The 57,671-nt window shown below is 49.3% G+C and carries 47 protein-coding genes (1 of these 47 running past the window's edge); 31 read left to right on the top strand and 16 right to left on the bottom strand.

Annotation, left to right across the window (positions count from 1 at the left end):
- The 3 genes from CDA54_RS11745 to CDA54_RS11735 form a co-directional block, all read left to right on the top strand.
- On the top strand, positions 1–1,047 hold the 3' portion of the coding sequence (locus CDA54_RS11745) for a BCCT family transporter (protein WP_099035212.1). It extends 927 nt beyond the left edge of the window; 1,047 of the gene's 1,974 nt are visible here — the last part of the coding sequence; its start codon lies beyond the left edge, outside the window; it ends in the stop codon at positions 1,045–1,047.
- Between the two features lie 12 nt (positions 1,048–1,059).
- On the top strand, positions 1,060–2,421 hold the full coding sequence (locus CDA54_RS11740; protein WP_099035211.1) for a porin: 1,362 nt from the start codon (positions 1,060–1,062) through the stop codon (positions 2,419–2,421).
- 75 nt (positions 2,422–2,496) lie between these two features.
- Entirely contained in the window at positions 2,497–4,152 is a 1,656-nt protein-coding gene (locus tag CDA54_RS11735; protein WP_099035291.1) for an amidohydrolase, read from the top strand.
- Positions 4,153–4,175: 23 nt separating this feature from the next.
- Here CDA54_RS11735 and CDA54_RS11730 read toward each other — a convergent pair whose 3' ends face one another.
- The 3 genes from CDA54_RS11730 to CDA54_RS11720 all read right to left on the bottom strand — a co-directional run bounded on the left by CDA54_RS11730 (position 4,176) and on the right by CDA54_RS11720 (position 10,443).
- Complete coding sequence (locus CDA54_RS11730) at positions 4,176–5,732, bottom strand: PH domain-containing protein (RefSeq protein WP_099035210.1); 1,557 nt, start codon at positions 5,730–5,732, stop codon at positions 4,176–4,178.
- On the bottom strand, positions 5,725–6,261 hold the full coding sequence (locus CDA54_RS11725) for a PH domain-containing protein (protein WP_099035209.1): 537 nt from the start codon (positions 6,259–6,261) through the stop codon (positions 5,725–5,727). The genes CDA54_RS11730 and CDA54_RS11725 overlap by 8 nt, the downstream gene beginning before the upstream one ends.
- Positions 6,262–6,441: 180 nt before the next feature.
- Positions 6,442–10,443: a hypothetical protein gene (locus CDA54_RS11720; protein ID WP_099035208.1), complete on the bottom strand. Its 4,002-nt coding sequence runs from the start codon at positions 10,441–10,443 to the stop codon at positions 6,442–6,444.
- Positions 10,444–10,753: 310 nt separating this feature from the next.
- Here CDA54_RS11720 and coxB point away from each other — a divergent pair, with 310 nt between their 5' ends.
- Genes coxB through CDA54_RS11695 form a run of 5 tightly spaced genes read left to right on the top strand, consistent with a single transcriptional unit; the run spans position 10,754 to position 15,545 of the window.
- The gene (gene coxB / locus CDA54_RS11715) at positions 10,754–12,163 is read left to right on the top strand and encodes a cytochrome c oxidase subunit II (RefSeq protein ID WP_099035207.1); all 1,410 of its coding nucleotides are present in this window, start codon (positions 10,754–10,756) and stop codon (positions 12,161–12,163) included.
- Positions 12,164–12,178: 15 nt separating this feature from the next.
- Complete coding sequence (gene ctaD, locus CDA54_RS11710) at positions 12,179–13,888, top strand: cytochrome c oxidase subunit I (protein ID WP_099035206.1); 1,710 nt, start codon at positions 12,179–12,181, stop codon at positions 13,886–13,888.
- Positions 13,885–14,544: a cytochrome c oxidase subunit 3 gene (locus CDA54_RS11705; RefSeq protein WP_099035205.1), complete on the top strand. Its 660-nt coding sequence runs from the start codon at positions 13,885–13,887 to the stop codon at positions 14,542–14,544. The genes ctaD and CDA54_RS11705 overlap by 4 nt, the downstream gene beginning before the upstream one ends.
- A 2-nt stretch (positions 14,545–14,546) precedes the next feature.
- Positions 14,547–15,215: a heme-copper oxidase subunit III family protein gene (locus CDA54_RS11700; protein WP_099035290.1), complete on the top strand. Its 669-nt coding sequence runs from the start codon at positions 14,547–14,549 to the stop codon at positions 15,213–15,215.
- A 9-nt stretch (positions 15,216–15,224) separates the two neighbouring features.
- Complete coding sequence (locus tag CDA54_RS11695) at positions 15,225–15,545, top strand: cytochrome C oxidase subunit IV family protein (RefSeq protein WP_099035204.1); 321 nt, start codon at positions 15,225–15,227, stop codon at positions 15,543–15,545.
- 369 nt (positions 15,546–15,914) lie between these two features.
- On the opposite strand, the gene CDA54_RS11690 is transcribed toward CDA54_RS11695, so the two are convergent.
- The 3 genes from CDA54_RS11690 to CDA54_RS11675 form a co-directional block, all read right to left on the bottom strand.
- On the bottom strand, positions 15,915–16,865 hold the full coding sequence (locus CDA54_RS11690) for a universal stress protein (protein WP_099035203.1): 951 nt from the start codon (positions 16,863–16,865) through the stop codon (positions 15,915–15,917).
- Positions 16,866–16,874: 9 nt separating this feature from the next.
- Positions 16,875–18,554, bottom strand: a complete 1,680-nt coding sequence (locus CDA54_RS11685) for a cation:proton antiporter (RefSeq protein WP_099035202.1) — start codon at positions 18,552–18,554, stop codon at positions 16,875–16,877.
- Between the two features lie 747 nt (positions 18,555–19,301).
- Positions 19,302–19,778, bottom strand: coding sequence for a MarR family winged helix-turn-helix transcriptional regulator (locus tag CDA54_RS11675; RefSeq protein ID WP_099035289.1), 477 nt, complete (start codon positions 19,776–19,778; stop codon positions 19,302–19,304).
- 365 nt (positions 19,779–20,143) lie between these two features.
- Between CDA54_RS11675 and CDA54_RS11670 the strand changes: the two genes are divergently transcribed.
- Positions 20,144–22,786 (top strand): TonB-dependent receptor, encoded by a 2,643-nt coding sequence (locus tag CDA54_RS11670; protein WP_099035200.1) that lies wholly within the window; start codon positions 20,144–20,146, stop codon positions 22,784–22,786.
- Positions 22,787–22,899: 113 nt separating this feature from the next.
- Positions 22,900–24,921, top strand: coding sequence for a tetratricopeptide repeat-containing sulfotransferase family protein (locus tag CDA54_RS11665; RefSeq protein WP_099035199.1), 2,022 nt, complete (start codon positions 22,900–22,902; stop codon positions 24,919–24,921).
- 23 nt (positions 24,922–24,944) lie between these two features.
- Here the strand turns inward: CDA54_RS11665 and CDA54_RS19605 are convergent, their stop codons facing one another.
- Positions 24,945–25,115, bottom strand: a complete 171-nt coding sequence (locus tag CDA54_RS19605) for a hypothetical protein (protein ID WP_180237198.1) — start codon at positions 25,113–25,115, stop codon at positions 24,945–24,947.
- Between the two features lie 180 nt (positions 25,116–25,295).
- Between CDA54_RS19605 and CDA54_RS11655 the strand changes: the two genes are divergently transcribed.
- Entirely contained in the window at positions 25,296–25,910 is a 615-nt protein-coding gene (locus tag CDA54_RS11655; protein ID WP_180237197.1) for an outer membrane beta-barrel protein, read from the top strand.
- A 57-nt stretch (positions 25,911–25,967) separates the two neighbouring features.
- Here the strand turns inward: CDA54_RS11655 and CDA54_RS11650 are convergent, their stop codons facing one another.
- From CDA54_RS11650 to CDA54_RS11640, 3 genes are read right to left on the bottom strand one after another with little or no spacing between them, the layout of a single operon-like run.
- Complete coding sequence (locus CDA54_RS11650) at positions 25,968–27,242, bottom strand: DASH family cryptochrome (RefSeq protein WP_099035196.1); 1,275 nt, start codon at positions 27,240–27,242, stop codon at positions 25,968–25,970.
- On the bottom strand, positions 27,242–27,520 hold the full coding sequence (locus tag CDA54_RS11645) for a hypothetical protein (protein WP_099035195.1): 279 nt from the start codon (positions 27,518–27,520) through the stop codon (positions 27,242–27,244). The genes CDA54_RS11650 and CDA54_RS11645 overlap by 1 nt, the downstream gene beginning before the upstream one ends.
- Positions 27,517–29,052 (bottom strand): cryptochrome/photolyase family protein, encoded by a 1,536-nt coding sequence (locus tag CDA54_RS11640; RefSeq protein WP_099035194.1) that lies wholly within the window; start codon positions 29,050–29,052, stop codon positions 27,517–27,519. The genes CDA54_RS11645 and CDA54_RS11640 overlap by 4 nt, the downstream gene beginning before the upstream one ends.
- Positions 29,053–29,148: 96 nt before the next feature.
- Between CDA54_RS11640 and CDA54_RS11635 the strand changes: the two genes are divergently transcribed.
- The gene (locus CDA54_RS11635; protein WP_099035193.1) at positions 29,149–29,406 is read left to right on the top strand and encodes a DUF3081 domain-containing protein; all 258 of its coding nucleotides are present in this window, start codon (positions 29,149–29,151) and stop codon (positions 29,404–29,406) included.
- Positions 29,407–29,415: 9 nt separating this feature from the next.
- Here CDA54_RS11635 and trhA read toward each other — a convergent pair whose 3' ends face one another.
- Positions 29,416–30,048, bottom strand: coding sequence for a PAQR family membrane homeostasis protein TrhA (gene trhA, locus CDA54_RS11630; RefSeq protein WP_099035192.1), 633 nt, complete (start codon positions 30,046–30,048; stop codon positions 29,416–29,418).
- Between the two features lie 96 nt (positions 30,049–30,144).
- Between trhA and CDA54_RS11625 the strand changes: the two genes are divergently transcribed.
- Both CDA54_RS11625 and CDA54_RS11620 read left to right on the top strand, forming a co-directional pair.
- A complete protein-coding gene (locus CDA54_RS11625) occupies positions 30,145–30,417 on the top strand; it encodes a GIY-YIG nuclease family protein (RefSeq protein WP_099035191.1) in 273 nt (90 codons plus the stop codon).
- A gap of 142 nt (positions 30,418–30,559) precedes the next feature.
- Positions 30,560–31,045, top strand: a complete 486-nt coding sequence (locus CDA54_RS11620; RefSeq protein WP_099035190.1) for an FKBP-type peptidyl-prolyl cis-trans isomerase — start codon at positions 30,560–30,562, stop codon at positions 31,043–31,045.
- Between the two features lie 59 nt (positions 31,046–31,104).
- Here CDA54_RS11620 and CDA54_RS11615 read toward each other — a convergent pair whose 3' ends face one another.
- Positions 31,105–31,857, bottom strand: coding sequence for a substrate-binding periplasmic protein (locus CDA54_RS11615; RefSeq protein WP_099035189.1), 753 nt, complete (start codon positions 31,855–31,857; stop codon positions 31,105–31,107).
- Positions 31,858–32,216: 359 nt separating this feature from the next.
- On the opposite strand from CDA54_RS11615, the gene CDA54_RS19600 reads away from it, so the two are divergent.
- Positions 32,217–32,357 (top strand): hypothetical protein, encoded by a 141-nt coding sequence (locus CDA54_RS19600; protein ID WP_180237196.1) that lies wholly within the window; start codon positions 32,217–32,219, stop codon positions 32,355–32,357.
- Positions 32,358–32,376: 19 nt separating this feature from the next.
- Here CDA54_RS19600 and CDA54_RS11610 read toward each other — a convergent pair whose 3' ends face one another.
- Genes CDA54_RS11610 through CDA54_RS11595 form a run of 4 tightly spaced genes read right to left on the bottom strand, consistent with a single transcriptional unit; the run spans position 32,377 to position 37,242 of the window.
- Complete coding sequence (locus CDA54_RS11610) at positions 32,377–33,978, bottom strand: porin family protein (protein ID WP_099035188.1); 1,602 nt, start codon at positions 33,976–33,978, stop codon at positions 32,377–32,379.
- Complete coding sequence (locus CDA54_RS11605; protein ID WP_099035187.1) at positions 33,978–34,985, bottom strand: XrtA-associated tyrosine autokinase; 1,008 nt, start codon at positions 34,983–34,985, stop codon at positions 33,978–33,980. Before CDA54_RS11605 ends, CDA54_RS11610 begins: the two co-directional genes overlap by 1 nt.
- Positions 34,982–36,586: an XrtA system polysaccharide chain length determinant gene (locus CDA54_RS11600; protein ID WP_099035186.1), complete on the bottom strand. Its 1,605-nt coding sequence runs from the start codon at positions 36,584–36,586 to the stop codon at positions 34,982–34,984. Before CDA54_RS11600 ends, CDA54_RS11605 begins: the two co-directional genes overlap by 4 nt.
- A gap of 23 nt (positions 36,587–36,609) precedes the next feature.
- The gene (locus tag CDA54_RS11595; RefSeq protein ID WP_099035185.1) at positions 36,610–37,242 is read right to left on the bottom strand and encodes an XrtA/PEP-CTERM system exopolysaccharide export protein; all 633 of its coding nucleotides are present in this window, start codon (positions 37,240–37,242) and stop codon (positions 36,610–36,612) included.
- A gap of 429 nt (positions 37,243–37,671) precedes the next feature.
- Between CDA54_RS11595 and CDA54_RS11590 the strand changes: the two genes are divergently transcribed.
- The 16 genes from CDA54_RS11590 to CDA54_RS11515 all read left to right on the top strand — a co-directional run bounded on the left by CDA54_RS11590 (position 37,672) and on the right by CDA54_RS11515 (position 57,542).
- Positions 37,672–39,084 (top strand): TIGR03013 family XrtA/PEP-CTERM system glycosyltransferase, encoded by a 1,413-nt coding sequence (locus CDA54_RS11590; RefSeq protein ID WP_099035184.1) that lies wholly within the window; start codon positions 37,672–37,674, stop codon positions 39,082–39,084.
- 1 nt (position 39,085) lies between these two features.
- Positions 39,086–39,931, top strand: coding sequence for an XrtA system polysaccharide deacetylase (locus CDA54_RS11585; protein ID WP_099035183.1), 846 nt, complete (start codon positions 39,086–39,088; stop codon positions 39,929–39,931).
- Positions 39,932–40,106: 175 nt separating this feature from the next.
- The gene (locus CDA54_RS11580; protein WP_229748142.1) at positions 40,107–41,147 is read left to right on the top strand and encodes a FemAB family XrtA/PEP-CTERM system-associated protein; all 1,041 of its coding nucleotides are present in this window, start codon (positions 40,107–40,109) and stop codon (positions 41,145–41,147) included.
- A gap of 3 nt (positions 41,148–41,150) precedes the next feature.
- Complete coding sequence (locus CDA54_RS11575; RefSeq protein WP_099035182.1) at positions 41,151–42,353, top strand: TIGR03087 family PEP-CTERM/XrtA system glycosyltransferase; 1,203 nt, start codon at positions 41,151–41,153, stop codon at positions 42,351–42,353.
- Positions 42,354–42,372: 19 nt separating this feature from the next.
- Positions 42,373–43,824: an exosortase A gene (gene xrtA, locus CDA54_RS11570; RefSeq protein WP_099035181.1), complete on the top strand. Its 1,452-nt coding sequence runs from the start codon at positions 42,373–42,375 to the stop codon at positions 43,822–43,824.
- Positions 43,811–44,959 carry a TIGR03088 family PEP-CTERM/XrtA system glycosyltransferase gene (locus CDA54_RS11565; RefSeq protein WP_099035180.1) on the top strand — a complete coding sequence of 383 codons (1,149 nt, stop codon included), beginning with the start codon at positions 43,811–43,813 and terminating at the stop codon, positions 44,957–44,959. Before xrtA ends, CDA54_RS11565 begins: the two co-directional genes overlap by 14 nt.
- 12 nt (positions 44,960–44,971) lie before the next feature.
- Positions 44,972–46,876: an XrtA/PEP-CTERM system amidotransferase gene (locus CDA54_RS11560; protein ID WP_099035179.1), complete on the top strand. Its 1,905-nt coding sequence runs from the start codon at positions 44,972–44,974 to the stop codon at positions 46,874–46,876.
- The gene (locus tag CDA54_RS11555) at positions 46,873–48,078 is read left to right on the top strand and encodes a TIGR04063 family PEP-CTERM/XrtA system glycosyltransferase (RefSeq protein WP_099035178.1); all 1,206 of its coding nucleotides are present in this window, start codon (positions 46,873–46,875) and stop codon (positions 48,076–48,078) included. Before CDA54_RS11560 ends, CDA54_RS11555 begins: the two co-directional genes overlap by 4 nt.
- Before the next feature lies 1 nt (position 48,079).
- Entirely contained in the window at positions 48,080–49,174 is a 1,095-nt protein-coding gene (locus CDA54_RS11550; protein ID WP_099035287.1) for a glycosyltransferase family 4 protein, read from the top strand.
- Positions 49,171–50,523 (top strand): phenylacetate--CoA ligase family protein, encoded by a 1,353-nt coding sequence (locus CDA54_RS11545; protein ID WP_099035177.1) that lies wholly within the window; start codon positions 49,171–49,173, stop codon positions 50,521–50,523. Before CDA54_RS11550 ends, CDA54_RS11545 begins: the two co-directional genes overlap by 4 nt.
- Before the next feature lie 79 nt (positions 50,524–50,602).
- Positions 50,603–51,967, top strand: coding sequence for a putative O-glycosylation ligase, exosortase A system-associated (locus CDA54_RS11540; protein WP_099035176.1), 1,365 nt, complete (start codon positions 50,603–50,605; stop codon positions 51,965–51,967).
- Complete coding sequence (locus CDA54_RS11535) at positions 51,964–53,481, top strand: lipopolysaccharide biosynthesis protein (protein WP_099035175.1); 1,518 nt, start codon at positions 51,964–51,966, stop codon at positions 53,479–53,481. Before CDA54_RS11540 ends, CDA54_RS11535 begins: the two co-directional genes overlap by 4 nt.
- A gap of 3 nt (positions 53,482–53,484) precedes the next feature.
- Complete coding sequence (locus tag CDA54_RS11530; protein ID WP_099035174.1) at positions 53,485–54,390, top strand: hypothetical protein; 906 nt, start codon at positions 53,485–53,487, stop codon at positions 54,388–54,390.
- Entirely contained in the window at positions 54,387–55,385 is a 999-nt protein-coding gene (locus CDA54_RS11525) for a polysaccharide deacetylase family protein (protein ID WP_099035173.1), read from the top strand. The genes CDA54_RS11530 and CDA54_RS11525 overlap by 4 nt, the downstream gene beginning before the upstream one ends.
- Entirely contained in the window at positions 55,382–56,476 is a 1,095-nt protein-coding gene (locus CDA54_RS11520; protein WP_099035172.1) for a sugar-transfer associated ATP-grasp domain-containing protein, read from the top strand. The genes CDA54_RS11525 and CDA54_RS11520 overlap by 4 nt, the downstream gene beginning before the upstream one ends.
- Positions 56,469–57,542: a sugar-transfer associated ATP-grasp domain-containing protein gene (locus CDA54_RS11515; protein ID WP_180237195.1), complete on the top strand. Its 1,074-nt coding sequence runs from the start codon at positions 56,469–56,471 to the stop codon at positions 57,540–57,542. The genes CDA54_RS11520 and CDA54_RS11515 overlap by 8 nt, the downstream gene beginning before the upstream one ends.
- Positions 57,543–57,671 lie beyond the last annotated feature (129 nt).

Here is a 57,671-nt window from a genome sequence, read left to right as displayed (position 1 = left end):
TGGATTGGTGGCTGGACCGTTTTTTACTGGGGATGGTGGCTTTCCTGGGCACCTTTTGTCGGTTTGTTTATTGCCCGGGTTTCCAGAGGACGAACGATCCGCGAATTTGTGCTTGGGGTATTGTTAGTACCGACAGGTTTCACACTGATGTGGATGACCTTCTTTGGTAATTCTGCCATTGAGTTGATTCTTAATCAGGGGGCGGCTGAGTTAGGCGATCTGGTGCAAAAAGATGTGTCGATTGCCTTGTTTGCTTTCCTGGAGCACTTCCCTCTGTCCAGCATCCTGTCTTTGCTGGCGACACTGATGGTCATTGTGTTCTTCGTGACTTCTTCGGATTCCGGCTCTATGGTCGTGGATATGCTCTGTTCCAATGGGCGTGATGATACTGCCCTCTGGCAGCGCGTTTTCTGGGCCAGTGGTGAGGGTGTCGTGGCTATAGTGCTGCTGTTGGCAGGCGGTCTGGGGGCTTTACAGACCATGGCAATTGCCAGTGCCTTACCCTTCACCGTTGTGCTGCTGATAGCAACCTATGGACTGATTAAGGCACTGCGTATCGATGTTCATAAACGCGATGCATTGCAGAATAGTTACCTTACTGCCGCGACCATGGGGACCAAAAACTGGCGCGAAAGATTACAGAATATCATCGATTATCCGAGTAAAGAGGTGGGGCGGCGCTTTATACAGAAGGTTGCTACACCGGCTTTTGATGAAGTCGCCCAGGAAATGCGGGACAAGGGTTACACGGTTGATGTGACCAAAGATGATCCTGATCGCCTCAGCTTTAAAGTGGTACATGGTGAGGAGATCGACTTCCTGTATGAGGTGATGCTGAGTCCTCATGTACGTCCGGCCTTTCTGACACCTGAAGCCGAAGCTGACCCTCATAATATGGATGAAGCTAAATTGTACTTCCGGGCTGAAGTTCACTTAGGCGAAGGCGGTCAGGATTACGATATTCTGGGCTGGTCCAGAGAGGCAGTCATAGGCGATATTATTGATCACTATCACAAGCATATGCATTTTTTACATGTGTTGAGATAACGGAGGAAATATATGGTGCGCCATACACCTCGCCTGTTATTGGCTCTGTGTTTGGCGACCCAGCCTGTTTGCGCTGATGAGAAACAACGCAAACTGCAGCAGGAGTTGAAGTCTATCCTGGAGCAGATGGTGACGTTACAGGCCAGGGTCAAGGAACTCGAAGCCCGGTTGGCGGAGCATGACAATGACACAGCTACAGAAAGTAACTCTGCAACAAAAGCCGATAGCGATGAGATTGAATCTGTGCGGATGCCGCGTGCTCCTGACCCGCGACTCGCGCAACTGGAACGTGATGTAAAGGCCGCAAAGAATGCTCCGATTCGGGTTGGTGGTGCGGTACGCTTTCAATACGTTTATCAAGATTATGCTCAGGGAAACAAGGATCGTGGGGGTGATGTTGACTTCGATCTGATTCGGCTTGATTTTAATGGCGAGATTGGGGATGTGATTCTGGCAGCCCAGTACCGCTGGTTTCAATATATGGAAGCCGTACAAAAAGCCTACGTGGGCTATAATCTGAGTAAATTCTGGCAGGCTCAGGTGGGCATTATCAATGTTCCCTTTGGCAATCTGCCATACAATTCCCACAATTATTTTTTCAGTTCCAATTTTTATGCAGGCCTGGAAGATAATCCCGAAACCGGCGCAAATCTCCGCTATCGCAGCGAAAAATGGGAGTGGGATCTGGGGTTTTACAAAAACGGTGAACAGGGCGGCGTCGATGGTTTTGTAAGCAATCGAGATGACCGCTATGCGTATGATCCTGTGGGGATCCGTATTGCCGGAGAGGGGATTTTTGATGCGCCCTCTGAGCCCATGGCCCAGAACAATTCCTGGGCCCTGCGTGGAGCGCGAAAATTCACACTGTCAGTGGATAGCAATCTGGAGTTGGGCCTGTCTGTACAACATGGTGATTTACATAATGGCAGCAACAGCGTCGGTGAACGTTCCGTTCTTGGGGGGCACCTTCGCTATAACAAGGGGCCCTGGGAGCTGATGGCCATGGCCAGTCGCTATGACTATGATCTGGCTCAGGAAAATGAAGGAGTGGTGATGGGCGCCTATGCGTATTTTGACACCATGCCAGCCAGGGCCACCCTTTACACGCTGAATCTGGCTTATGATTTACCCGTATCATGGGGGCCTGTGACCAATCTGCGCTTTTATGACAACTACAGCCTGATGAGTGCAAAAAGCGGGCTCAGTGACGATACGTTTATGAATGTGCTGGGGATGGCTGTCAGCGCAGGCGGCCTGTATACCTACTTTGATTTGGTTACAGCACAAAATCATCCCTTTGTGGGAGGCTCAATGGGAGTCGATGGCGGTGACACCAACACGCGCTTTAATATTAATTTTGGATACTATTTTTAGTTAACAGGTTTCAGGATTCCAGAGGGCCATCTCATGAAAATGCACCAGATATTACCGCATCCAGGGCTTGTTGTGATGTTGTTGATATGGGTGATCCCCGGCGCTTTTGGCGAAACACCAAAGCGGTCTCTTCCGGTGGCAGATACGGTATTCATTAAGGCCAGGATCTGGACCGCTGACCCACATAATCCCCATGCCCAGGCTCTTGCCATTAAAGGGGAAGAAATCATGGCAGTGGGCAGTGAAACCGAGATAACCGGTTATATCGATGATTCCACAGAAGTCATCAATGTGGCGGGTAATATGCTGCTTCCCGGATTTATAGATAGCCATGTGCATTTTCTTATCGGTGGTATGGGGCTGTCGTCGGTACAGTTGCGGGATGCGAAAACACCACAGGAATTCAGCCATCGTATCGGCGACTTTGCTGCCAGTCAGCCCGGGGGGAAGTGGATCTTAAATGGTGAATGGGACCATGAAAACTGGGGTGGCGAATTACCCGGCAAGGAATGGATAGACGAACTGACTCCAAAGAATCCAGTATTTGTGATGCGTCTGGACGGGCATATGGCGCTGGCAAACTCCCTGGCCCTTGAGCTTGCCGGGGTCGATAGCGATACTCCGGATGTGGAAGGCGGTGAAATCGTCCGCGATAGTGAGGGCAATCCGACAGGGGTGCTGAAAGACAACGCCATGAATCTTATTCAGTCAATCATCCCCGAGCCTGATGAGGCTCAACTCGATGCGGCACTTCAGGCGGCAAGTGAACATGTAGCGAGCTATGGCATTACCAGTGTCCATGATATGGGAGACTGGCAAAGTATGCGCAGTTTGCGTACCTACCAGCGTGCTCATGAAAAGGGCCAGCTGCGCACCCGGATTTATGCGGTGGAGCCGCTGGAAACCTGGCAGAAGGTGGCTAATTATGTGGCCGAGCACGGTCGCGGCGATGAGTGGCTCAAAGTCGGTGGTGTAAAAGGCTTTATGGATGGTTCACTGGGTTCACATACGGCAGCGTTTTACGAACCCTATACGGATACGCCCGATGACAGTGGCTTTTTTATCAACCCTCCTGAGCAGATGGAAGAATGGATCACGGCAGCCGATCGCGCCGGTCTGCAACTGATGGTGCATGCCATTGGCGATCGGGCCATCGGCAGACTGTTGGATATTTACGCCGGCATAGAGGAGGTTCAGGGTGGTGTCGACAGGCGCTGGCGCATTGAACATGCCCAGCATATAGAACCTGAAGATATTATTCGTTTCAGTGAACTTGATGTGATTGCCAGTATGCAGCCCTATCATGCCATTGATGATGGTCGATGGGCGGAGCGTGTGATTGGTGCGGAGCGGGCCCAGACAACCTATGCTTTTAGGGCTTTGCTGGATAGCAATACACAACTGGCATTCGGCAGTGACTGGTTTGTAGCGCCGGTTTCGCCGATTATGGGGATTTATGCGGCGGTAACACGCAGAACCCTGGATGATAATAATCCTCAGGGCTGGGTGCCGGAACAGAAAATCAGTCTGGAGCAGGCACTGATAGCCTATACCCGCGGGGCCGCCTATGCCTCCGCAGAGGAGAAAATCAAAGGTTCTCTGGCACCGGGTAAGCTGGCAGATCTGGTGATTCTCGATCAGGATCTGTTCAGTATCGAGGCAGAACAAATCGCCGATGTGCAGGTACAGCGCACTATTGTTGGTGGAAGAACCGTGTTTAGTCGCGACTAACTGCGACTTTATGCGGGTTCGTTTTACATCCAGGAGGCTTTATGGGCCTCCACCTCGAATAGCCCGATATTGATAATCTGGCGACCCTGCTGGCAGCGGATAAAGGGAATGCTCTGGCCGCCACAGGCCAGTATCAGGGTCACAGAACAGAGGTTATAGGGCTTCATCCAGATACTCTGTGCGAATCGGGTCTGCTGGATTTTGCTCAGGGCAAAACTGTAATAATCCACGCCAAACAAACCCTTGCGGATATAAATAAAGTTATTGTCGATGGCAAAGCCCCAGCGTTTCCAGCGCAGGTATATCAACGTGCTGACCAGCAACAGGCTTAACCCGGTGATAAGCGTTGCCATGGCCTCAGGGGCCAGCAGCAGGGCGATGCCGGCGTGTAACAACAGCGCAAACAGACAATGCCGCCACAAAAACCGCCGGTCAACAGGCTGATAATCAATCTCGCTGAGCCGGTTTTCAGGGTAGATGTCTTGAAGCAGAGCGTCACATTCATCGGCTTTGATGGAAGGGACAATGATCTTGTTATTCAGCATCATCATCTGGCCATGCTCAATATTGGCATTGAACTGCTCCAGCTTAAGATTAATGCGGCCAATCAGGCGGTCCAGCCAGTCCTGTCTGCGCACCAGCATTTGCAGACGGGAGCGGCGCATGGACACTTCATGGCGGGTAAACAGGCCACTGCGACGGATATATCTGTCATTCAGGCGACTGAGTCGATAACCATAAAAATTAATAATGGCGCCAAGTACAGAGAATATAGTAAGCAATAACATGGCCATGAAAACCAGGGTAAGCAGGGTCATACTGTATTGCCATAGTGATTGTTGCGAAGGATCCAGCAAGGCTTTGAGATCCATGCCTGAGGAAAGTAACAGTTCGCTCAACCATTCAAATATATTGTCAAAGAAGGGAGCCAGACCGCCTAAAAAGATCCAGATGCGGTTACTGGTTACCCCGTGGATCACCAAATCTGAGAGTGAGCGGCGATTCAGCTCCACTTCCTGTGGTTCAGTTACAGGCACTGACGGATCGGCGGCCTCGTTCTCTGGCGCGCCATTGCTGGCTGCGGGTTGGCTGGCAAAGTGGACAATGGCTGATTTGAGAGATAAGGCCTGTTGCATGGGCAGGGCAAAGATCTTAGCTTCATCTTTGCTTGAGCCGGCAGTGTCCAGTACCACGCAGGTATGGTTGCCGGGCCGGTAGAACAGGGGCTGTTCCAGTTTCACGTTATGGATGCGGTGAAAAGGTAAATCCAGATGCTTTTTACTCAGCACTCCGGAGCGGATCTGAATATGATCGTGACTGAGCCGGAAGCGGTAAAAATGAAATTTCAGCCAACTGCTGCCAAGCACAACGCCCAGCAGTATTAATGCTCCCGCAATAGCCTCTGGCAAGCTTTCGATGATAGTCGAGTAGCCAATCAACAAGGCCGGGATCAGGTAGATAAATTGCCCGACTATCTGGCGCAGCAGATTGAAACTGAAGTAAACAATGGCAATCAGCGGCAGTTTCTGCCATTGGTTCTGCTGTATTGTTAGTTGTTGCTCGTCATGGGGTTCAGTCATGTTGGGCAATGTCTTTGTGCTCAAGGATAAACCGACGTATTTGCTTGGCTTTAGCCAGCGGCAGGCCGGGAATGGCAAAGGTGTGCATGGCGCCGCCGGCGCTGAAAACCTGAAGGCTGGCCAGGCCGGCCTTGCGCTCAATCGGCCCGCGTTTGAGTTCCACATGCTGAATGCGCAGCACCGGCTGGGTCGTCACACTGATAAAAATGAGCCCGCTACGATAACTGAGGTCGTGCTGACGCAGCGCATAACCTTTGCGTTTATCGGCCAGATACAAATAGCCCGGAATCACCACCGCAGCGAGGCTCAGCCCGAAGCGAATGGTATCCATATTGACGCTAATAACCAGTGGAAGAGTCATCCAGCTTTGCCACTGAAGAGCCACGGTGGCCAGTAACAGAAACAGAAAAAGACACAGATTAGTCAGCAGGTTTAGTTTGCGGTATAGCGGTGGCAGGGGAGTAAATTCAAGCGTTTCAATATCAGGCAGTTCATTGATCGGCGAATTCACAAATTCCTCAGTATGCATGGGATATCCCTGTTCGATTGGGTCAGCACCGTTATAAATTTTTATCAGGGTGGGATCAAGAGGCTGATATGTTACAGGGTATAAATGTTTGTAGGTGAATCATTACCTGAAGGCGTTAATGCCGTTCGCAGAATTAGCGTGCGAATCGCGGGATTTTTGAACAATGGTGGTATTGCCTGTTTATTTAATCTGCCCTCTTAGCAGATTTGCGCTGTTGGCGAGGCTGGCAAGGGTGCCCATCACGCCGGCTACCGAGGCAATAATAATAGGAATAGACTGGCCCGAGGTAATTGCCATGCCGCCTATGATGATAATGATCAGTAAACCAATAGGTAAGCGATAGTTTTTCCAGGTGCCGGCTTCGCTCTGATGAATAAGCTCCGCGATGGCGTTTTTAGGTTCGGCATTGAGAATAAACTGTCTGAAACTCTGATTCGCAATCTGAATGTCATTGTCTGTAATTTTGATCAGGCCATCGAGCAGCAGTTGTTCGATCATCTCTTTATTCAGCGGGTTCAGATGATCGCCCTTGGCCAGATGATAGAGCGCCAGTTTTTCAACATTACTGCAGGACTCCCATTTAAAGCGATAGAGTGCATCGGCGAGGATCAGCAGCAGTTTGATGGTCTGCTCCGGCGATCCGTCCTTCTCAGCGTTGTGTTCACTGGCAATAACCTGCTCGCCACTAAGACAGCTTCCCAGCTCCGGCAGAGCGGCGATTTCTTTTTCTAAAGTGGGGTAGTGCAGAGCCCTGAGCAGACCTTTGGGCGGTAACACCCTGAAATCCATCAGACATTCAGCCCAGGACAGGTATTCCACTTCGCCGATAGAAGGGGCACTACCGGCCAGTATTTGTTTTTTCTGGCGTATACGATTAAGCGTATGGAACTCTGTAAGGATCCTCAGTCCATGCAGTTTGCCCAGCAGTACCAGTGATTTAAGCTGCATGATCAGTTCAAGCAGACACTGGCGCTGTTGAGGCTGCTCCAGACTGCTTTCAATATCCCATAACTCCACCTGCAGCGCGCCGGAGTCGGCCGCCCGTTTAAGATTGATTTTAAGGTTGGAAAAGCTCTGATTTTGTTTATGACAGGCCATCAGTTGCGGGCAGAGTGACATCAGCTCGGTGAATCTGCCGATGAGCTCATCAGCCACCTCCTGCGTCGTCATTCCCAGCAACAGACTGAGGTGAATGCCGTTGTGCTGAGGCGTTGCGATCTGGATAGTTAACCCCGGATGGATGCCCGGGGTCAGAGCGCTCTTATCACGCCGGTTAAAGATACGCAGGTGGCTCAGGTAAGAGGGCGGATAATCCAGCCGTTGCCACAAAAGATTGCGATGAAACAGTACCCAGATTACCGGCAGCAGTAACATCAGCAATAAATACAGGGCGATGATGCCCCGGGGTTGAGTTATCTCCGCCCTGAGGAGGGCTAATTGCGACGCTGACAATTCAGTGTCTGGCCGTTGTGCCAGGTTTTTGAGCCACTGCCAGGCATACCGGAAACCCGACAGGGTAGTCAGCGCCGGATAGTCATCAGTGTTGACTGACAGCAGAAAATCTTTGCATTGTTGGCTTTTCATGACTGTGACGGGCAACAGGCTTTGTGGGTCAAGACGCTGGTGGGTGACCGAATTAGGATAATTGTTCAGGGCAATCTTGTGACGTTCGCTAAGCTCCTGGTTCCAGGCCGCACAATGATAATTGTGATAGTACTGCAGCAGATTTTTAACGGGCAATGAAGAGGTGGGAGCCAGATACAGAGCCTGGCCGGGAATAAATACAAGCAGCACCAATATCACAAGCCACCGGCCACGCCTGCTTGTTTCAGTGTTGGTGGCTCGGGCCCAGAGTAACAGGGCGGTACAAATTAAGATAAAGCAGAGCACCAGGCTTAACAGCAGACTCATCAGTGTCATATCCGGCAAAAGCATGACTTTGGTCACGACCCAGAATACCGCACTTATATAAATGGCCAGCGAGAAAAACAGGCAGCCATGGTCGACATGAAGTCCTTTGGGCAATAGTTTTTGCAGATAAGCGGATAGTTTACCGATACGAATAACTAACAGGAGTAGCCAGCAGAGTAACAACATCAGACCCATTGTCATGGCATAAAAAAGAAACTGAGTGAACTGGTGGGCCCTGAGAGTCGAGTCGGGGTAGAACACCAGCACCGCCCATTCATCTATTGGCGCCGGATGGACGGTGAACTGTCCACTTTGCCCATGATAATGGCCGCTGAAAATCTGTTCGCTGAACAGACCATCGCTGTCCAGGCCGGCTTTCAGCCAGCGGGCGACAGTGGAGGTTTCGTCACCGAGATGGAAAATGTTTTCCGTCAGTGAACGATCGCTGTGTGTGTGAAACAGCACTTGTCCGCGTCTGCGGTTGACCACCATAAAGATCAGATCCTGCTGATGGGGGGCTCTGAGACTCACCGAGGGCAGGATTATGTCGGCACCCAATACAAAACTGTCCGGGTTTTCTGTGTCATCACTGATGTCGTTACCCGAATAAAGTGGCATGGATATAGTGGTGCCACGGGTGCCGTTGTCGATATTCAGCAGGCGCTGTATATAGATATGTTCAAACGTGCCGCTTCCGTCAGCCCTGGGCAGATTAAAACCACGCATGTCACGGGCTTGTTTGAAATAATCCCGGTGAGACAGGTCATAAATTGAGGTGGCGCCATTTTCATAAAAATAGATACTCGGCAGGGTCAATCTGGCGTCCGGGTTGATGGTAAAGATGCTTTTAAACATGCCTGTATCGATAGGGTGCTTGAGGAACATACTGAGATCTTCGCCATGGGGGCTGTGCACAAAGTCCTGGTGATAAATATCCATCAGCTTGCTGTCGGGGCTGAGTTTCTGGTAGTTAAAGGGCCGGAACTGTTGCTGTTTTGGCAGCAACCAACGGGCGCTGGAGGTAATGCCATAGAAGGTTAAATCACGAATATCGGGTGCACAGAAATCAGGCCTCTCATTCTCTTCCCTGGCTTTGCAGTCCTGCCGCAAGGTCTGTTCCAGTGGCAGGAAGTGATTGACCAGATAGCGATAGAAGCTTTTATATTGTTCCAGCTCAGTAAACACCTGTTGAAGGTCCTGCTTTAGTTCGCCGGAAATCTGTAGCGCGTAATCTGCCGCTATTTGCGCTTTAAAGTGGCGCAGTTGCCGGTGTTCCAGTGAAGCCAGCAGCCAGGCGCCGAGTAATATAAACAGCGTATAACTGACAGTATAAAAACTATAGCGGTAAAGCCGGCTAATGCTATGGTGCAGAGGCATCAGCAGCAGGCGCAGCAACAGCCAGACAAAAATCAGACTGACAAGGCTGATGATCAGCATCGACAGATTCCAGCCGCCGCTTTCCTTATTACTCAGTTGGTGTTTTGGCAGCAATCCCACCAGATAGAAGCTCTGCAACTTACCTGAGTTTTCCTTAACGGCAGACGCTGTGGGGTCTGATACCGTGGCGGTTAAAGCGGTTTCGAGCCTGAAAGGGTAGAGAAAAACCCGGTATTCACCATGAGACAAGGTCATATCGATATGCCGGCTGAGGCTGGGCAGACTCAGCTTGGCACTGTCCTGAGTACCTTGCTGATCCATTCGCCACTTGGTCTGCTGCTGATGCAATGCCTGCTTAATACTGGTGAGATCCACCACAGAGATACTTTTCTCATCGCCGCTGCTGGTTAAGACAATGCCCTGGGAATCGGCAAACAGGTATTGACTGAAGCCCTGCTCAGGGAAGGGCAAAATATCTTCCACCTGTATTCTGTCGATAAACTCATTGGTGGTGATCGTCAATTCATAGTGGCTGAGTCTGAACTCGGTGATGCTATCCGGAGCTTTTTGCTGTACGTATTCTGACTTATTCGGCTTGCTAGTGTTTTCGGTTAATGGCTTTTTTTCCCGCCTGAAACTCGGGAATAAGGAACGCAGCGCGCTGACACCGGCATCGTACTGATACAGGCTGTTCAGCTTGATCAGATTCTCATTAAAGTGATTAGAGGCTTCGTAAAGTATCCGGTAGTAATCCTGACTGATGACTCTGTCCTGCAGATCCATGTACCGGTAGTAGGCAAAAACACTGAAACCCAGCACCAGCAATAGTGCCGAGATCCAATATCTTTTAGTTGCGGGAACAGCAGCAGAGCCCGAACGCTTGTCTTGTGACATGGTTCACTTCCATGAAGCTGAACTGTTTTTATTTCTTTTCAGGTAAGTAAGGGCTAACCCTGCCGAAAAAGCAAATTATGACAACCTGTTCATCGCACAGCCTATTGTTTTCCGGTGCTGTGAAAATGTCGTAAATTTTATTGATACTCATATTCGCGAAATTTTAAAAGCCTGCCTACACTTGTCACAAATGGTTAAAAAACAATCAGTTTGATGTTTTTTTCAACGTAACGGATGCGTTGATAAGCCTGCCACATGGTAAGCCCCGGCAGCGAGTCATCAGGACTGAATAATAAAAAGGGTTGAGGATATGGCGTTTGCTGTTGTTCTGGTTATCCTGGTTTTGGGCTCGGTGCTGTTTCATTTTCTGTCCCCCTGGAATATTACTCCTATCGCTTCAAACTGGGGCAGCATAGATGTCACCATGCTGATCACGCTGGTGATCACTGCGGTGGTATTTATTGCGGTCAATTTCTTTATTGCCTATGCGGTCATCAAGTTCCGCCATACGCCAGAGCGCAAAGCGCAATATGAACCAGAAAACAAGAAGCTGGAATGGTGGCTGACGCTGGGCACCAGTGTTGGCATTATCGCTATGCTCGCGCCTGGCCTGATTGTCTATGCTGATTTTGTTAATGTGCCCGAAGATGCCCATCAGGTTGAAGTGGTGGGGCAGCAGTGGTCCTGGAGTTTCCGCTTTCCTGGCGAAGATGGTGAACTGGGTAAAAGTGCTATCGAACATATCAGTACCGATAATGGTTTTGGTGTCGATCCACTGGATGGAGCCGGGCAGGACGACAGGTTACTGACCAGTAACACGTTGGTATTACCAGTGAACCGGCCGGTTAAGCTGTTGCTGCGCTCCAAAGACGTTCTGCATAATTTCTACGTACCGAATTTCCGCGTCAAGATGGACTCCGTGCCCGGACAAGTCTCCTATCAGTGGTTTACCCCCACCCGTACCGGTGATTTTGAAGTGCTGTGTGCTGAATACTGCGGTATTGGCCATTTTAATATGCGTGCTTTTATCAAAGTGGTTGAACAACAGGAGTATGACGACTGGCTCGCTGGCCTGCCGACCTTTGCGCAAAGCCTGAAAAAGGAAGCGTCCGAAAAACTCAGCGTTAAGGCAGAAAAAGGCATGCAGGTGGCACAGCAAAAAGGTTGTATGGCCTGCCACGGTTTCGAAAGTAGCCCCGCCGGGCCCTCCTGGCTCGGCCTTTATGGCTCAACCCGGGTAATGAAAGATGGCAGCGAAGTGGTTGCCGATGATGATTATCTGAAAGAGGCGATATTGGAGCCGAATGCTTCCGTAGTGAAAGGTTATGCACCGATTATGCCCAAGCTTGAACTCAGCGAACTGGAAATGGAATCGGTCATTGCCTTTATAAAGGAGCGAGGCAATGAAACCGATCCTGAGCATCAACAAGGCACTGATGCTGGCAAGGCCTCCGGGGCTGAACTGGCTCAGAGTAAGGGGTGTACTGCCTGTCATAGTATTGATGGCAGCCGTTTAGTGGGGCCGAGCTGGCAGGGCATATATGGCAGTGAGCGGACACTGGCAAGCGGTGAGACGGTGACGGTGAATGACGCTTATCTTAAAGAATCCATGTTTAAGCCCAACGCCAAAATGGTTGAAGGTTACCCGCCGGTGATGCCGCCCTCTCAGCTAAGCACCGCTCAGGCGAATGCTCTGATTGAATATATTAAGAGTCTGTAATAGGAGTGGACAGTAATGACAGCACAGGAACACCATGCGCCCCAGAGTTTCTGGACCAAATATATCTGGAGTCAGGATCATAAGGTCATTGCCATTCAGTATTCGCTGACGGCAATTTTTGTTGGCCTGGTCGCCCTGGTGTTATCCACCCTGATGCGATTGCAACTGGGGTTTCCCGGTAGTTTTGATTTTATCGATGCCAGCGCCTATTACCAGTATGTGACCATGCACGGCATGATTATGGTGGTGTATCTGCTGACGGCGATATTCCTTGGCGGGTTCGGTAATTATCTTATCCCGCTGATGGTGGGTGCCAGAGACATGGTGTTCCCCTTTGTGAATATGCTCAGCTACTGGTTCTATCTGCTGGCAGTAGTGGTGCTGCTGGCCAGCTTTTTTGTCACCGGGGGGCCAACCGGAGCTGGCTGGACCCTGTACCCACCACAGGCGATATTGCCGGGAACCCCAGGTTCTGACTGGGGCATTATTCTGATGCTGGTGTCTCTGGGGATATTTATTATCGCCGCTACCATGGGGGGGCTGAATTACGTCACTACGGTATTGCAGGCCCGTACCCGTGGCATGACGATGATGCGTATGCCGCTGACTATCTGGGGCATCTTTATGGCTACTATTCTGGCCCTGCTGGCTTTTCCGGCACTGTTTGTCAGCGCCATTATGATGCTGTTTGACAAGCTGCTGGGTACCAGTTTCTTTATGCCGGCCATTTTGTCGATGGGTGAGCAAATGGGCCATGAAGGCGGCAGCCCGATTCTGTTCCAACACCTGTTCTGGTTTTTCGGCCATCCTGAGGTGTATATCGTTGCTTTGCCTGCCTTTGGGATCGTCTCAGATCTGATCAGCACTCATGCGCGCAAGAATATTTTTGGTTACCGGATGATGGTGTGGGCCATTGTGGTCATCGGTGTTCTGAGCTTTGTGGTCTGGGCACACCACATGTACGTGAGTGGCATGAACCCCTACTTCGGGTATTTCTTTGCCACCACCACGCTGATTATTGCCGTGCCTACCGCGATTAAAGTGTACAACTGGGTGCTCACCCTGTGGCAGGGCAATATCCGCATGTCAGTGCCGATGCTTTTTGCACTGGGCTTTGTATCGACCTTTACCATTGGCGGGCTGACCGGCCTGTTTCTGGGCAACGTAGTAGTGGATTTACCCTTATCGGACACCTACTTTGTGGTGGCACATTTTCATATGGTAATGGGCGTATCGCCGGTGTTGGTGATCTTCGGTGCGATATATCACTGGTATCCGAAAATGAGCGGTAAGATGCTCCATGAGGGGATGGGTAAGTTCCATTTCTGGGCTACTTTCCTCGGTACCTATGCGATCTTTTTCCCCATGCATTACCTGGGTGTGCTGGGTGTGCCCAGACGCTACTACGCTTATGAAAATTATGACTTCATCCCTGACTCTGCCAAGGACCTGAATGCCTTTATCACCATTGCGGCGATTTTTGTGGCGCTGGCGCAACTGGTGTTCCTGTTTAATCTGGCCTGGAGTTATTTCAAAGGTAAGGAGTCGGGCCCCAACCCCTGGGAAGCCACGACGCTGGAATGGCAGACGGAAACCACGCCGCCGGGCCATGGTAACTGGGGAGAAACGGTTCCGGTCTGTCATCGCTGGGCCTATGACTACAGTGTGCCGGGCTATGAACAGGATTATCTGCCGCAAAACTATCCGGAGGAGGCCAAGGTATGAGTATTTTTCAGACCCTGACGGAAAAGCCCTGGCTGGAGGGCAAGAATGAGATCCAGCAGAAAAGTCCTGATCGGGTTAAGAAGTCTGCGGTGAAAGTGCTGTTATCGGTGATTTCTGTATTGTTCTTTCTGTTCTTTGTGGCCTTTCTTATGCGCTCACAGTATCAGGACTGGCGACCTCTTGCCGAAGAGCCCGGGCAGCCGCTCTTCTATAAGGGGCAGCTGTGGCTGAATACCCTCTATTTAATCTTAAGCAGTCTTTGTTTTCACTGGGCAAGCCGGGCGGTGAATCACAACAACGCAAAAAGTGTGCAGGTGGGGATTCTTATCGGTGGCTTGTTTGCGGCGGCGTTTATCGGTGGGCAATTGGTTTTCTGGCAACAGCTTCAGGCTCAGGGATTTTTCGTTAATCATAGCCCGGCACTGAGTTTTTTCTATTTATTCACCGGCCTGCATATCGCCCATTTACTCGGTGGCATGATTGCCTGGGCGATGGCATTGTTTAGCCTTAAAAAGGCCGGTAACGGGTCGCTGGTGGGGCTGTGTGCCACCTACTGGCACTATTTACTTGTGTTGTGGGCGCTGTTGTTTGCGCTGTTGGTCAGTAAGCCGGAAACTTACGATGCGATTGCCGCATTTTGTGGATTGGGACAATGACTATGACAACACAAACCTCTTCCAAAGCCCAGGGCCTGAGCGGATTTGTACAGGACTGGTCGGCAGACAAAGAAGCCTTTCAGGTGCCCTGGGGCAAGGCCATGATGTGGATCTTCCTGCTCAGTGATACTTTTGTATTTGGCTGTTTTCTTATCGGTTATATGGTTGTGCGGATTTCCGCCGTCGATCCCTGGCCACCTGCCACCGATGTTTTCGCCCTTACCATCGCCGGTCAGTCTATTCCGCTGGTACTGATCGCCATTATGACCTTTATCCTTATTACCAGCAGCGGCACCATGGCCATGGCGGTGAATTACGGTTATCGCAAAAACCGCCACAAAGCCGCCTGGCTGATGTTACTGACGGCCTTCCTGGGCTTGACCTTTGTGGGTATGCAGGCGTTCGAGTGGACCAAGCTGATCGAAGATGGCGTTCGTCCCTGGGAGAACCCCTGGGGGGCGGCGCAGTTTGGTGCGGTATTTTTTATGGTCACAGGTTTTCACGGCCTGCATGTGTCCATCGGTGTGATTTACCTGACCATCGTGGCGATCAAAGTGCTGCGTGGTCATTACGAGAAAAAAGGTTATGAAATCGTCGAGATCACCGGCCTCTACTGGCACTTTGTGGATCTGGTCTGGGTGTTTATTTTTGCATTCTTTTACTTGTGGTAGGAGAGCGTTATGAGTACATCAACTTCTGAAGGGCAGCAGCATCCCATCAGCCTCTATCTGAAGGTGTGGGTATTGCTGTTTATTTTAAGTGCCCTGTCTTATATGGTGGACTATATTCAGCTTGAAGGGCTGCTGCGCTGGTCTTTGATCCTGATTTTTATGTTTCTCAAGGCCGGGCTGATTATCGCCATTTTTATGCATATGATGTGGGAGCGCATGGCACTGATCTGCGCCATTCTGATTCCGCCCTTGTGTTTGCTGGTGTTTACCGCATTGATGGTGGCAGAGTCTGAATATACCCTGTTTACCCGCTTTAGTTTTTTTAGCTAGTCCGGGAATGCTGATCTCGCTGAGGCGCAGAGTTCGCAAAGTAAGACGGACAATTTTAACCACGAAGGACGCGAAGAGCACGAAGACGGCAGCAGAAGAACATCTTCAAAGCTCCGCGTTTTTGCGCCTCAGCGAGATCAAACAAAAAACAGGGTGATCTCGCCAAGGCGCGGAGCTATGTAGGGCCCAATTTATTGGGCTAACGACGCCAGTCCCGCAGTTATTGGCGGGAATCCAGTGCCATTTTGCCTGTAACCACGAACCACACAGCACAGGAAAAGCCACTTTTCACCACAGAGACGCAGAGGGCACGGAGGTTTTAACGGTTTGTATTCTCTGCGTTCTTTGCGGCTCAGCGGTAAATTGTCGTTAATCTGATTTCACCGGGCAGACAAAGCCTGGTGGTTTTAATGCCAGTACTGAGCAATCCACACTGTTGAGGATGTCCTCGGCAGTGTTGCCAATTAACATGCCAAGAATACCCTGGCGGCTGAGGGTACCCATCACCAGTAAATCAATATTGTGGTAATCTGTCTGTTGGGCCACCACATGGGCAGGGGTACCGTGCACTACATGGGTTTTAATCTTTGTTTGCTGCTCTGATAAAACATTTGTGCAGAAATTTGCCATTCTCGACTCATAGTGTCGCTGCATATCCCGGTGCAGGCGTTCAAGGGTTCTGTCATCCAGCCCTCCGCGCGTCTGAAGGTGAGCTTCATTGTCCAGTTTCCAGGCTTGCACCAGATGAGCCGGGGTACCGAGTAAATCAGCCAACATCACTGTAGTTCTGGCAATATCAGGATTCAAATTTGAGCGCTGACGATCATCGTCGTCAGGGTTAAGATCGACGGCGCCCATAATATTACGCATCGGGTAGTAACAGGTGCTCTTTATTGCCCAGACCGGGCAGGGGCATTTGCGAATCAGATGTAAAGCTGTACTGCCAAAGATGCGTTGCTTGAGGTTACTTTCGCTTTCTGCATTGAGCATCAACAGATCCACAGATAGTTCATTAACCTGGCGCAGGACTTCAATTACTGGCTTGCCTTTGACAACGACGGTATCCGTTTTTACTCCTGCCTGTATAAAGTCTTCCGCAATCAGCTTAAGGTTGGTTTCCGCATGTTCAATTAATTTAGACTCAAGCTGACTCGCCAGGACTTTTTCAGACATAAAAAGATTCTGGGAAACGGGTTCCAGCACTTCGAGCAAAGTCAGCTGTGCACCGCTTTTCTGACAAAGCTGACGCAACTGGCGCAGGCTCATATCCTGATTCAGATCTGGTCTGGACAAGAACAATATATGTGCAATTTCTTCCATAACCTCTCCTTAATCTTTCTCACTTTTTTGGGTCAGGATATTTGCCGCCTGAGCCGCCGCATCTTTAAAGGGCATCAACACCAGATCGACACCCAAATCATGTAATTGTTGTCTTTCTCCCGGATAGTAACTGGCCAGCGCAATTTTACCCTTAAAGCCATGATGGCGGATTGCACTAATCAGGGAGCGGCTTGGATCTTCGTGAGTCAGACCTGTCTCATGGCGGGGCAGGGTGGAGATAATCCATTGGGTGTGATTCAGAGGTAGATGCTCTATAAAGTCAGGATCGCAGGCATCACCATAAAAGGCTTCAATACCACGTTTGTTCCACTTCTGCACCACATCAGGATTAAAGTCCACCACAGCCAAACTATAGCCTTGCTCAGACAGAGTTTCCGCGATCTCGCTGCCAAATCTGCCGAGACCGTAAATAATGGCGTCATAGCTTTTACGCTGGGTGTTTTGTGCAGGTTGAGATTCCCGGTATGGATTCTGGCGCTCAAAGGGTGTCAGCCACTTTTCCAGTTTAAGATACAGAGAGTGGGAGTAGGTGATCATATAGACCGACAGGGCGATGGTTATCAGACCCACCAGCGTCACCAGTCCGAGTACCTCATTGGTCAGGTGGCCGATAGTTACGCCCATGGCAACAAAGATCAGGGAGAACTCACTGATCTGTGCAACGGTCAGTCCGGCCAGAAAGCCCGTACGCTTGCGGTAGCCCATCGAGCCCATGATGATCACCACAATCAACGGGTTTCCTATCAGTACAAAGAGGGAGAACACCAGAGCCGGCATCAGTTGCTCACCAAGTAAAGAGAGATCCAGTTGTGTACCCAGAGAAATAAAGAAAAACAGCAACAGAAAATCCCTTAGTGACGACAGCCGTGAAACTATGGATTCACGGTAAGGGGTGGAGGCCAGCGCCACACCTGCGAGCAGACCGCCCAGTTCCATACTGAAACCCAGACCATGTCCTAAGGCGGCCAGCATCGCTGCCAGAGCGATAGAGAATACCAACAGTAATTCGGTGTTTTTGGCGATACGCTTAAGCAGCGGTGTAGCCAGGAACCGGGCAAACACCAGTACCAAAGCGAGCATAAGCAGTCCACCGCCAGCGATACGCAGCAGATGCTCACTCCCATCTGGATCCCCGGTCCCGCCAACGCCGATTGCCGATAAGGTAATCATAGCGACTACCACGACAAGATCCTGAACAATCAGAAAACCAATGGCTATCTGACCATGCAGGGAGTCCACTTCTTTTTTGTCGGACAGCAGTTTGACAATAATAATGGTACTGGAGAAGGTGAGAGCAACGGCTACATAGGCTGAGGTGATTGTATCCAGGCCCACAGCCAGGCCGATGCCAAAGCCAATTGCAGAAGTAAAGGCTACCTGTCCTAAACCGGTGGCTAAGGCAACAGGCCCCAGGGTTCTTATCAGTTTCAGATCCAGTTTAAGGCCAACAAGAAACAGCAGCACTGCAATGGCCAGTTCTGCCAGTAAAGCAATGCTGTCAGCACTGTGTACGATATCCAGAACAGACGGACCGGCCAGTACACCAACGGCAATAAAACCGACGATCATAGGCTGACGCAGCAACTGACCGATAACGCCAATCAGGGCGGCTAGCGCTAACAAGGCAGTGAGTTCGTAGAAAGGATTCTCCCGAATCAGTTCAAGCATCGTTTGCTCCACCGTTTTTGAACACGACCAGCTTAGTACAACCCGAAACGCAGGTATTGTGACAGATCAATATTGCAGTTTGTATAGTTTCTGTCCATGAACATTGCTGACCTACTCGTTTTAGCTTTTTCAACTGGTCCGGGAACACTGTTCTCGCTGAGCTTGCAAAGTAAGACGGATAATTTTAACCACGAAGGGCGCGAAGAGCACGAAGACGGCAGCAGAAAAACATCTTCAAACCTCCGCGTCTTTGCGCCTCAGCGAGATCAAACAAAAAAACAGGGTGATCTCGCCAAGATGCGGGGGGACAGAGAGTAATACAGTTTGAGTATCTCTGTGGTTAATTGTTTTTTCCAAAGGCTGCTGGATGCCCAGCAGTCATTGAACTAGCAATGTACTGATCAATTACACCGTGAAATCAAAGGTGCTGGATGCCCGACAACGGCATTCGGGCATGACAGGCGGTCATTCCCGCAGCGGTTAGCGGGAATCCAGTGCCATTTTGCTTGTAACCACGAACTACACTAAAGGCACGAACATTAACGTGAGGCTGCTCTGTTTTTCTGTTCGTGCCTTTCGTGCCTTTCGTGGTTCAGTGCTTTTTCTCACCAGCTACGCCAAAGCAATATTTACCACTGAGATGCTAGCGGTCCAATCCCTTAAAACCTCCGTGCTCTCTGTGCCTCTGTGGTTAATTGTCTTTGTGCGTTAATCTGATTTCACCGGGTGGGCACGGTCAGGTTGTTCTTAGTCCCCCTGAATAATCTGACTGACTTCCAGAAGTGGTGAGGCGTCGATATCCTTGGCGTCCATCATTGATGCCAGTCGTTGCACCGCAAATACCAGCTGGTTTTGCTCCCAGTCTTCAAGTTCTGCAAAGCGTTTGACGAAGCTGGCCTGCAGCGGTTGTGGTGCCTTGGCGTAAACGGTTTTGCCTTTTTCGGTCAGAAACACCCCCACCTTACGTTTGTCTTTGCTGTCGCGCTGGCGCAGGATCAGTGCACGGCTTTCCAGCCGGTCCAGAATGCTGGTAACTGTGGCCGGACTGAGGTTGGTATCACTGGCCAGCTCTTTAACCATGGGACCACTGTCATCAGAAATATTACCCATAATCAGCAACTGTGGCACAGTTAAATCCACATGCTTCTCAAGTTGTTTTGAATGCAGGCCAATGGCCCGAATCACTTTGCGCAGTGCTATCAATAATTCATCGTGTTTTTGCATTCTCTCTCCCAACATTGCCCAGGGTGTGTCGACCTCTGCGATTATCTCAATAAATACCACAAAAGCGCTTTTTATCTGCAGCTGCATCAAATTAGTTCGTCAACGAATTAATATAGGTGAATTATTTTTCACTCTGTTTGTAGCCATGCTGTTACTATGGTTCGATAAATTAAGTCAAACTGCCCATAATAATCGATTTTTCAGCGAATAACGCCGCTATTTGTCGATAATCGTAGATGATCAGGCCGGTTAACTTGATTTTCGGCCCATATCGCTTAACACTATTAGTTAGTGTAGAAATGATATGTGCACAACTAAAATCGAACAACAACTCACCAAACCAATTCAGGGACACAAAGTTAATTATGTTTAATCGTAAAAAACTGAGTATTGCCGTTGTTTCAGCTCTCGCTGTGAGCCATCTGGCCAATGCGCAGGAGCAAAGCGAACAAAGAAAAATCGAAACCATTCAGGTCACCGCCACTAAGCGAACAGAGTCTATCCAGGATGTACCTGTTTCCATGAGCGCCCTGAACGGCAAACAGCTGGAAAAGCTCGGCCTGGATAACTTCAACGAATACGTTGAGTTTCTGCCCAATGTGGTTTTTCAGGGGACAGGGCCGGGCCAGAACGAAGTGTATATTCGTGGTGCGGCCACTACCCAGACCAACATCTCCGTGTCTACGGTACAGGCGTTGCAGCCTTCCGTAGCCTTCTATCTGGATGAGCAACCGGTGTCTATGCAAGGGCGTAATCTGGATGTGTATGCTACTGACATGCAGCGGGTAGAGGTCTTACCCGGGCCGCAAGGTACACTGTTCGGTGCCAGCTCCCAGGCCGGTACCATCAGAATGATCACCAACAAGCCTGACCATGCTGGGTTTGCCGCAGGCTTCAAAACCAGTATCAGCTCCACCAAAGGTGGCGAGATGAGTAACTCGGTGGAAGCTTATCTGAATATCACGCCTACCGATGATCTGGCGCTTAGGGTTGCAGCTTACAATGATCGCCAGGGCGGATGGATTGACAATATTCTTAACGATCCGGACAACGGCGGTTATCGTGGTAGTGCTGAGGTGATCAGCCGTATTTCCGGTGGTGTACTGGCCGATCCTGCCAATACACCAATTGTGGTGCCAAACAATGATTCACTGGTAGAAGATAACATTAATGATGCTATCTACTCTGGTGCCCGCTTCAGCGCTTCTTATCATATTAATCCGGATTGGAACTTGCTGGTGCAACACACCCAGCAGACGCTGAATACCGAAGGGGTCTTCTCATATGACCCTAACCTTGAAGGGGAAAGCTCAACCAACCGCTTTCAGCCTGAGAGCAATGACGATGAATTTGGTTTGACCACCTGGACACTGGAAGGCCGACTGAAGCAACTTGAAGTGGTCTATACCGGGGGGTATCTGGATCGTGAGATAAGCTCTTTGATTGACTATACCGGCTATACCAATGGTGGCCTATTCTCTGCCTATTACGTGTGCCGATATTTCGGCTTGCCAGCGGAAGAGCAGGAATGTCTTGACCCTACCAAATTCTACAAGGAAGAGACCGATACCAGCCGGGTAACTCATGAGCTGCGCTTTAATACGTCAGCAGATAACCGCTGGAGAATAACGGCAGGTGTCTTCTATGATGATCAGGACTTGTCTACTATCGGCTCGTTTAAGATCCCTAATACTGATTTGTTCCCCGACATGGCTCGCACACTGCCAGGGAATGAGGGGATCAATAGTGATGGCGGGCCATTCCCCTCTGAAGTGGGGTTTGTTAACGATATTACCCATACCATAGAGCAGATTGCCGTATTTGGTCAGGGTGAATATGACCTGACCGATACGCTGACTCTGACCCTCGGTGCGCGCTGGTATGAGATTGATGATACCTATAAGGGCTCTACCTCAACCGTTGATGTCAGCCGTCGGATCAAGGCCTTTGCGACTCAGGATCCCGATGAACTGATTGCAGTGGGTGAAGATCCTGCCTTGGTTCAGGAAGCCATCAGCAACGGGCAATTGGATGTCAGTCTGCTTGATGATAACGGAACCCTGACCGTCGATGATGTGATCTATAAGGCGTCACTGGACTGGAAAGTCAACGATGATGTATTGCTGTTTGCTACCTATTCTGAAGGTTTCCGCCCACCGGTGACCAACCGCGTTGGTGGCGGTGCGGCGGCTAAACCCGAAGGTGCCTTTGCCGATTTTCGTATTCCGGTCTATTCCACCACAGATACTCTGGATAATTATGAACTGGGTATGAAAGGGGATTTCCTCGAGCAGACCTTAAGAATTAATGCCACGGCCTATTATTCTGAGATTACAGATCTGCAGACCTCCCGCTTTGACCCTACTAACATCAGCTTCCTGGTGTTTACGGACAATGTGGGTACAGCCGAGATCACCGGTCTGGATGCGGATTTCCAGTGGTACGCGACAGATAGCCTCGTATTAAGCGGGGCGATGAGCTGGCTGGATACTGAGCTAACCGAAATTAATCGTGAGCTACAGGGAATTGCACCGCCCGAAGGAAGCAAACTGCCGTTTTCGGCTGAGTTCTCCGGTAACCTGCAGGCCAGCTATTTCTACATGCTGGATAATGGCTGGGAAGGTTACGTTAATGGTGCCATCAACTACACCGGCGATCGCCTGGTGGGCATGAGTATGGATGCCTATGTGATGGAAGATGCTACCCAGCTGATTTATGGCACCGGAAGTGGTCTTGAGATTGAGCAGGAAGCGGCAGTTTATGAAGGTGTAAATTATCCTGATGAGTCGGGAAATACCTTTGCCGGTGGTCGTTATGTGCAGGGAAGCTACGCCGTAGCCAATATTGCTTTCGGTGTGAGAGCCAATGACTGGACCGCAGAGCTGTATATCGACAACATTACCGACGAGCGCGGTACTCAGTATATTGATACACAGCAGTTTACGCCGAAAGTCGTGAGCAGCCGTCCCCGTACAATAGGGGTGCGTTTCTCTTACGATGCGTTCTAACTGACGGTATTATTGTACTATAAAAAGGCAGGCGCTTGGCGCTTGCCTTTTTTGTTTTACTATCCCCACAATACGCTTTAAAAGCGATTTCAATATCGTTATCCAGACTAAAAATGGAGTTGAGATTGACCAAACCTATTGGCGATAAGCTCAGGCAAATCCAGCAATTAATTCAACAGGCAAGTTTTAATCAGGCCGAGGCGCTGGTCTCGGAACTATTATCAACGCCTCAGTCATCCGGCAACCAACAGGAATTGCATTATTTATCCGCGGTGAGCCAGCGTTACCGGGGCGCAAAGGCAGAGGCGCATGAGAGCCTGAGGAAATTACTGCACCTTAATCCGCAACATGCCAGAGCGTATCAGGAGCAGGGATATCTGTATCAGAGTGCAGGCGATAATTATGCCGCGACTAAGGCGTTTTATCAGGCAACAAGGATCAACCCGGCATTACTGGGCAGTTGGAAAACGCTGGTGACACTATACCAGGGGGCCGGCCAACGACAGGCCTCAGAACTGGCCCGGCAACATATCGGCAAGCTGGAACAATTGCCCCGGCCATTGCTCGGAGCTACTGATCTGATGTACGACGGTAAATTGATGCAGGCCGAGCAGCTGTGTCGTCAATTTCTGCTAAAGCATAAACACCATGTTGAGGCAATGTGTCTGCTGGCAGAAATCGGGTTGCGCCTGAAGATTTACGATGATGCCGAGTTTCTACTGGAAAGCTGTGTGGAACTGGCTCCGGATAACGTCAGCGCCCGCACTCAGTATCTGAATTTACTGCTACGCACCGGTAAATACGCCAAAGCCGAACAGCAGGCGAGGTGGTTACTGGAACGCGAACCGGATAATTCAGCCCATAATATCAGTCTGGCTGCGGCACTGGTGGGCTTAGGAGATAACGAGCAAGGCATTGCGCTTTATCAGTGCGAACTGGACAAGGTGTCACAACCCGCGAATGTATATCTGCAATTAGGGCATGCGCAAAAAGCTGTTGGTCAGTTTGATGCCGCGGTTACCAGCTATCAGAATGCTTATCAGAATAAGGAGGGTTTTGGTGATGCCTACTGGAGCCTGGCAAACACGAAAACCTACCGGTTTAGTGATGAGGAAGTCCGAACCATGCAGTTGCGAGCCGCAGATGAGCAAGCATCGGTGGAAGACAGAATTCATTTATATTTTTCTCTGGGAAAAGCCTTTGAAGATAAAAAAGAATATCAACAGGCGTTTGAGTATTACGCCAGTGGTAATGCGTTAAAGCAGCAGCAATCCGGCTACGATCCTGACAAGACGACGCAAATGGTGGATGCGCAAATTAAACATTGCACCACTGAATTGTTCGAAAAGCGAGGGCATTTAGGGGCTACGCACCCTGACCCGATCTTTATAGTGGGATTGCCAAGAGCCGGCTCCACGTTGCTGGAACAAATACTGGCTTCCCATTCTCAGGTGGATGGCACCATGGAGTTGCATAACATTCTGGGATTGGCCATGCGTCTGCGCGGTCGCAATGCCAGTCAGGCGCCGGCCTACCCGGCTAACCTGTGGGAGATAAAAGATGAATATTTTGCCCGTTTTGGCCAGCAGTTTATCGACAATACCCGATCATATCGGGGGGCTGCGCCATTTTTCATCGATAAGATGCCAAATAACTTTCTGCATATTGGCTTAATTAAGCTGATTCTGCCCAATGCAAAGATCATTGATGCCCGCAGGCATCCTATGGCTTGTGGTTTCAGTGGCTTCAAACAATTGTTTGGTGAGGGGCAGGATTTCAGTTACAGCCTCGAAGCTATGGGGCGCTACTACAAAGACTACGTGCGGCTCATGGCTCATTGGGACAAGGTGTTGCCGGGGCAGATATTACGGGTTCAGCATGAAGAGTTATTGGAGGATACCGAGGGTCAGATACGCCGCATGCTGGACTTCTGTGGCCTGCCCTTCGAACCCGGTTGCCTGGAATTTTATCGTACAAAACGCAGTATCAAGACACCCAGCTCTGAACAGGTGCGTCAGCCGGTAAATAAACGCTCAGCCATGCACTGGCGGCATTTCGAGCCTTATTTACAGCCTTTAAAAGATGCACTGGGAGAGCCGTTGCTGGCTGAATATCGTCAGTTTGAACAGTTGTAACGGCTTGTTCAACTGCCACTACTTCAGTCTTGTGGCTGGTTTCGCTTGATATAGCTTAGGATAAAACGCCGGAGTTCTTTGGCGGCTTTAGTATTTTGTTGTTCACAGATTTGTACAAATTGATCCCGGGTTTGCTTATCAATGCGAATCAGCAACTGGCTGTCTTTTTTGTTTTTTTTACTTTTTGATGGCATGACATTCGGCTTAATCATAGGGGGCGAAATTGTAACCTGTGACACTTTTATGTCAATTTAATGACTGCCTTTTAGGAAATAACAGGGGGCAGAGGTTCAGATTTAAATGGCTGGCCGCAAAGGGGTAAACAGCGCTAAACTGATGTCAGCTCTAACATAATGGAAATAACAGAGAAAACTATGAAAAAACGCACACTCAGTGCTCTTCTGAGCACCTTATTTCTGGCCAGTACAGGGGCTCAGGCACAAGGCGATATGTATGGCCTGTTGGGTTTGAATTATGCCGAGGCAGATCAGGAAGAAATCACAGCCAAAGGGCCGGGTTACAGCTTTGCCATGGGATATGAATTTCATCGCCAATGGTTTGTGGAGCTTGGTTATCAGCAGGTTATCGACGAAGAGACCGATGCCCTTACACCCACAAACCTTGGCAGCGAAGACACCAATAGTGTTACCGGGGATGCCATTTATGCAGCGGTGCTGGGTAAAGCTGCCTCTCAGGCAGGAACGTTATTTTACCGTTTAGGTGTGATGAGTATTAAATGGCAGGCTGACAGCTATTTGCCTGAAGGTGGCGAATGTGCTTCTGGAGCCCGGAGTCAGATTGCTGTGAATGCAACACTTAACGCCACCCGTTGCGCAGTCGATGATACGGTTCTGGCCGGTGTTGTGGGCCTGGGATTTGATTTTACCCTGACCGAGACGGTAGATTTGCGCCTCGAAGCCCAGCATATCCGCGGAGAAGACGATCTTCAGGTGAACCTGGTGCAACTTGGGGTAAGGTATAATTTCTAGACGTTGCCAGGGCATGATGAGCTTCGGTTTTGAATAAAAATATACACCGAATATCAACTAGCCCTGGTTTAACCAATAGTCCCTGTATTGGCGCTCAGGATCATAACGTCGGGCCTGAGCGTCGATATTGAAATGTCGCCCCTGACGGGGATCATGGGCGATACCGGCGATATAACACCAGTTGCCGTAATTGCTGGCTGCATCATAGTCAATAAGTTGATGCTCAAACCAGGCTGCTCCCAGCCGCCAGTCAAGCTGTAATTCATAGATCAGATAAGATGCTACATTTTGCCTGCCTCTGTTGCTGATAAAGCCGCTGCATAACAGTTCGCGCATATTGGCATCGACAAAGTCATTTCCGGTCGTACCCTGACACCACTTCCTGAGAACAGGGGGGGAGGGTTCAGCAGTTTTCTGGCCTGGTTTTGCGTGGCTGGGCTGGAAAAAGTCCTTGCCGGAATTTTTTGCCCGGAAGTGGAAAAAATCCCGCCATAACAACTCAAAGATCAGCCAGTAGGTGGATTCATTTGCTCCGAAGCTGGCTTCATAGGCTTTTACCTGCTGGTAAACGCGTTTTGGTGAAATACAGCCCTGAGCTAACCAGGGAGAAAACTTACTCGAATAGTTTGCACCGAGCATACCATTGCGTGTGTCTTTGTAATGCCTTAGTGCGCGTTGCTGCCATATATACTCTGTCAGACGTTGCCAGCCAGATACCTCACCCCCGGAAAAGTGCAGTACAGCACCGGGCTCGTCTTTTACGCGGCAGGGCAACGGACAGGAAGTAAGGCTCTGTATCGTATTCTCTGCTACCGGCGGTAAACTGGTGGGTTTGTGCAGCGGTATTATATCAGGCCATTTGGCTTCTGCTTTTTTGCGAAAAGGGGTAAAGCTTTCTGGCATATCTGCCAGATTAAAGGGTAAGGATTCTGGCTCAAGCAGTGTTGGCGAGCCGATCAGGCGCAGTGGGAAATGCTCTGCGATTCGCCTGGTTTGCTGCATTTCATACCAGGCAGAGGGGGACTGACGATAGATGCAGATACTTCCTGTTTGCGAGTGGAGCTGGTGAAGTATTTCCAGCAGGTCACCTTTAAGTATCAAAAGCTCTTGCCCCAGGCTGTTCAGAGCTTGCTTAAGTTGAATCAGTGATTCCCAGATGAACCGGGCACGAAAAGGGCCGATGGCTGACCATTCTGACGCCTTTCTGGTTTTTAATTCATCGAATACATAAATACACAACAGTTGATCATGTCTGCTTGCCGCCTGCAGAGCCGCATTGTCATCGACACGCAGATCTTCACTGAACAGCATAACCCCGATATCAGAGTGCATCAGAATAAACTCAATTGATTGGAGGGCGGGGCGGCTTCGGGCCTGTTATGTCGCTTTTTACGATAACGCCGACTGGCATGTTGCTCAACAACGCGCTGGGTTTCCACACTGCAGACTTCTTCACGATAATATTCGAATAGTGTGTTTCTGGCTTGTCGGGCTGCAAGTTCAACATCGACTATGGGCTCAGGGTAGTTGATGTTGCAAAATTCAGGGCTCAGCCAGGGCTTATGATCATTCAGGCGTAAGTTTCGCTTTAGCCACACGATGTTAATCATAATGCGTTCATGTTAGAAAGTAAGTGCTCACTCCATTCCAACAACGCATGCTGGTCTTCTGCGGGCTTTTTGTGCCACTGACTCAGCATCAGTGACATGCGGGGATTGTTGCTGAACCTGTGCTGGTGGCGATGAATGAAGTGCCAGTATAAGGCATTGAACGGGCAGGCCTTATTTCCGGTGGCCTGATTTACGTTATAAACACAGTGCTTACAGTGATTACCCATCTTATTGATATAGCGCCCGCTTGCAGCATAAGGCTTACTGGCTACGAAACCGTCGTCGGCATACAGCGCCATTCCCAGCGTGTTGGGAAGCTCTACCCACTCAAAGGCGTCCATGTACACGGCCAGGTACCAGCGACACACTTGTTTGACATCCAGGGCGCTGAGCAGAGCGAAGTTGCCAATCACCATCAGACGCTGAATATGATGAGCGTAGGCCTGATCCAGCGAGCTTTTAACTGCCTGGCTGATACAGCGCATGTGAGTATTGCCGTTCCAGAACCAGTCTGGCAGTGGCTCGTATGCATTGAGCGCATTTTTACTGGCGTATTGGGGGCCGCACAACCAATAAAGCCCACGGATGTACTCCCGCCAGCCGAGAATTTGTCTGACAAATCCTTCCACAGCATTCAGGGGGGCCTGTCCATTTTCATAAGCTTTTACAGCGGCGCTGCAAACCTGCCTAGGGTTAAGCAGACCTATATTGATATAGGCCGAAAGTAAACTGTGAAATGCCGTGTTGGTGTTGTCGGCCAGGGCGTCCTGAAAATCACCGAACGCAGACAGACGATGATGAATAAAATCATCCAGAGCTTGGCGTGCCTCAGACGACGTTACCGCCAGCGAGAAATTATCAAGTCGGCCTGGATTGTCAGGGAACTTTTCTTGTACCAGTTCCAGCACCTGTTGTGTGATCTCATCCGGGGTAAAGGCTAATACCGATGGAGGCTGCAGTGTGTCCTTCCAGGGCTGACGGTTTTGCTTATCATAGTTGTACTGGCCTCCAACAGGCTGCTTACCTTCCATCAACAAACCGGTGTGCTGTCTTGCCCAGCGATAATAGTGTTCCATTCGTGGGGATTTTCTCCCACTAAACCAGTCCAGCATCTGTTCTCTTGTGAAAATGAAATTGCTGCCTGACAAACTTCTGACTGTAAGCGGCAGTTCCTGTTCAAGATTACCAAGCTCACTGTCAAGCCTGTGTTCTTCGGGTTCAACATAGTGAAAAGCGTTATAGTCGGACTGTTGCAATTGATGCCTGACGAGTTGAGAGACGCTATGGAGGCCGGCTTTGGTAGTTTGCAGATAGTCATAGTAAATGACCTGATAACCGGCTTTATCTAGAGCGTTTGCGAAATGGCGCATTGCAGAGAAAATCAAAGCAATTTTGATTTTATTGTGAGGCACATAGGCCGCTTCATCGGCCAGCTCAGCCATTAATATATGGTCTTGGTTCTTGTTAAGTGCTTCCAGGGCGCTCTGGTGTTGATCTAATTGATCTCCCAGCAGTAATAACAGCTTCGGCATAGTATGCAAATGTGAGTAGATATGACATTTATTCGGTTGTAGTGGCAATGGGGATCAATTATGTTGATACATAATGTTCCGCAGGGGGAAGGGAAAATGAAAAATGATCTCGACAGCAGGTTCGTATTAGCCGTATTTGAAAAGATCAGAGAGCACGGCAAACAGCAGGACGAGCAATATGCACTCGACGGTGTAAAGGCCTGGACCGATTTTGACGGTTACACGGTGTTTATCGAAGATGCCCAGGTTCAGTTACGCTTTGGTTTTCATAATCAGTATCACTTTGAATATGATAAAGCCGAGCACCTTGAACAGTTTGAGAAGAAGTTAAAGCAGATTGCTGAAAAGTATTAATCGACTGAATCAGAGTACAAAATAGTATATGGCCAGATAGTGGCAGGTACAGCCGGCTACCACAAAAAGATGCCAGATAGCATGGGTATACTGATATTGTTTGGCAGTATAGAAACTGACACCGAGACTAAAACAGATCCCACCTGCGACCAGTAGCCATAGGCCACCGGCAGGTAAGGCCTGATACAAAGGATAAATAAAGACTATCGCCAGCCAACCCATCAGCAAATACAGGGTTACCGACAGACGTGGAAAACGATGCCGTGCAAACCACTTAAAAACAACACCAGCCACGGCGATAGACCAGATCAGCACCGTGCCCAGAGTACCAGTCCATCCTCCTACACTGACAAGCATAAACGGAGTGTAAGTGCCCGCTATCAGAAGATAGATTGCGCTATGGTCGAACAGCTTCAGCCAGCCTTTTAGCCTGTGGGCTGTGACGCTATGATAAAGCGTAGAAGTAAGAAACATCAGCAGCAGCGAACTTCCGTAGATGGCTGAGGCAGTAATGCTCAGACTGTCGTCACTGCGTTGTAGCAAAAACACCAGCCCGGCAATGGCAATAACAAACCCCAATCCATGGCTGATTGCATTCAGCCATTCTTCAGTGACGCTGTATGGGCGGGACGGACTGGACACAACTTACCTCCGGTGGCATATAATTGTCTGTTCATATTTCAGCACAAGTATAAGTTTTCAGCGTACAACTGTACACCGAAAACGTAGGTATCAGGTTTGGCACAGTGGCATATTTATATGGTGGAAACCCGACTGGGGCATTGGTACACGGGTATCAGTACGGATCCGGTCAGGCGTTTTGCTGAACATCAGTCAGGTGGCCCCAAAGCGGCCAAGGCGCTCAAAGGAAAGGGCCCGCTGACATTGGTTTATCAGGCGCCGGTGGGTGACCGCAGTCAGGCAAGTCGCGCAGAGTATTGGGTTAAGTCTCTGTCACGAAAGCAGAAACAGTCACTTGTGGCGGGTATACTGGTACTTCCTGAAAGCTGAATAGTTGAAAGCTGAATAGTTGAAAGCTGGCGGGGAGGGCATGGGCCGTAACGGGCTCTACCATTTCATCTGGGCGTAAAAACTGTCAGAATGTCGGTCTCAGGGCCACTGGCCAGAAATTTACTAATCGGAGAAATCCAATATGAAGATAGCCCCTAACGCAGTGGTTACCATGCATTACACTGTCAGCTCTGCCGATGGTGTGCAAATTGACTCCTCTAAAGACGGTGAGCCTATGCGTTTTATACACGGCCATAATTTCCTGATTCAGGGGCTGGAAGATGCATTAGAAGACAAAGCCGTTGGTGATAACTTTGAGGTGCAGGTGGCCCCGGAGCTGGCTTATGGTGAACGCCATGAAGAACTGGTACAGGTAGTGCCTAAGTCAATGTTTGAAGGAATGGACGTCGACGTGGGAATGCAGTTTCGTGCTACCACTGATGATGGTGAGCAATCCGTTGTGGTTATCGATGTGAATGATGATGGCGTGGTAATCGACGGCAATCATCCTTTGTCCGGGGTTACACTGAGCTTTGATGTAGAAGTTCTTGAAGTACGCGAAGCTACAGAAGAAGAACTGGCCCATGGTCATGTGCATGGCGACCAGGGCTGCGATCACTCACACTAAAGCTTAGAGAAGATCTTCCTGCATCACCTCCCCGGTGATGCAGGTCATTTCGCAAATGACTATTTCCAGTCACTCATACCATAGTTGGACATAATCTGCTCCAGTTCGCCAGACGCTCTGAGTTTTGCAGTTCCCTCATCCACCAGTTCTACATAGTCTTTCGAACTCTCCCTGGCAGGGCTGCAGGCTATATACATTTTCGACGGCTCACCCATATCTCCGGCCCGTTTAAACCCACTCACGCCCATGTCCTTCATTTTGGCCGCTAATACGCTGGGAGATTCCACTAACACGTCTACGCGGCCTGCTTTCAATTTTTTAATATTTTTTTCCAGTGCATCATTACCACCAATACCCTGAAAAACCTGAGGATTGTTTGCAACCAACTGATCAAATTCCTCACCGTAAGCATACCCATTAATCACGGCAACTTTCTGGGTTAACAATGAATCATAGCCATTGAATGTCCAGTTGCTGCCTTCTTTGACATAAAAGGCAGTATTATCCAGACCCCAATGTTGCTCGGGGAAAACAAAGTCAGGTGCGTCGTCTTTATAGGCACCTACCACACAGTCAAAATCTCCCTTTCTGACAGAATCAAGCGCCCGTTCCCATGGCATCAGCTTATAATCCACAGTGTGGCCGGCATCACCAAACACACGCTCAGCCAGTTCAATCATAAAGCCGGGTTTAGCTGCGCCTGGCTCACCATTCATAGGGAACCATTCATCGGCGCGAATGCTGACGGTAGCAGCATTTGCGTAAATGCTGATCAGCGATGCGGAAGCAAAAGTCAAAGCGAGTTTTTTCATTGTTATACCTACCAGGTTAGTCACAGGATAGATCCGATATCAGCGTACTGTCGGATTTGGTTTCCTATTGAACATAGGCAGGAAAACCTGAATTATCAATTCGCTGATATTTTTGATGGAATATTCTTACGATTTCGGCCTGGTAGTCGGAATATTTATGTAATTCAAAAGCTTGTCGATAAAAACTTGTATGAACTACTAGGCAGAAGAGGGGGTAAACTGCTATGGTGTGTAATTAATAGCCTGTCGCCATTTTCGGTCCCGGAACATACTAATAAAAAAGACGGTCGATAAATAACGTGGCTGCTAAAAATAATAAATAACAATTGCGCTTTTCATCATCTTTTTGGGGAAACTTGATGAGTAAAATGGGTATGAATACTTCAGCAAGTGAAGTCAGAATGCGACACCGTCGCCAGGCTTATTATCATGGTAAATACCACCGCGAAATTATGATGGTGGGTATTATCGCTCTGGCGTTGGTGGCATTGATTAACTAACTGATACCGATTGCTATAATTATAATCTGTACGTCAGGGTAACTGAGATACGGGTATCTTCCAGATCCCGTGATGCATTGTCCGAATCGCTGTCCAGGTATCTTAAGCTGTACTTCACTTCCAGGTCCGGGTTCATTTCACGGTTGAGACTAAGAGTGTATCTGTTTACTTCCTGATCTGAGCCGCCAGCAATACTGTCAATCTGTGAACGGCTCGTCTGCAGCGTTATCTGTGTGCGTGGGCCGAGACGATAGTTGGCAGACAGTCTGGTCGCACGATTACGCTGCTGTCTTGATGTTTCCACATAGTCCAGATACCCATAGCTGTAATTCGCTGACAGTGTCAGCTTGCGCAGTTCATAGCCCAGGTTAACAAAAGCTGATTTTCTCTGTACAACTTCGTCGGTAATCTCGGCATTCTGATCGAACAGCGTAAAAAACTCTTCATCTACGCCGGGAACATAGTCAGGACTGTCTGGCTGAAAACAATTTTCCAGTACCGGATTACCTAACGGGCACACAAAAACACCGAGAAATTCAGTATCAAGTTGTAACCTGTCGTAGGTTGTCAGCCCCTCTGTATAGCCCATTCGGCTGCGCCAGGCGCGATTATTATGGGTCAGTGCAAAGCTATAATTGTCGCCAAAGAAACTCTTGTCATAGCTGGCCTGAACAGAGGTAAGGCGGCTGAATGCCCAGTCCAGGTCGAAGCCAACAAACTCTTCTTCTTCATTCCGACGTTCAAATTTATTATAGGTGACGGCGATATAACGGCTAGCGGATTCCCGCCATTCCAGACCTGCACCATAGGTCTTAGAGCTCAGATCGCTGGTGAGAAAATCAGACCCCTCAATACGGTTTGATTCATCCGTGCCCCGAACAATAAAGTGCAGGTCACTGTATACGCCAACGCCGACTCTACCGCTCACGGAATTAGATTTGAAATCTCCTTCGGTACGGCGGGTTGTTTCCGAGTATTGACTGCTGATATCCCAGAAAACCCGCTCAAACTCACTACCCTGATATATCCGGCCCCGCAGATTAACACTGTCGTTGTTTAGGCTTCGGTTCTGGTTCAGCGCATCCTGATCGGCCCGGGTCTGATTCGCCCCAGCCACTAGATCCACCCCTAAATAGGCAGGGTTACGACTGGAAAATGAGACGTTACCACTGTCGGTTCTGGTGCTGACAAGTTCCTCCGCATTCAGAATCGGATCCGCTACCAATACGCTGCCAATAGTCAGGGCGCGGTGCTTTTTCGCTGTGTTAAGTTGTAGTTGTAACCGTTGGTCCAGCAATCCCAGGCGGGAATTAAACTGATAATCTGTAAAGCCTTTGTCCAGTTCACTGCTTTGCTTATTCTGCATCACTTCAGTATGTGAAACATTTAACGCCACATTCAGCAGTCTGCTGTTGTAACGGGTTAACAGTGAAGGCTTCAGCAGCAAAGCCTGGTTTTCCAGCTCCCCACGACTGTCTGAGTCTGACTTGTAGTGGGTCGCTGTTGCTTCAATAACAGGTTCAAAAGTCAACTCCGCTGCATGGGTTGCGGTAGCAAGCACAGTGCCACCACACAGCAGTACAATTTTTTGCAGTCCGGGGTTACTTGTTGAAAATGCCACTATCGCCTCCCTGCATAATAATAACCATAGCCATGTTCGCCACTGCGTAAACGCAAAGATTTGTTGACCACAAAGCCTTTAGCCATATCGGGGTCGAGAGTCTCCACCGCTGAACTTAAGTCAGCCAGTTTTGTTTTACTTTCTTCTACAACAATCAATGCCTGGCCCGCTAGATTGGCCAATACAGCGGTCTCATTAATACCCAGCAATGGTGGAGTGTCCACAATAACAACACGATCGGGGTAGCGACTGGCAAATTCCTGAACCGTTTCCTGCATCTTTTCACTGGCCAGCAGTTCCGTTGACAGGTGGTGAGACTTACCGGCGGGGATGACCCGTAGTTTTTCAACATTAGTGTGATACATAACGTTCGCCACATCATCCGTTTCGCCCAGCAAATATTCCATTAAACCATCAGGAGCGGCGTCTATACCCAGTGTCCGCATCACATTCGGGCGTAACACATCTGCATCGACGAGCAGCACCGTTTTATCCTGCTCCAGTGCGATACTGAGTGCCAGATTGACAGCGGAGTAGGTTTTGCCTTCACCAGGGTTGGAACTGGTTACCATAATAATATTGGGGTTATTCAGTGTCTGCGATAGCGGACCAAATGCATTGTTCAATACTTTGCGTTTGATAGCCCTGAACTCTTCACTGACCCGTGAACGGTTTGACGAAGCCGTTACAAAATCCTCTTCGTTCAGGTTAAGCTCAAGCACAAGCTTGTTCTTGTCCCTGGCTGGAGCGGGTTTTGTCGACGGCTCCCCGGTTGGTTCTTTTGCCGGAGTCGCTGCTTCAGTCTTTGGTTCTGGTGCTACTTCAGCCGTTTTCTCCTGCTCTTTCACAACAGAGGCATTCTGCTCAGCTTTGGCTTTTGCCATCGCCGCCTGAGGTGTCGACATACTGTCATCACTGTTGGTATTACTGTTTGCTTCGGCCTCAAGCCTAGCCTTTTCTGCTTCGGCGGCTTTTTTTCGCTGCAAGGCTTTTTCTATTGTACTCATAACCATCCTCCCAGCAGCTGTTTGGGTACGCCACCATAGACCAGTTCAATCCAGGTCAGCAGGGCATAACCAAACACCAGAACCAATGATGATGTTGCAAAAATCCATATTCGTCGGTGATTGACTTTGGTCATACGCTCCGCTTCCTTATGGGATACAGAGCCTAACACCGGAATATTGAAATTCTCTACCAGTTGCTGGTAACTCACCACCACCGGATTAATCTGGCTCACAAGAAACGCTATGCCTAGTCCTGTACCGAACCCAATAATCAGTACACCGGTATATAATATTACCCGCATAGGGCCTGAGGGGTCATTGGGAAGAGTTGGCGGATCAATCACCCTGAACTGAACATCATCAGAAGTGGCTTCTGCTTTTCTTGACAGTTGTGCAGACTCGCGGCGTTCGAGTAGCTCCTGATACTTGTTGCGGGTAATACCATAATCACGGTTTAAACCGGTCAATTCTGCTTCAAGCTCGGGGATCAGATTAATTTTCTCTTCCAGTTGCTGAACATTATTCTCGTAGTTATTAACCCGGACTTTTACCGAGGCAATTTCACTTTCCAGATTAGCCACAGTAATCTTCATCTGCTGGTAAACAGGATTCTGGCCCAGATTACCAAACCGGCTGTAAGAGCCTGAATCTTCCGCTGCTTCACTCATATTGGAAAGCTGTTGACGACGCTGTTCTTTTAACTGGTTCACCAGAGCCTGCGTTTTTACCACATCAGGGTGTTGGTCCGTATAGCGAATCAGCAGTTCGTCTAACCGAGATTCCAGACTGGCAATACGGCTATCGAACTGGGTACTTACACCCTGATTGCCACCCAGCTCAGGGGTAGCGAGACCAAACACAGGCTCTTCACCTGTTAGCTGTGCTCTGGCCGAGGCAAGCTGCGATTCCAGCTCACGTAATCTTAATCTGGCTTGCTCCAGACTATTCCTCTGGTTTTGCAATTCGCTGTAATAATCACCACTGCCGCCGGGCAAAATATTCTGCCGGTTGCGTTTAAAGTCAGCCAGACGTTGTTCTGCTTCTTCCAGGCGCTGTTCATACTCAGCAATTTGCTGATCCAGAAACTCTTCAGCAGAATCACTGCTTTGACGGGTATTGCCCAGATTGGACTCAATAAACTCATTTAGCGTTATCTGCACAATACGTTGTGCCATGGCCGGATTATTGGCCGTGTAGCCAATGGTGTAAATGTTGGCATCGCGGGTGCTGGTGAGCTTTATATTTTCCCGCAACCCGGCAATGACATCATCGAATTCCGCACTGGTTTTGGCCGTAATATCCAGGTCCGCTTCACGAGCAATCTTTTCCAGATTGGGCCTGCTTAACAGGGTTCTGGCTACCAGGCTCACCTGTTGCTCCGGGTTATTATATACCGCCAGCCCACGCAATAACGGCCGTAATAAGCTGGTGGTGTCCACATAGACTCTGGCTGAAGACTCATAGGTGTCAGGTAGCGACACTACATATAGCCAGCCTATGGGACAAATCAGCCAGGATGAAATGAGAATATAACGTTTCTTGATCCAGACCCCTTTTATGTAGGTCTGGATCTGCTCAAGAACTTGTTGAAATCCGATCATATGAATACTACTGCTCTTACGGCTTAGAACCAGGTTTCAGGGATGATCAGAATATCTCCGGGTAAAATATCGACATTGTTACTGATATTCCCATCCCTGACCAAAGCGTCGACATGCACTGAATACTCACGCTGGGTTCCATCGACTACGCGAATCAGTTTGGCGTTATCGCCTGCAGCAAATTCAGTAAGCCCGCCAACGGCGATCATCAGGTCTAGCAGCGTCATGTTTTCCTGATAGTTAACGGCGCGAGGATTAGTAGCTTCACCAATTACCCTGACCTGTTCACTAAATGGGCCTGAAAAGCCGGTCACGCTGACGGTAACAATGGGGTCGCGAATATATTTGGACAGCTCCTGCTCAAGGTCACGGGCAAGCTGCGTAGGTGTTTTGCCGGAAACAACCACATCCTCAACAAGCGATGTTGTGATCTTTCCATCCGGGCGAACAATAAATGAGCCGGAGATTTCCGGATTACGCCAGACAAATATGTTGAGATTGTCACCGGGACCAATCAGATAGTTGTAGTTGTCTATCGATGAAGTCAGTGAAGCGTGGGTGGTTGCTGGAGGCAAACTGCCAGAGCTGCTGCATCCGGCTAATAGTGCGACGAACAAGCACATAACCAGCAGTTGAGTTTTTCTTAGTATTTTCATGTCAGTAACTTCCTTTCCTTTTTCAAGAACTTAGTCTGGCAAAACCATCTGTATTCGCATTACTATACCCAAGTGTCTTCAAAATGCGAGCTTCTGAGTTAACCGGCGCTTTCAATACAATGCACACTGATAAAGGATTATTGTCAATATTTCCCGCCAGTGCGACATAGCAGCAGAAACGCCAGGAGGCTCCCGTAACGCGGGTTTGAAAGTGCTTTGTGCGATCTCAGATGTTGTCGGTTTGGTCCACCAAACTTTTCAATACCTGCGTTGCCAGAAGCACTTTTGCCTCGCAATGGAAACTGTATTTTGAGGTTACCTGAATACATTTAGCACTATAATGCAACGTCAAAAAAAGTTAGTCTATCTCAATTACTTGTTTTTGTTTTTAATCCGCCCTAAAAACTGGTCGAAATATAGGAAGTATGTGTGAATTCAGCCAATAGACGACAATCCAAACGTTCGAATATCTTGGTATTGCTGGAAGGCACCTTAATAGCTTATCTGGCATATGTAGCCCATCCTCTGGTGCTGCAACTCACCGATCAAACTGCTCCATTGGAAAATAAACTTTTTGTCAATATGGCTATATTGACTGTTCTGGTCCTGATTTCAGCGTTATCGGTCGGCTTGTACGAGCTGAAACTCAGAGAGACCTTCCGCGGTATTATCCGGCGTATTTTCGTCAGTGTAGCGCTAGCTTATTTCGTGATGGAGCTGCTTACCAGTACCGTTTTCCAGAATCTGGCAATGCACCCTTACTATCTGCCCACAGCCTCGGCTCTGATCATCATTGTATTGGTATTGTTCCGGTACTTCTCCAACAGGCTTGGTCTGTTAGGTTTGGGGAAGGTGCGTCTGGTGGTATTAGGAGCCGGCCAGCGGGCGTCTATTATTGAAAAACGCATGCGTCGAGAAGTGGATCGTATTGGTTTTGATCTGGTCGGTTTTATTCCTATTCCGGGTGATGACCGGGAAAGTGGCATTCAGAGCGAAAAGCTGGTTCATGTCAAAGTCGATGAGGGCTTTCGTGATTTTCTGATTGAAAATGAAATTGAAGAAGTCGTTATTGCCTGTGATCAGCGCCGCGGCACTTTGCCAATAGAAATTCTGTTTGATTGCCGGATCCGTGGTATCGAAGTCGTTGACATTCTGGACTTTATGGAGCGGGAAACCGGGCAGATCGTGGTGAATCTTATCTACCCGAGCTGGGTAATCTATTCTAACGGATTCTCAAGTCAGAATTATCTGCGTGATTTGATGGATTATGGAATCAATGCGGTGCTGGCATTGCTGGTGCTGCTGATAACCTGGCCCTTTATGCTGATGACCGCCATTCTCATTTATCTCGAAGATGGCAGAAAAACCGGCGCCTCAGTTTTTTATAAACAGGAACGGGTGGGGCTCAATGGTCAGCTGTTTAATATTATCAAGTTTCGCAGTATGCGACCCGACGCTGAATCGGGTGGGGCACAATGGGCCACAAAAGGCGACAGCCGGGTAACCAAAATGGGTGGTTTTATCCGAAAATACCGGATTGATGAACTGCCCCAGTTATTGAATGTCTTTCGCGGCGAAATGAGCTTTATTGGTCCCCGGCCTGAACGCCCGGAATTTGTGGAACAATTAATTCAGCAAATTCCTTATTACAATCAGCGCCACAATGTAAAGCCCGGTCTCGCTGGCTGGGCACAGCTTAACTACCCCTATGGTGCCAGCGTAGAGGACTCCATGGAAAAGCTGAAGTTTGACCTTTATTACGTCAAGCACCAGAGCTTGCTGCTGGATATTCTGATACTGGTGCGCACAGTCGAAGTCATTCTTTTCGGTAAAGGGCGTTGATATGCAAGATGTGAAAACCTGCCTGAATGCAATGACAGTAGATGTAGAGGATTTTTTCCATGTGTCTGCTTTCGACAAAATCATCAAACCCGAAGACTGGGATCAGTACCAACCGCGGGTAGACAATAATACACGGCGATTACTGGATATTTTCGACCGGCATGGGGTTAAATCTACGTTTTTTGTACTTGGCTGGGTGGCAGAGCGGTACCCGGAGTTAATTAAAGAGATTCATCGTCAGGGGCATGAGGTGGCGAGCCATGGTTATGCCCATCGTCGGGCCACTGAGCAAAGCCGTGAAGAGTTTATTACCGATGTGCGTCGTTCTAAAGACCATCTGGAAGATCTGCTTGGTGAAGAAGTTACGGGCTACCGGGCCCCCAGCTTTTCTATTGGTTATACCAATGAGTGGGCCTTCGAAGCGCTTAAAGAGCTGGGCTTTGCCTATAGCTCAAGTACCTATCCGGTTAAGCATGACCTCTATGGCACCCCGGACTGGCCACGTTTTGCTTATCAGCGCAAAGAAGATATTACTGAGATCCCGATACCAACGCTGAAAATGTTTGGCAAACAGGTGCCCATAGGCGGTGGAGGGTATTTCCGTTTGTATCCTTATGCGTTGACCCGTTATCTGGTGCAAAAGTATCTGGAGAAAGAGAAGCAGCCGTATTCTTTCTATTTTCATCCCTGGGAGATCGATGCTGATCAGCCCAGACTGACAAATGCATCGGCCAAATCCCGATTCCGGCATTACGTGAATCTGCAACATACAGAAGGTAAGCTGGAACGGCTGCTGCAGGACTTTAGCTGGTCCACTATGCGTGATGTATACGGGGTAAGCGCCTGAGGAATAAAGTGGGGTCAGAGTAAACTTAATTTTTTGATTACAGGGGCTGGTTGTTTAAAAGGCAGGATTAAGTTTACTCTGACCCCACTTTTTCTCTTCTCAGTGAGCCCTGCCTCTCAGTGAGCCGACGAGAGAAACGGGTAGAACTTTAAAATAATAACAATAGGATGTGTGCGTGAGCGAAGTGGTAATAGAGCGCTTCAATGGCGAAGTGGAAAAAGCGAAACAGTGGGATGAGTTTGTTGCAGCATGTAGCAATGCCACCTTCTTTCATTTGAGTGGCTGGTTGCATATTAATCAGACCGTTATGGGCCACAAAGGTCATTATCTGTTCGCCATAGAGCAGGGTAAACCGGTTGGCGTATTGCCATTGGTTGAGCAAAAAAGTGCGCTCTTTGGCCATGCGCTGGTTTCGACTCCCTTTTGTGTCTATGGTGGGGTGGCGACGGAATCAGCTGATGTTCAGCGAAAGCTTGAAGATGCCGCAATTGAACTTGCCCATGAATTGCAGGTGGATTATCTGGAGCTGCGCAATAAAGAGGCCAGTGATAATCCCCGACTCACCGAAAAATGTGCCCACTCTTATTTTGCCTGGCCTCTTGCCGAAGATGCCGACGCCATACTGGCCGGTGTTAAGAAAAAGCAACGAGCAGTTATCCGCCACTCGCTGAAAAATGATCTCAGCTTCAGAGTGGACCAGGATACCGAAACGGCCTATGCCATTTATTCAGAGAGTGTGCGTAATCTGGGTACCCCTGTATTTCCGAAAGACTATTTCACCGCCCTGCGGCAGGTGTTTGGGGAACATTGTAATGTGCTGACGGTTGAGCACCAGGGGCAGCCAGTCTCTTCGGTACTTAATTTCTATTTCCGCGATCAGGTGTTGCCCTACTATGGCGGCGGCGTACCCGCAGCGAGAGACCTGAAAAGCAACGACTTTATGTATTATCAATTAATGTGTGATGCCAGAGATAAAGGGTATCAGCACTATGACTTCGGCCGCAGTAAAGATGACTCCGGTGCGTATAAATACAAAAAACACTGGGGCATGGAGCCGGTATCGCTGCATTATCAGTTCCATCTGGTTAAAGCCAGTGAGTTGCCTAATTTGAGCCCGAATAATCCTAAATATCAGGTGTTTATTAAGTTGTGGCAAAAACTGCCTCTTTGGCTGAGCCGGAAAATCGGACCGTTTCTGTCCAGATATTTGGGGTAGATCATGACAAAAAAAGAGCCGTTACTTTTTTTATGCCACCGTATTCCCTTTCCCCCTAACAAAGGGGACAAGATTCGTTCGTTCAATATCCTCAAACAGCTCTCTGACAAGTATGATATTTATCTGGCGGCCTTTGTGGATGACGATAACGACTGGCAATATGAAAAGGATTTACAACCCTATTGTAAAGAGGTCTTGTTGGTGCGCCTGCATCCCCTGAGAGGAAAAATCAAAGGGTTGTCAGGGATGCTGTTTGGCAAACCCATAAGTCTGCCATACTTTCACAGTTCCCGGATTCAGCAATGGGTAAAACAAATAATCGACAGTGCTGAAATAAAGAAGGGTTTTGTTTACAGCTCTGCCATGGCGCAGTACATCGAAGATGTACAACTGGATAAGCGGGTGGCTGATTTCGTTGACGTGGATTCAGACAAGTGGCGGCAATACGCGAACAACACCGCCAACCCGTTACTCAAACTGGTATATAACTGGGAATCCCGCACGCTGGCTTCCTACGAGAAAAAAATCACCACAGAATTTGATGCTGTCACGCTGGTTTCAGAAGATGAAGCGGCGTTCTTCAGGGAGCAGCTCCCCGCAGGTCTGGCCACTAAAGTGGATGCGTTTCCTAACGGCGTGGATGGTGAGTTTTTTAATCCGGATACCAGTGGCCCCAGGCCAATAGAAGCGCAATATCTGGTGTTTACCGGGGCCATGGATTACTGGGCCAATGTGGATGCCGTACTGTGGTTTGTTGAACATGTCTGGCCGGTAATACACAAACAGCACCCGGCAATGAAATTTGCCATTGTAGGTGGCAATCCGGTAGATAAAGTTAAAGCGCTGGCCCGGCTGGATAATATTCTGGTCACCGGGCGTGTAGAAGATATCCGCCCTTATATCAAACATGCACAACTGGCGGTTGCGCCTTTGCGTATTGCCCGCGGTATCCAGAATAAAGTTCTGGAGGCTATGGCAATGGAACAAGCCGTGGTCATGACCAGTATGGCTGCTGAAGGAATCCGGTTGCCGGCCAATCAACAGCCATTGGTCAGCGACGAGGCGGATCTGTTTGCTGGTATCTGTCTGGAGATGTTAGCGCAGCCGGAAAAAATGGCGGCCCTCGGGCATGAAAATCGCGAATGGATAGCGCACCACTATCAGTGGCAAGCTGTAGTCGAAAAACTCGCTGGCGTACTTAAGTAGCAGTAACGGAGTCTGTCTGATGTCTGAAGTTTTAGGGAAAAAGGTTAATCTGCTCAGCATTCTGCTGTTACTTTTCGCTACCTGGCTGGTGTTGTTCTGGGACAGCGTGATGGCCACAGCGGCCATCTGGGAAAGGTCTGAAACCTTCGCCCATTGTTTCCTGATCCTGCCTATCTGTATCTATCTGTTGCATCGCGACTGGTCGGCACTGAAACACCTGCCAATCAAACCGAACTTATGGTTACTGCTGCCGCTTTTGGCGATACTAATCTTCTGGTTGTTCGGCGATCTGGCACATATCGCCGCAATAGAACAGCTGGCTACCTTTTTGTTGCTGCCGCTGATGTGTTGGCTGGTGCTGGGTAATCAAATCGCATTGAGAATGTGGTTTGTATTGTTTTTCTGGATGTTCAGTGTGCCGGAAGGGGAATTTCTCATTCCAGCCCTTCAGGAGGTCACCGCTGATTTTACCGTGATGGCAATTCAGCTTACCGGTATACCGGTATACCGGGAGGGATTATATATCGCCGTTCCCGGCGGTTTGTTTGAAGTGGCAGTGGCCTGTTCCGGAATCCGCTACCTGATCGCATCTTTAACTCTGGGCTGTCTGTTTGCCTACCTGACCTATTACAAGTGGCACAAACGCGTGTTGTTCGTGCTCTTTTCACTGGTCCTGCCAATTGTTGCCAATGGTATCCGCGCCTATGGCATTGTCATGATTGCCTATCTTTCAGACATGAAGCATGCCACCGGTGCTGATCATCTGGTGTATGGCTGGCTATTCTTTGGCGTAGTGATCTTTATTATGTTTTCCATAGGCAGTATCTGGCGAGACCCTGAGCCAAGGTCTGAAGAGGTTGAAAAAGAGAGTAACCCGGCAGTGCCGCTGAAAACTGTTGTTACAGGCTGGCTAAGTGCTGTTGTGCTGATCCTGGTTGCGGAGGGGTACAACATTACGGCTCAGAATATTAACTACCCAGCTGCTCCGGACATTCAGTCTCAGTGGGATCTTGAAGACGTTTCGAATAGCAGTTGGCAACCCGTATTTCAGAACCCGGGCCAGGAATATGCGGGGCGCTATCAGCAATCAGACTTTTATGCTGTATGGTATGCACACAGCACGGAGGACAGTAAATTAATCAGTAGTGTGAACCAGCTTTACAATCGCTCTTCCTGGACGCGTATTAACAGCCAGGCGCAATCCGGTTATCAGTTGTTAGAAATTTCCTCTTTGGATGGGCGGCGCAGAATGCTGGCCTACAGCTATGTAACACCCTGGTTGCAGTCACCCAGCAATATCAAAGTAAGATTGACTCAGGCCCTGCAGGCCCTTGCCGGACAGCCACAACAAGGAATGGCACTGGTGATATCCCGGTTGGTTGAAAATGATGAAGATCGCAAGGCCTTCCGTGCGCAGGCAAAAGCCTTCTTCGATGAAAACTATCAGCAGGTGCTGAATGGCAGTCTCTAGCCCACCTGTGCGTCATATAGCCCATGTCCTGTTCCGTTTCGATACCGGGGGCCTGGAAAATGGAGTGGTGAATCTGGTTAATCAGCTACCTGAACAAGGGTATCGGCACAGTATTATTACCCAAAAAGGACTTAACCCGGAATTTGCCAAACGCGTGACAGCGAATAACGTCGATTATCATGATCTGAATAAAGCTGATGGCAATGATTTTGGTATGTATCTGCGCCTCAATAGGCTGTTAAAACGGCTGCGTCCGGATATTTTACATACCCGCAATCTCGCTACCCTTGAATGCCAGGTGGTCGGGTGGTGGCGGCGTATTCCGTTACGTATTCACGGTGAGCACGGCTGGGATGTGAGTGATATTGGCGGTACCAACACGAAGTACCAGCGTCTGCGTCGGATGATTAAACCTTTTGTGAATCAGTATGTGGCACTCTCTGGTGAGGCCCGGGATTACCTCATTCAGAAGGTAAAGGTTCCGGAGCAGCGTATTCACCCTATTTGTAATGGCGTCGATATGAACAGGTTTGTAAATCCTCCAGCGCCTGTTTCGCCTTTTCCTGAAGCGCAATTTCCGCCACTGGCTGTGGTGTTTGGCACCGTCGGCAGACTTGCCGAAGTCAAGGATCAGGCGACATTAATTGATGCATTTGGACTGCTATGCGCCCGTTTTCCGCAACATTCGCTACGTTTGTTGCTAGTGGGCGACGGTCCCATGCGGGAGATGCTGGAGCAACGGGCAAAAGAAAAAAACGTTGAAGACAAAATCTGGTTTGCCGGTGACAGGGCAGATGTACCGGCATTGATGAGCAAAATGCAGGTGTTTGTATTGCCGTCGCTGGCAGAAGGGATTTCTAATACCTTTCTGGAAGCCATGGCGTGTGGGTTACCGGTGATTGCTACCCGGGTTGGGGGAAATCCCGACCTTATGTTGCCAGCCCACAGACACAGCCATCTTATCGAAGTCAGGGATTCACAAAGTTTAATGCAGGCGATGAGTCGGTATCTGGACAAGCCCGAGGCAATCGCAGAGGATAGTGAGCAGGTAAGAAAGCACTGCCAAAGCCACTTTAGTCTCGCTAACATGGTGGCAAAGTATCACCAACTTTATCAATCACAGACAGCGCAGTAAGGATTCAGGGGAATGTGCGGAATAGCAGGAATTTTTCAACTGGCAAATGTTGGGCAGCCCAGCGAGGCAGTACTGGCGAAAATGAACAACATCCAGGAACACCGGGGACCGGACGCCGGCGACTATTTTTTTGATCCCGGTGTGGGCATGGCCCACCGGCGGTTGTCGATTATCGACCTTGAAGGCAGCCCCCAGCCTATGCTCAGCGCAGATAAACGTGCCTGCATTGTGTTTAATGGTGAAATCTATAACTTTAAAGAGTTGCATCAGGAGCTGCAAAGCAAGGGCTATCAGTTCAATACTCACGGTGACACCGAAACCATACTTAATGCTTATCTGGAATGGGGTGAAGACTGTGTTCAGCACCTGCGCGGTATGTTTGCCTTTGCTATCTGGGACAGAGAAAAACAAAAGCTGTTTATGGCCCGGGACCGTATCGGCATCAAACCTTTTTTCTATTCTTTGTTGTCAACGGGTGAATTTGTATTTGGCTCAGAACTTAAGGTACTGACCGAGCACCCTTCTTTTGATCGCAAACTTCGTGATACCACAGTCGAAGATTATTTTACCTTTGGCTATGTTCCTGAGCCGCATACTGTTTATGAGAACAGCTTTAAACTTTCTCCCGGGCATACCCTGACGCTGGAAAAAGGCATGCGAACATTGCCAGAGCCTAAGCAGTACTGGGATATTCCCACACAATGGGATGCCGAACTCAGTGCCGAAGATGTTCAGGGAGAACTTATTGAGCGGCTGAAACAAGCGGTGGATATCCGCATGGTGGCTGATGTGCCACTGGGCGCGTTTCTGTCCGGTGGCGTAGATTCCAGCGGTATCGTGGCCCTGATGTCACAATTGCAGTCTGACCCCGTTAACACCTGTGCTATTGGTTTCGATGTTAAAGCCTTTAACGAAACGGAGTTCGCGCAGATGGTGGCGGATCGTTACCATACCAATCACAGAGTGGAAACGGTTGGTCAGACCGATTTTGATCTGATCGACAAGCTGGCATTTTTGTATGATGAACCTTATGCAGACAGTTCTGCCATGCCAACTTACCGGGTTTGCCAGCTTGCCCGAAAGCATGTGACGGTAGCCCTCTCCGGTGATGGCGGTGATGAACTCTTTGCAGGTTATCGTCGCTATAAAATGCACCTGCACGAAGAGAAAATCCGTAATATGCTGCCGCTGGGTCTGCGCAAACCCCTTTTCGGGCCGCTCGGGCGGATGTATCCGAAGATGGACTGGGCGCCGAAATTCCTGCGCGCAAAAACCACCTTTCAGTCTATGGCCATGGATACGGTGCAGGGCTATCACAATTCCATGTCGATTCTGCGTACCGATGAGCGAGCCAAGCTATTTTCAAAAGAATTTCAGAGCAGCCTGAACGGCTATAACTCACTGGAAGTGTTTAACCGTTATGCCGACAAGGTTAAAGGGCTGGACCCGATGAAAGTTGCCCAGTATCTGGATATGAAAACCTATCTGGTGGGCGATATTCTGACCAAAGTGGACAGAGCCTCTATGGCCCATTCACTGGAAGTGCGGGTGCCTATTCTGGACCATAAGTTTGTAGAATGGGCGTTTAAGAGCCCTTCAGATCACAATCTGTATAACGGCATTGGCAAGTACTCCTTTAAGAAGTCGCTGGAGTCTCATTTACCCCACGATGTCCTCTACCGCAAGAAAATGGGCTTTGCGGTACCGCTGGCAGACTGGTTTAAGGGGCCACTGAAAGATCGTTTATATGATGGCCTGTTATCCAAACAGATGACCGAATCGGGCTATTTCAGCAGCAAACAGCTTAAACGCCTGATCGATGATCATGTGTCCGGTGTGCGCGATAACAGTGCGCCGCTGTGGACGTTAATGATGTTTGAATCCTTTATGCGCCAGCAACTGGGTAAAGCGGCATGAAGATACTGCATATACTGGATCATTCGATTCCTCTGCACAGCGGCTACACCTTCCGTACCCGCTCTATATTGCGGCAGCAGCATGCATTGGGCTGGCAAACCTGCCATGTCACCAGCCCCAAGCATGGCAAGTTTGAACAGGATATCGAAGAAGTCGACGGCCTGAAGTTTTACCGTACTCCGGTGCCTAACGGTTTGTTAAGCCGGTTACCGGCTCTGAGTCAGATGGCGCTGATCGCGCCCATGCGCAAACGCATCCTCGAAGCCATCGAACAAGAAAAGCCCGATGTGCTGCACGCCCATTCTCCGGCATTAAACGGGTTAGCGGCATTACAAGCGGGGCGGAAAACCGGCTTGCCGGTGGTGTATGAAATCCGCGCTTTCTGGGAAGATGCGGCGGTGGATCACGGTACCTGTAAGCAGGGTGATCTACGTTATCGTCTGACCAGAAAACTGGAAACCCATGTGGTCAGACAGGCCGACAAAGTTACCACCATCTGTGAAGGGCTGAAGCAGGATCTGCTCAGCCGGGGCGTGCCGGAGTCGAAAATCACCGTGATCCCCAATGCGGTGAATATCGAGCAGTTTAATCTGATCACCGCCAAAGACAGTCAACTGGAAAAACAATTTGGTCTGCAGAATAAGAGAGTGCTGGGATTTCTGGGCTCTTTTTATGCTTACGAAGGGTTGGATCTGCTGATCAGGGCGATGCCTTTTATCATTAAACAGTTTCCCGACGCCGTATTGCTGCTGGTGGGCGGCGGACCACAGGAACAGAACTTAAAGTTTCTGATTAAAGAGCTGGGTATCGAAGATAAGGTGATTATGCCGGGCCGGGTACCCCATGATGAAGTCTCAGGTTATTACAGCCTGGTGGACTTACTGGTGTATCCGCGCAAATCAATGCGTCTGACCGAACTGGTCACTCCCCTCAAACCCCTTGAAGCCATGGCGCAGGGCAAACTACTGCTGGCCTCAGATGTTGGTGGGCATAAAGAATTGATCGAGGATCGCAAAACCGGCTGGTTGTTTAAAAGCGATGATGTGCAGGCCCTTGCCGGCAAAGCCGGGGAGGTGTTGGCCAATCAGGGTGACTGGCCGCAGGTGATTGCTAATGGCCGGGAATTTGTCGAAAAAGTACGTAACTGGCCTAACTCGGTGGCCAATTATCAGGCCCTGTATAAGGAGATCTGTGGTGGCTGATATGTTTCGCGGCCTGCATATTTGTCTGGTGGGCCCGGTGCCGCCACCGGCGGGTGGCATGGCCAATCAGACCCGGCAGCTAAAGCAATTGCTTGAGCAGGACGGCGCTAAGGTTACCCTGGTGGCGGTGAATGCCCCCTACAAACCGGCGTTTGTGGGGAAGATTCCGGTGTTGCGGGCAGGTTTCAGGTTAATACCCTATTTCTGGCGTTTACGTCAGGCCATCAGACAGGCCGATGTGGTGCACCTGATGGCCAATTCCGGCTGGTCCTGGCATTTGTTTGCGGCACCGGCAATACGGGTTGCCGCCGGGTTGAAAAAACCGCTACTGGTTAATTACCGGGGCGGGCATGCCGAACCTTTTTTTCAGCAATCCTGGTCAAAAGTGGAAGCTTCATTAAACAAAGCCCAGGGTGTTTTAGTGCCTTCTCTTTATTTACATGGGGTGTTTGCCAACTGGGGTAAACAGGCCGAAGTGGTGCCCAATGTGCTGGATGAAAATACCTTTTATCCGGCTAAGGAAACAGCTGCCGACAGGCCTTTGCATCTGATTGTTACCCGTAATTTAGAAGCCATTTATGATGTGGGTTGTGTGATCGATTGTTTCGCAAAGATTCTGGAACACCATCCTGATGCCAGGTTATCGGTCGCTGGCAGTGGACCACAAAAGCAAAGTCTTGAACGCCAGTGCCAACAACTGGGCATCAGTGAGAAAGTCGCCTTTTTAGGGCGGCTGGATATCAGTGAAATGGCAGAGTTATACCGCAGCGCCGATGTGATGCTTAATGCCAGTACGGTAGATAACAGCCCTAATTCGCTGATCGAGGCCATGGCCTGTGGTGTGCCCATCGTCAGTACTGATGTTGGCGGTATCCCTAAGCTCGTAACCCATGAACAGGATGCCTTATTAGTCCCGCCGCGCCGCCCGGATTTGCTGGCCGAACAGGTATTGAGATTACAGACCGAGCCACAGCTCAGAGATAAGCTGGTCAGCGAAGGGCGAAAAACCATCGCCAAGTTTACCTGGGCCAGGGTAGGGCAGGCGCTGCTGATGCAGTATCAACAGGCCATCGGCAAGAGTAGGGAGGCGGCATGAGTTCTGTGTACACCAAACTGGTTTCGGGGGTGTTGTTTCCGCTGCATGAGAAACTGAAAAAACACAATACGGTAGCAATTCGCAAAGCACTGGAACAAAGCCAGTGGCACTCTCCTGAGCAGCTTAAAACGGCCCAGTCACAACGACTACAGCAGTTTATCCGCACCATCTGTGCTCATGTGCCTTATTACAAAGACGTGATGCAAAGCCAGGGGCTCACCCCTGACGATATTCAATGCTCAGAGGATTTGGTTAAACTGCCGTTTCTGGATAAACAGACCATTGCTGATAATTTTGATGCTCTTAAATCAGATATTGCCGGGCCACTGAACCGCTTTAATACCGGCGGCTCCAGTGGTCAGCCGCTGATTTTCCTGCTCGGTAATGAACGGGTATCCCATGATGTGGCCGAGAAATGGCGTGCCACCCGCTGGTGGGATGTGGATATCGGCGACAAGGAAATTGTGGCCTGGGGTTCGCCTATTGAGCTGGGGGCACAGGACAAGATCAGGTTGGCCCGTGACAAGCTGTTTCGTTCACAGCTGATTCCGGCCTTTGATATGACGGAGGGAAAGCTACAGAACTTCATTGCTACCATCAAAGAAAGTCGCCCTGAAATGTTGTTCGGTTACCCTTCAGTATTTGATTTGCTGGCTAAAACCGCTGAAAAAGCGGGTATCCGGCTGGATAATCTCGGTATTAAAGTGGCTTTTGTTACCTCCGAGCGCCTTTATCCCTACCAGCGCGAGAATATTTCAAGGGTGTTTGGCTGCCCGCTTGCTAATGGTTACGGCGGCCGGGATGCAGGTTTTATCGCCCATGAATGCCCCTCCGGTGGTATGCATTTGTCCTATGAAGATATTGTGGTAGAAATTATCGATAAAGAAGGCAAGCCGTTGCCCGCTGGTGAGGCCGGTGAAATAGTGGTGACGCATCTTGGTACCAGCGAATTTCCTTTTGTCCGTTATCGTACCGGTGATATCGCGGTGTTGTCAGACCAACGCTGTGCCTGTGGTCGTGGTCTGCCGATGCTGGAATCTATTGAAGGCCGCAGTACCGACTTTGTGGTGGCCGCAGATGGCACCATGATGCATGGCCTGGCGCTGATTTATATTCTGCGTGATATGGACGGCATTGAAGCCTTTAAAATAACCCAGGAAAGCCTGCAACTTACCCGGGTAGAAGTGGTATCCAAACAGCAACTGACAGATTCTATGAGTAAACAGATTGAGAGTGGCTTTAAGGCCAGGCTCGGCGAGGACGTTGACATTGATGTGCAACCGGTAGCGGAAATTGCCGCAGAAAAATCCGGAAAATACCGCTATGTGATCAGCAAGGTGACGCAATGATTGACAGTATTTATCTGCTGATGGTGGTGTGTGCCGTGTGCTATCTGTTTTATTGGTCAAATAAGCAGGATGAAGATTAATGCGTGACTTGCTGCTGGTTGGCTTTTTGTTTGTAGCCATCTATTACTCATTTAAGCGCCCTTATATTGGTATGGCAGCCTGGGTGTGGATTGCCCTGACTGCGCCGGCAGAGTGGGCCTTTGGTTTTTCACAGAGCTTTCGCCTGAACCTGACCATTGTTTTGGTGACCGCTGCTTCCTGGTTGTTTGTAACGAAAAACAAATCTTTTAAGATGACCGGCCTGACGTTCTGGGTGATGATGTTTGGCCTGTGGACACTGATCAGCACAAGCTTTCATCTTAACTCTGATTCAGACTGGATTTGGAGCTACTGGAATCAGTTTCTCAAGATTATGGCGTTGTTTTTCTTTATTACTCTGACGCTGACCAAACGCTTGCATATCGATACCTTTATCTGGGCTATCGTACTGGCAATATCTGCTTATGCGGGTATGGAGGCGGTCAAATATGTGATCTCCGGTGGCAGTCACCGTATCACAGGGCGGGCCGGCATTATTGCCGATCGCAATGATCTCGCCGTGGCCATCAATATGTGTATTCCAATGGTGATCTATCTGATTCATGTTACCAAACATACTTTGTTACGCCAGGGCCTGTGGGTGCTGCTATTACTGAATATTCTCAGCATTGTCGGTACCTTCTCCCGTGGTGGCTTTATTGGCTTAGGTGTGCTGGCCTTTGCCTTCTGGCTGAAATCAAATCGCAAACTAGTCTGGGCTATCGCCGCGGTGATTATGCTGCCAATTCTTTATGCCAATGCGCCAGAAGACTGGCAGGAACGACAAAGTACAGTGTCTACAGCGGCAGAAGAAGATGGTTCATTTATCGGCCGTATCTGGGCATGGAAAATTTCTACCATGATCGCCCTGGATAACCCCGTAACAGGCGGGGGATTCCGCGCTGTTTCTGAACCGACTTTGTGGAACTACTATGCACCACTGACACCTGAGTTTGGCCCGGTTTACTCAAAACCGATCCCAGATAGTATAAGGCCCAAGGCCGCCCATAATATTTACTTTCAGGTGCTGGGAGATCATGGTTTTGTGGGGCTGTTTATCTTTTTGATGATGTTACTGTTGGCGTTGCTGAACAATATGAAAAATGCGCGGCTGGGTAAGCAATATGGGGTGCATTGGTACCACCAGTTGAGTAATGCTATGACCCTATCACTGGTTGCCTATGGTATTACCGGAATGAACGTAAGCCTGGCTTATTTTGATCTGATTTATGCCGTGATCGGCCTGGTGGTGGTGATGAATATAATGCGCCCACAGATTGTCGCCAGCCAGACTGCTCCAGATAAGGTAAAGGCTTCGTCAGCCGTTACAAAAGCCAGTGCGCTGGCCGGGAGCCGGGCGGGATGACGACACCTCAGCCGCCACTGGATCCGCAGCAACAGGCAGAGCATAATACAAAGACACACAGCAAGGTCTATACGGGCTCGGCCTTTATGCTGGTGACCCGTATTGGTATTAAATCTATTGGCCTTATCAGCTCTATTGTGCTGGCCCGTTTACTGGTACCGGAGGATTTTGGTCTGGTTGCTATCGCCATGGCGATTTATGCCTTTATTGAGCTTTTTGGTGCGCTGGGCCTCGGTACTGTCCTGATTCAGAATCAATCGAATGATACTGACGATTACAACACTGCCTGGACTTTTAAAGTGTTATTCGGGTTGGTGTCTGCATCGGCAATGGCATTGGCTGCGCCTTATGTGGCAGAGTTTTATGCTGATCCGCGCTTAGATAATGTGATTTATGTGATTGCGCTGGCCAGCATTCTTTCTGGTGCGGCGAATATCGGTGTGGTGAACTTTCAAAAGGATATGGACTTTCGCAAAGAGCTGAAATATCAGCTTGTGCCGAAGATTATCAGTTTTGTGATCACCCTGACTCTGGCTTTTGTTTACCGTAATTACTGGGCATTGGTGATTGGCATGGTCTCCAATCAGTTTATCATTTTACTGTTCAGTTACTGGATGCACCCCTTCCGCCCGCGTTTCGGGCTTAAGTCTTTTAATAAGCTGTTCAGCTTTTCGCGCTGGCTGCTGCTGAACAATGTATTGTTTTACTTAAATGACAAGTTTAGTGAATTGATAGTCGGGCGGCTCTTGTCTCCCTCGGCGGTCGGTCTTTTCGCTATAGGGAAAGAAATTGCACATTTGCCAACCATGGAAATGGCCAAACCTATCAATAAGGCCACCTTCCCGGTTTATTCACGCTTTAAAGATAACTTTACCGAGTTACGTAAGGCTTACTTAAACACAGTTGCCCTGACTGCCAGCCTTACTATGCCGGCGGCATTGGGGATTGCCCTGATTGCGCCCTTGTTTGTGGAGGTGGTACTGGGTGATAAATGGCTACCGGCGGCGCCACTGATCCAGCTATTGGCTTTATCCAGCATGTTGACCAGCCTGACTGTGAATAACAGTTATATATATATGGCCTGCGGCAAGCCTAATATTATGTTTTTAATAAATTTAATTCGCACGGTTATGTTTTTCGCGTTTTTTATTCCGTTGCTGGATCTGAACGGTATTGTCGGTATCGGTCAGGCCAGGCTCAGTACTACCCTGATTATGTTGTTTGGCGCTCAGATAGCTGTGGTGCTGTTTCTTAAACTACAGGTGCTGCCCTTGTTAGGAGTATTTTTGCGCCCGACCCTGGCCTGTATGGTAATGGGGGGAGCAGTGCTGCTGATTCAGCAGGCTGATTGGGTGCCAGTGCAGGGATTATCGCTGTTAATGCAGATTATTGCCGGTGGCCTGAGTTATACCCTGGTGTCATTGCTGTTGTGGCGCTGGCAGGGTTATCCAGAAGGGCTTGAGCGCACTGTGGTAGAGCGGCTTTACCCTGGTTATCTGCAAGGTAAAGTGTGAACTATGAATAAACTCTCCTCTCACGCCCTTGCTGATAAACTGGCCAGTGATCTGCAACAACAGCTTCAGGATCAGATAGACTGGCTGGAGCCGTTAGCTTTACTGGATGGTATAAAAAACAGAATCTCCTGGCAGCCCTATCATGCCTTACCTGAGCTGAAGCAGACTGTGGGTAGACTGGAGTCAGACCGACCAGAACTATTGGGAGTATTATTACAGTTTTTGCTGGTGCGCCTGGTAGCGGACTTTAGCCCGGATCACCTTTCTTTTAAAGTTACTGACGAGATAGCAGAACTCTACCAGCAAAGTTTTGCCCGTATTCTCGGCCAGCCTGGGCCGGAAGAGGCCGATGACAGCTATTACAAAGATCTGGCGCTGGCCAGTGGTGCGCTGTTCCCGGCGGGAGAACGCGTCGTTGAGCCATTTTCAGTGTTACAACGCAGCCTGATGTTTAATGCCGGGGTAACGCAGAGTCTGCAGTTTATAAAGTCTGGCTTGTTGGCAGGTGGTTATAAACCCGTATTCAGATTACACGTACATCTGGCCGAGCAAAGCCGCTTAAGTGAGCAAAGCTGGCGGCATACCTGCCAGCGCCTGGCTCAGATGCTTGAGGTTAACCCGGGTATCAGAGGTATAGTGGGATCGAGTTGGTACTATGATCCACAGGTGCCGGCCATCAGCCCCCATCTGGGATTTGTCAATAAGCTGTTGGCCGAGAACGGCGCTTACTGGTTTTTTTCTCATATTGAGGGGAGTAACAGCGGGGCTTTTGCCACTTCTCAGACCCGTAAGCAGGCATTTGAAACGGGCAAATATCTGCCGCGCAATTATGTGGTGTTCTGGCCCCGGAACCGGGTACTGAGTTGGTACCAGAAAGTAAAAAGTGACAACACAGAGGCGGGTGTATGAAAACCCTGATTTTCAGGTTAGGCAAAATATTGGGATTGTTTTATCTGGCCCGCAAACTGACGGCAGATAAGACCCGTATACTCTGTTATCACGGTATTTCGGTGGACGATGAGCACCAGTTTCGCCCCGGCCTGTTTATGCGAGAATCCACCTTTTCCCGGCGTATGCAATTGCTTAAAAAGTGGAATTTTGCCTGCATAAATCTGGATGACTACGTTTCTCAGAGAGAGCAGGGCCAGGTACAGAAAAATGCCATGATTATCACTATTGATGATGGCTGGGAGGCAATTCTTGAAGGCATGTGGCCCGAGATTAAAGCCTGCCAGTTTAAGGCTACCCTCTATCTTTCCAGTTACTTTATTCAGCACCGCCGGCCAGTATTTAAAGTGGCGGTATTTTACCTTTTCTGGAAGCATAAAAAGCCTTTCAAGCCAGCACAGGATAGCTGCCTTGAAGAAAACAGGGGGCAGGAGCTTAATGCCGAAAACCTGTTGGAGCTCGTAAAGCAACTGGGTTCAGAGTACGAGCAGTCGGTTTTAAAGGAATTATGTACTTATTTTGGTGAATCAACAGAGGCCTGGCAGCAAAGTGGTAAGTTTATGTTTTTATCACCAGAGCAAGTGACAGAGCTGCATAAGCAGGGCCTGGCGATTGAACTGCATACCCACAAGCACCGTTTCTCTGAAGTAGGGTTAGAAGAGGCCCGACAAGAGCTGGAGCGTAACCGTCAGGCGATTGTTGATATGACAGGCAAACAGCCGAGTCATTTTTGCTATCCGCGGGGAGAATTCCGTGAAGAGCAATTAAAAGTACTGAGCGATATGGGCATTCAGTCTGCCACTACTACAGACAGTGAATTGTGCCCGGCTGAACATCACGTTTACAAACTGCCCCGTATTATGGATAACGACAATATCAGTGAGTTGGAATTTGAAGCCGAAATCAGTGGCTTTATGACCCTGTTACGAAAGATTGGCAGCAGAGGACGTTCATGAGCTCACTTTTTTCCCGGCTTCGCGCTCTGTTTCATATGCTCAGCAAAGAAGCACAACTGGCCGGTATCAGTAAAATCAGCATGTACACACAGACTCTGCAGTTCTGCCTTAAGACCGGCCTGGGCCCTCGCTATTTTGTAGTCGCCGGCATGGCCCGCCAGGGATTTGCGGAGCAGGACAAGTGGCAGCATATTTCTGCTAAAGAGTATTATGCGGCGCTGAAAATACTGAATCCGCCCCAGTACCGTAAACTGACTCAGAGTAAGCTCTCTGAAAAAGCTCTGTATAAACTGATGCATTTCCCTACGCCTGAACTATTTGGCTATTTTCATCCCTATAAAGGCTTTGATAATACAGGTAAGCCGCTGACTGATGCCGCACAGTTTGAGGCTCTGATGAGTGCACATATCGATAGTATATTGTGTATCAAACCCATCGAGGGTTGGGGCGGTGCCGGAGTAATGGCGGGCAGAATTCTGCAGGATGATAACGAGCAGCAGCCAGTGTTTCAGCCTCTGCATTCTAAGCAGCAGATGAATGCATCGGAGTTGATTAACAACTGCAGAGGCAAGGCGCCCATGGCTGAATTTGTGCTGGAAGCCTATATTCAGCAATCAGAGCAGTTTATGGCGCTGAATCCTGACAGTGTGAATACCCTGCGGATCTGGGTGCTGGAAAGCTCTCCCGGGCAGGCGCAGGTGATTGGTGCGTACTTAAGAGTGGGCAGAGCAGGCTCTGCCATCGATAACGCCTCAGCAGGGGGCATAATGTGCCCGGTTAGGCTTATCGATGGCAAAGTTGAGCCAGGGCTGACCAAATATACCCCTCATCGGGATGACATTACTCAACACCCTGATCATGATGCGCCACTGGCTGGCGTTACGCTGGAGCAATGGCAGCAGATTAAAAGCTTTGCCTGTAAGGTACTGGTTAGATTACCCTATACCCGATTTGCCGGGCTGGATGTGACTATGACAGCACAAGGCCCGGTATTAGTTGAAACCAATGTGGCGCCGGATAAAGACGGTGCCGCTCATGCAAATATCCCCTCTATCAGGCTCAGGGAGGCAGCTGAGAAATCTTATGTTTAACAGTATCCAACGTGCGATCAGACTTTCCCGTCAGCGCAGCAGGGAAGAAAATGCTTTGCCATTCTCCCGTCAGTTATGGGAAATGGCCCGGTTGCAACTTACCACCAAGCTGGGACCGGGCAATTATCATAAATACCGGCTGTGGCAGAAAGACATCCCCTGGGAGGAGAAGAAAGGCTACTGGCATGATCAGAAGTATTATGAATTTCTGAATCGGGTTAATCCTTATAAATACCGGATTGTGGCTCGTCACAAGGTGCTGGCTAAGGCGCTGTTGCAATTTTATGGGATTCCGGATGCCCGCTATCTCGGTTATCTGAATATTAAGTCCAGCTTTGCCAGTGATGGCAGAGCAATCAATACCACTGAGGCGCTTGAATCCTGGTTAACGGAGAACTCTGATCTCAAGCGTATGTGCTTTAAACCGGTAGAGGGCTCGGGTGGTGATGGTTTCTGTGCGGTAGAGCTTATTCGGGGTGATACCTTGATGCTTCAGGCTCTGGGTAAAAATACGGTTAAGTCCCTGGAAGATTTTATTGCACAAGATTTAAATGGATTGTGTACCACTGACTACATCATGGAAGAATATGTAGAGCAGCATCCAGTGCTGGCAGAGTTTAATCCCAGTAGCCTGAATACCGTCAGAGTCTGGGTGGGAAAAACAGCCAGTAAAGGAACGAATATTGTTGGTATTTATTTGAGAGTAGGTAGGCAAGGCAGCCTCGTGGACAACAGATTGTCAGGTGGGTTTGGTGTAGAGGTTGATCAGGATACCTTCAAAACCAAAGCTGCTATTCCGCAGGATGGTGGGGGACAGGCATTTAAAGGCCATCCGGATAGTGGCTTTGATATGACGGATATTGAGCTTCCTTTTAAAAGTGAAGTGATTGAATTGTCAAAGAGGGTCATCAATATACTGCCATCAACGAGTTTTGTAGGGCTGGATATTGCGTTCTCAACGAACGGGCCGGTAATTATTGAGTTTAACCTGGCACCTACTGCTATTGGGGCCTGTGTACTGCAAAAAAGCCATCAACAGCTATTGAGCTGGATTCTTGATGACTAACAATGAGCCTGTTTATGATTATGCAGGGTGATTGTATATCGCTATGATATACAGCTATTTACACATCAGATATTACAAGTTCTGAATATTAGATTCTCCTTATCTAAGGAGAGTGTAAAGGATTTTGTG

The organism is Lacimicrobium alkaliphilum (assembly GCF_002591895.1).
Taxonomy (GTDB): Bacteria; Pseudomonadota; Gammaproteobacteria; order Enterobacterales; family Alteromonadaceae; genus Lacimicrobium; species Lacimicrobium alkaliphilum.
Note: the sequence above shows the minus strand (reverse complement) of the source record. Positions and strands in the feature narration are given on the sequence as shown.

What these genes read in the sequence shown, in the direction of transcription:
- CDA54_RS11740 (WP_099035211.1), top strand. Translation starts at nt 1,060, where the DNA reads ATGGTGCGCCATACACCTCGCCTGTTATTGGCTCTGTGTTTGGCGACC.
- CDA54_RS11735 (WP_099035291.1), top strand. Translation starts at nt 2,497, where the DNA reads ATGTTGTTGATATGGGTGATCCCCGGCGCTTTTGGCGAAACACCAAAG.
- CDA54_RS11730 (WP_099035210.1), bottom strand. Translation starts at nt 5,732, where the DNA reads ATGACTGAACCCCATGACGAGCAACAACTAACAATACAGCAGAACCAA.
- CDA54_RS11725 (WP_099035209.1), bottom strand. Translation starts at nt 6,261, where the DNA reads ATGCATACTGAGGAATTTGTGAATTCGCCGATCAATGAACTGCCTGAT.
- CDA54_RS11720 (WP_099035208.1), bottom strand. Translation starts at nt 10,443, where the DNA reads ATGTCACAAGACAAGCGTTCGGGCTCTGCTGCTGTTCCCGCAACTAAA.
- coxB (WP_099035207.1), top strand. Translation starts at nt 10,754, where the DNA reads ATGGCGTTTGCTGTTGTTCTGGTTATCCTGGTTTTGGGCTCGGTGCTG.
- ctaD (WP_099035206.1), top strand. Translation starts at nt 12,179, where the DNA reads ATGACAGCACAGGAACACCATGCGCCCCAGAGTTTCTGGACCAAATAT.
- CDA54_RS11705 (WP_099035205.1), top strand. Translation starts at nt 13,885, where the DNA reads ATGAGTATTTTTCAGACCCTGACGGAAAAGCCCTGGCTGGAGGGCAAG.
- CDA54_RS11700 (WP_099035290.1), top strand. Translation starts at nt 14,547, where the DNA reads ATGACAACACAAACCTCTTCCAAAGCCCAGGGCCTGAGCGGATTTGTA.
- CDA54_RS11695 (WP_099035204.1), top strand. Translation starts at nt 15,225, where the DNA reads ATGAGTACATCAACTTCTGAAGGGCAGCAGCATCCCATCAGCCTCTAT.
- CDA54_RS11690 (WP_099035203.1), bottom strand. Translation starts at nt 16,865, where the DNA reads ATGGAAGAAATTGCACATATATTGTTCTTGTCCAGACCAGATCTGAAT.
- CDA54_RS11685 (WP_099035202.1), bottom strand. Translation starts at nt 18,554, where the DNA reads ATGCTTGAACTGATTCGGGAGAATCCTTTCTACGAACTCACTGCCTTG.
- CDA54_RS11675 (WP_099035289.1), bottom strand. Translation starts at nt 19,778, where the DNA reads ATGCAAAAACACGATGAATTATTGATAGCACTGCGCAAAGTGATTCGG.
- CDA54_RS11670 (WP_099035200.1), top strand. Translation starts at nt 20,144, where the DNA reads ATGTTTAATCGTAAAAAACTGAGTATTGCCGTTGTTTCAGCTCTCGCT.
- CDA54_RS11665 (WP_099035199.1), top strand. Translation starts at nt 22,900, where the DNA reads ATGGAGTTGAGATTGACCAAACCTATTGGCGATAAGCTCAGGCAAATC.
- CDA54_RS19605 (WP_180237198.1), bottom strand. Translation starts at nt 25,115, where the DNA reads ATGCCATCAAAAAGTAAAAAAAACAAAAAAGACAGCCAGTTGCTGATT.
- CDA54_RS11655 (WP_180237197.1), top strand. Translation starts at nt 25,296, where the DNA reads ATGAAAAAACGCACACTCAGTGCTCTTCTGAGCACCTTATTTCTGGCC.
- CDA54_RS11650 (WP_099035196.1), bottom strand. Translation starts at nt 27,242, where the DNA reads ATGCACTCTGATATCGGGGTTATGCTGTTCAGTGAAGATCTGCGTGTC.
- CDA54_RS11645 (WP_099035195.1), bottom strand. Translation starts at nt 27,520, where the DNA reads ATGATTAACATCGTGTGGCTAAAGCGAAACTTACGCCTGAATGATCAT.
- CDA54_RS11640 (WP_099035194.1), bottom strand. Translation starts at nt 29,052, where the DNA reads ATGCCGAAGCTGTTATTACTGCTGGGAGATCAATTAGATCAACACCAG.
- CDA54_RS11635 (WP_099035193.1), top strand. Translation starts at nt 29,149, where the DNA reads ATGAAAAATGATCTCGACAGCAGGTTCGTATTAGCCGTATTTGAAAAG.
- CDA54_RS11620 (WP_099035190.1), top strand. Translation starts at nt 30,560, where the DNA reads ATGAAGATAGCCCCTAACGCAGTGGTTACCATGCATTACACTGTCAGC.
- CDA54_RS11615 (WP_099035189.1), bottom strand. Translation starts at nt 31,857, where the DNA reads ATGAAAAAACTCGCTTTGACTTTTGCTTCCGCATCGCTGATCAGCATT.
- CDA54_RS19600 (WP_180237196.1), top strand. Translation starts at nt 32,217, where the DNA reads ATGAGTAAAATGGGTATGAATACTTCAGCAAGTGAAGTCAGAATGCGA.
- CDA54_RS11605 (WP_099035187.1), bottom strand. Translation starts at nt 34,985, where the DNA reads ATGAGTACAATAGAAAAAGCCTTGCAGCGAAAAAAAGCCGCCGAAGCA.
- CDA54_RS11600 (WP_099035186.1), bottom strand. Translation starts at nt 36,586, where the DNA reads ATGATCGGATTTCAACAAGTTCTTGAGCAGATCCAGACCTACATAAAA.
- CDA54_RS11595 (WP_099035185.1), bottom strand. Translation starts at nt 37,242, where the DNA reads ATGAAAATACTAAGAAAAACTCAACTGCTGGTTATGTGCTTGTTCGTC.
- CDA54_RS11585 (WP_099035183.1), top strand. Translation starts at nt 39,086, where the DNA reads ATGCAAGATGTGAAAACCTGCCTGAATGCAATGACAGTAGATGTAGAG.
- CDA54_RS11575 (WP_099035182.1), top strand. Translation starts at nt 41,151, where the DNA reads ATGACAAAAAAAGAGCCGTTACTTTTTTTATGCCACCGTATTCCCTTT.
- xrtA (WP_099035181.1), top strand. Translation starts at nt 42,373, where the DNA reads ATGTCTGAAGTTTTAGGGAAAAAGGTTAATCTGCTCAGCATTCTGCTG.
- CDA54_RS11565 (WP_099035180.1), top strand. Translation starts at nt 43,811, where the DNA reads ATGGCAGTCTCTAGCCCACCTGTGCGTCATATAGCCCATGTCCTGTTC.
- CDA54_RS11560 (WP_099035179.1), top strand. Translation starts at nt 44,972, where the DNA reads ATGTGCGGAATAGCAGGAATTTTTCAACTGGCAAATGTTGGGCAGCCC.
- CDA54_RS11555 (WP_099035178.1), top strand. Translation starts at nt 46,873, where the DNA reads ATGAAGATACTGCATATACTGGATCATTCGATTCCTCTGCACAGCGGC.
- CDA54_RS11550 (WP_099035287.1), top strand. Translation starts at nt 48,080, where the DNA reads ATGTTTCGCGGCCTGCATATTTGTCTGGTGGGCCCGGTGCCGCCACCG.
- CDA54_RS11545 (WP_099035177.1), top strand. Translation starts at nt 49,171, where the DNA reads ATGAGTTCTGTGTACACCAAACTGGTTTCGGGGGTGTTGTTTCCGCTG.
- CDA54_RS11540 (WP_099035176.1), top strand. Translation starts at nt 50,603, where the DNA reads ATGCGTGACTTGCTGCTGGTTGGCTTTTTGTTTGTAGCCATCTATTAC.
- CDA54_RS11535 (WP_099035175.1), top strand. Translation starts at nt 51,964, where the DNA reads ATGACGACACCTCAGCCGCCACTGGATCCGCAGCAACAGGCAGAGCAT.
- CDA54_RS11530 (WP_099035174.1), top strand. Translation starts at nt 53,485, where the DNA reads ATGAATAAACTCTCCTCTCACGCCCTTGCTGATAAACTGGCCAGTGAT.
- CDA54_RS11525 (WP_099035173.1), top strand. Translation starts at nt 54,387, where the DNA reads ATGAAAACCCTGATTTTCAGGTTAGGCAAAATATTGGGATTGTTTTAT.
- CDA54_RS11520 (WP_099035172.1), top strand. Translation starts at nt 55,382, where the DNA reads ATGAGCTCACTTTTTTCCCGGCTTCGCGCTCTGTTTCATATGCTCAGC.
- CDA54_RS11515 (WP_180237195.1), top strand. Translation starts at nt 56,469, where the DNA reads ATGTTTAACAGTATCCAACGTGCGATCAGACTTTCCCGTCAGCGCAGC.